This window comes from Pseudoalteromonas sp. ND6B, from assembly GCF_000764215.1.
GTDB classification, from domain to species: Bacteria; Pseudomonadota; Gammaproteobacteria; order Enterobacterales; family Alteromonadaceae; genus Pseudoalteromonas; species Pseudoalteromonas tetraodonis.
In genome coordinates, this window is record NZ_JQFL01000078.1 from 57672 (window position 1) to 115342 (window position 57671).

Consider the following 57671-nt stretch of genomic DNA (forward strand, 5'->3'; position numbering starts at 1 on the left):
TGATGCGGTTAACAATGTACTTAAGCAACTGAATGCCGATACACTGCGCATTTGGTATATTTCTCAACAGGAAGATACAGATTCTGAGCTGCATTTTTACGATGGCAAATATAAAATTAACGACATTAATGACGCAGAAATTGCCAGCTGGGAAAAACCAAGTGAATTTAATTTAGCCTTACCAAGTGTTAACAACTTACTGCCAGAGAGTTTTGCAATTAAAACGCAGGCTTTTAAAGAGCAAAAACACCCAGAACTTAGCTATGATAAAAACGGTGTAAAAATCTGGCGCCAAGTAAGCCAGCAGTTTGCAGAGCAACCCAAAGGTTTAGTTGAGGTTTATATCAACACACAAACAGGGTTGCGTGATATTAACTCAACCGTCCTTTATTCTGTGTGGGCAGATTTATATAACACTCAATTAAGTCAGCTACGAACCGAAGCGGCTATTGCCGGTATGAATGTTAATTTAAGCTCAAGCAATGGCTTAGTTTTATCATTAAGTGGTTTTACCGATAAACAAGATACCTTACTTAAACAAGCGTTAGCTGGATTTGACGATGAAATTTCATCACAAGCATTTAATCAAGCGATTGACCGTTATCAACGTGATTTACTCAATCAGCAAAAACAGTTCCCGTATGCACAAGCGTTTAGTGAATATTCAAAACTGACTCGAACCGGTAGTTTTGATACTGACGCGCTTATTAAGGCAGCTCAATCACTGACACTCGCTGATTTACAAGCCTTAAAACAAAGCACCTTAGCAAATAATAACTTACGCGTATTTAGCTATGGTAACTATAACCAAAAAGATATTGATGCCATTGCTGCTGAATTAACGGCTATTTTACCAAATAATCATACAAAATCTGAGTTTGCCCGCAGTAAAGCTTGGTTACCACAACTAGGTGAAGCGCGCGTATTACACAAAGATATTGATGTAGCCGATGTAGCCGTTGTCGATATGACCATTCACCCAACGCCCGGTTACAAACAAAAAGCGCAGGCGGCGGTTTTACAAGGACACTTTAGAACAATCGCGTTTGACAAAATGCGTACCGAAGAACAACTAGCTTATGCGGTAGGGGCATTAGCGCGTCCTATTGAGGATTACTCTGGTATTGGATTGTTTATTCAAACGCCGGTTAAAGGGCCAAAAGAAATTCAAGTACGCTTTGATAAGTTCAAAAAAGAGTACGCTTCTGAGCTTAATGCCATGAGTGAAGAGACATTTGCACAGCTTAAAAATGCAACGTTGGTCTCGTTAAAAGAACAGCCAAAGAATTTAAGTGACGAAATGAGTCCATTGATTAACGATTGGTACCGTGAAAACTTTGATTTTGATTCAAAACAAAAGCTAATTGCAGAAGTAGAAAAGGTCACCCTTGCTGATATTAAAGACTACTACCAGCAAACCATGTTAAATCCACAAGCAGCCCGCTTAAATGTGCAATTACGTGGCAGTAAGTTTAGTGATAGCGAGTTTGCTGATTTGCCAAACCAAACTAAAGTGACGAGTTTAGATGCTTACTACAGCGATATAAAATTGCAAAAGTAAGTTGAAATTACTCAAAAACCAAACAAAACCCAGCCATTGTTGACTGGGTTTTGTTTTAACGGCGTTAATTATTATTTTAGTAAAATGGCTACCATTGCCATGCTAGGCCATAAGTAAAAAGCCAATGATGGCAAAGCCTGCAGCAATTAAGGTATAAGGTAATTGCGTTACAGCATGACTGATCAAATTACAGCCAGAGCCTTGTGCTGCTAGTACGGTTGAATCAGAGTAAAAACAGGCTTGGCTACCAAATGAAGACGCTGAAAGCAATGCGCCAATCACCAATGGAATATTTGCATCAACCGCCGTCGCAAGGGGCATGACAATAGGAATTGAAACCGCAAAAATCCCCCAACTTGAACCCGTCGCAAACGCTAATATCGACATCGCAATAAATACCACCGCAGGTAAATAGCCAGCGGTCATATACGGGCTTAAGCTGCCAATCACAAATTGTGGTAAGCCAATTAAGTCGCATACATCTTTAAAAATAAAGGCGGCAATCACGGTTCCAATTGCGGGGATCATACTTTTAAAACCATCCAGCATACGCTCAATCATTTCGCTAAAGCTCATTAATTTTTGTAACGCATAAAATGGCAAAGTGACAGCCATTGTCGCTAATAGACCTTTGTACACATCTATTTCAAAATATACGGTAAATGCGACTAATAAAATAATCGGCAACAAAAAGTTATATAACTTACCTTTAGGATCCGCATCTTCAAAGTGTTCCTCCGCTGCTTTTACTGCATATTCATCGGCGGTTTGTACTTGAGTATAAATCGCAGGCTCTAAAGTAGGAGCGTGAGTTAGCGCCTGTTGCTCGGCTTTTTTCATGGGGCCAAAAGTAGGGATCACGCCGGCAATAACCAGCACCACAGTCAACACCGCAAACCAGGCATAAAACATGTACGGAATGGCTTGAATATAAACGGCAATGCCTTTGCCTTCTTCTGCAATGCCGTTATCCACTAACAGACCACCAAAAAATACAGCCCACGTTGACAAAGGGACGAGTACACAAATAGGCGCTGCCGTTGAATCAACAACGTAAGCGAGCATTTCACGACTCACTTTAAATTTGTCGGTGATCCGCTTCATGGTTTCACCCACGGTAAGCGCGTTTAAATAATCGTCAATAAATATCACGACACCCAAACAAAAGGTCATAAATAAGGAGGATCGTTTACCTCGGGTGTACTTTAAAGCCAAACTACCAAACGCAGAAGCCCCTCCAGTGCGCACTAATAAGGCAATAAGCGCACCAAAGCCGCCACACACAAGTATCAACCAACCAATGGTTTCATCTGTCATTACTTTGAGTGATGTGCTGGCAAAAGTTGAGAGAACTTTGCTAGGGTCAGCTAAAACAAGGCCAACTAATGCACCAATCAATAACGATAAAATAGGGCGGCGTAAAACAACAGCCAATACAACCACTACCGCAGGCGGCAGTAGAGTTAACGCAGAAGGTTCAAGCATTTATAAGATCACAAAATTAAAAGCAGATTTAAAAAGTAAACTGCTTATACAAAAACAAAGAAGATGATAAGTTTGTTGTTAAATCATTTTCCAAGTCACTGCTTTTGCACGCGTGGAGGGCACTTAAAAAATTATGTTAAATTAATAGTTTTAGTGAAACGCGTTGGCTTTGGCGCCAGACGGCGCAAGGAATGCATGCCGCTATTGTTGTGCCTTTAAAAACATCGGCGCAAAAATAATCTTCTTTTTTATTTCAGTCAATAAAAAAATATCGGGTCGTTAAAAATTTATTAGGAGTTATTTTGAATATTGCTTTTACAACAGAGCGCTTACACATTCGCTTCGCACAAATAGCAGATGCGGCAGAGTTATTTAAGTTGGTTAATCAGGCTAATTTCACCAAATACATTGGTGATAAAGGTATTTATACCTTAGACGACGCTAAAAAATATATCAAAGACAGTTTTATATCTGCCCATAAGCAGCATGGCTTTGGGCCTTATATAATCGCATTACATGATGAAACACTAGTTGGTATTGTTGGGTTTTATCAGCGAGCTGTTCTGCAATATCCCGATTTAGGGTTTGCGCTAAAAGACGGTTTTGAAAAAAAGGGCTATATTTTTGAGGCGGCAAATACCTTGCTAAACCATAGACAAAACTTGGGGATTAACCAGGTTACGGCGATCGCCCGCTGTGATAACCGTGCATCAAAAAATGTATTACAAAAGCTCGGTTTTAAAACCCAAGGTCAAGTGATCATAGAAAGCACTAACATTGCGGTAGATGTATATTTACTTAGGGTCTGTTGATCTTTGCGGATTACAACTTGTTCAAATTAGGAGCGGTTTAATCGCGGCGCGAGGTTTGTAACCTAGTGGGCTAAGTCAAAACCGAGCAAAGCTTCCGCGTCCTGCTCACGCCCCTTACCTACATCCATTTAGGCAACAAAGAGTAAATCGCTCCTAGGTAGAACCCGAAGGGCAGCGCCTGTTTGGCATTGATGCTGCGTTATCGCCTATTTATGGGGAATAACCACACCGCATAGGCTCTGCCTTGCCTAAATACCAAACAGTCTGCTGCAAATTCAACCTTTAAAGGTCAACAGACCCTAATACAGAGCGAAATTAAATTCGCGCTTTTTCAATTTCTTTTGCCGCAAGGATGTTGATTTGTTGCCACATTTTTTCAAGAGTAGCCACCAATGAATCATAGCCATCATCATTGATTGGCATAACAGATGAAAAATTATGGATGCTTAGTAAACGCCTACCCGATTCTGGGTGAGTGTAGTATAAACGCCATAGCCCTGAAATATCTGCATTACCTTGCAGATCACCGTTAAAGTGGTGTAGTTCGTATTCTAATTCGTAAAATGTTTGTTGCTGTTGGTCAGTAATAACGGGTAAGCCTTTAATAACCATCCAGTTTGTCATGGTATTAAATAATGTTTGCTGCGCGCTGGCACTGAGCATAACATCTGGCGACTCACCCCATAGATGATAATTAGCAGCATGGATTTGATTACTATCTACTTTCATAGCAATACCCCGATTATTCAATGCGCCTCTTAGGGTAACTGTTTGCACGCGCAGTTGTGCCTGTGTATCTTGCACATTTCGCGAAGAGTCATTAATGGGCTGCTCAAATTGGTAATACTGAATTGTTGTTTGAATAGCAGAGCTGCAACCACTGATAAAGATCACACCCGTTAAAAGTAAAAATAGTGCCTTCATTATTGCTTCCTCGGTTGTGGATCGTTAGGTAGTGATTTGTCAAAAATGAGCATATTAGGTTGCTCGTTTAAGCCACGGGTAAGAGGCTGAAACTCTTCTGTTAAACGTTTAATTTGTAGCAGTGTTTGCTCAAGTTGATAGTGCATTTGAGAGCCTGCTTGATAGCTTGCCATGGTTTTATCAAACTGGCGCATGGTTATTTCAAATTGTTCCATACTTTTGGTTATTTTTTCGAGATTACGATTAAAGTCGCCAGGTAAATTTTGTGTATCGGGCTTATTTAATAATGTGCGCATCTCACTGGCCAGAGCTTGATACTCGCTAAACGTAGTTTGCATTTTGGCTAAACTGTCTTCAATTTTTAAGTTATTCACTTTATTAAGTACATCCGATACTTGATCGGCAAGTACCGTTATACCGCTCGATACACTAGGAAACACATCGTATTGAGCAAGTTTTTTAAGCTCGCTTTTTGGGGTGTCGGTATAAAAGTCAAAATCGACGTAAACTGCACCGGTTAGCAAATTACCCGGTTTAAGTGACGCTCTCATGCCATTTTCAATCCACTCGTTAACGCTTGTTTTCCAATATTCTTTTGCTACCGAGGTGATATGGTATAAACGACCATATTCTACTTTTATCAATACCGGAACAGCGGTATTTTTAGCGCGAAAATGAGCCGGTTTCCCATCTATAATTACATTGGCGGGCGCTTCAACCACTGTGCCGACGCGAGTACCTCTATACTCAACTGGCGCACCAACACGGAGTCCTCTAATTGATTGTTCGAATTCAATAAGGTAATAATCAAAATCATAAAAACGCTCTTCTAAAGCTTGCTTATAACTTTGACTCAAGGAAAAGCTATGGCCATCTTGTGCTAAATCGCCAGGGGCTTGCTGATCAGGTAAGCCAACAGAAATACCGCCTTTTAATACTTTGCTAAGTGAACCGGTATTAATATTTATGCCATCAGCAGAAAGATCTATCTCAATACCTGAGTTAACCCAAAAAATAGAGTTTAAAGTGATCAGGTTCTCATAAGGGGCTTTAATAAAAATACCGTATTGCATTGCTTGGTTTTTCCAATCAAAGGTGGCGGTTTCTATTTGGCCTATTTTGTAGTTTTTAAAAAATATACCAGTACTCACATCAAGTACCTCAGCATTGTAACTGAGTAACTTAAAGCGTCCACCTTGAACATCTTTACCAATTAATGCGGGCTCTTCTTGCAGGGTAAAGCGTTTTTTAAGTTGGCTACTTTCTCCCGGTGAAAACTCTAAATAAACCCCTGAAAGTAGGGTGCTCATACCACTGATCCCAGTTTCATCAATGCGTGGCTTTACTACCCAAATACTGGCATCTTCGGTGAGTAAATTATCATAGTTTTTATCTATTTGTGCGCGGGCAATCACACTGTCTTGGCTGTCAGAAAGACGGACGTGATCAATTTGACCTATTTTAACACTTCGCACTTTAATTTCTGTTTTACCAGCAATAATCCCCTCGGCTTGGGGCATAGTGATGTAGATCGTTTGCCCTTTATTTAATTGATACTGATAAAGCATCCAAATACCAACAAATAAGGCAACCACAGGAATAATCCAAATTGCAGAAATACTTGATTTTTGTGCTACGTTAGCTGTTTTAGTCATGCTTTATTCTCTGCGTTATTATTTTTGGTGAGTCCCACAGTAGGCGAGGGTCAAATGCGTGTGCCGCCATCATTTGGCATAATACCATAACGGTAAAAAAGACGATGCCCAAACCGGGTGTAACCGACATTAAGTTTCCTAGCTGCACCAGTGCAACTAATATAGCCACAACAAACACATCAATCATAGACCATTTACCTATAAATTCAGTAAGTTGATACACTTTTGTGTAACCTTTTGTATGCAGGTTGGCGGGTTTTGTAACCATAAAGCACAAAAAGCTCAAAATAAGCGCTTTGGCTAACGGTACCACTACACTGGCAAAAAATATAATAATTGCAATAGGATACGAGCCGCTACTCCATAACGTAATAACACCTGAAATAAGGGTTGCAGGTGTTTCATCCCCTAGGCTGATGGTGTACATAATGGGCAGTAAATTCGCAGGAATATAACAAATCAGAGAAGTAACTAACCATGCCGCTGCCTTTTGTACGCTGTAGGGGTTTCTTAAATATGTTTTACTATGGCAACGAGGACAGATTGATTCAACGCTCAGTTGATGGCAAACATGGCAGGCTTTTATATTCTCATCAATAGCCCGCTCAGCGTTTGAAGTATTTTGAAGTGTAGTGGCAGGGCTTACTTGAGACCACAGCCTAGCACGATTCAACCGTGTTAACGCACTAACATATAAAACTACAAATCCCACATAGGCAAAAAAGCTAGTGCCAAAACTAACATCAGCCAATGACATTATTTTTACCATGCTAACTAAAACACCAATCAGAAATATTTCTGACATGATCCAAGGCTCTAGCGTTAAAGTGAATTTTAATAGTCTTCTTGCAACTGCTTGCGGCAGTGCTTTGAGTGCGCCTAAATGCAAAGGGATCAAAATAATCAGCAAACTCATAGGCAGAATAATAATGCTGATATCAATAAATAGGCCGAGTAAGTCACTATCATAGTTAAATAAAATCCGTGCTGCGTCGGGCAGGGTAATAGTTTGGGTAATGCCATTACTACTAAAAGAGATAAACGGATAAAACATACTGCTGAGCAACATTAATAATGCGCTTAAACTCAGTGCGACTATTTCAGTGTCATGGTTTATATTAATACCGCGGATTTTATGGCTACAGCGTGGGCACAATGCCACTTGTTTGGCATTAATCTCGGGAATATCAATGATAAGATCACAGCTTGGGCAGGCAGTTTGCAAAATGTTAGCTTATAATTAATTCAATAATTTAAATATTGCTATAAATAATAGTTAAATACAAACGCTGCGGCTAAATTACTAAAGAAAAGTAACCCCAATAACTGAAAATAAAAACGGATTAGGTGAAAGAGTGAAAGTTGTATTTTTATTGGCCTTAGTGTGTTTATGTGGCGATAGTTTTGCATTTGTTAATGATATTAAGCAGCAACGAGTTATTATTGCGGCTAACCCTACTGTTGCGCCTTATGTAGTAAGTGAAAATGATTCAGGTATTCAGCTCGAGATTGTAAAGGCAGCACTTAACAATCAAGACATAAATGAGGTTGATGTACATTACATGTCAAATCACCGTGCAGATGCTTTATTGAACCAAGGCCATGTTGATATTGCATTAAATTACTCGGGTATTTTAATTGCTGGCATATATCGAAGCCAATCGGTTGTTAGTTATGAGAATGTGGTGGTGAGTCTTAAAAAGAGTAACTTCACTATTAATAGTATTTACGATCTGGCGACTAAAAGTGTTTTAGCATTTCAAAATGCGCCTGCTTATTTACCCAAAGAATTTGGTCATAACTTGGAAAACTTGAGAGGCTATGAAGAAGTATTCAATCAACAAGCGCAGATACACCATTTAATGGCAGGGTGGGTTGATACGATTATTCTCGATAGGCGTATATTTCTTCACTACTTAAAGGAATATCAAAAAACTAATGCCACTAAAGATTTTGTTATTCATGCTATTTTTCCACCTGCGGCAAGGCCTGCGTATTTTAACAATGATTTGCTGAGACAGCAGTTTGACAAAGGCTTAGCAAATATAATTCAAAGCGGTGAATATCGCACCATAATGCTTAACTTAGATAAGCAATATACCCAGCGCGACTTCACTGCTCTTTAATTAATCAAATAAGGCAACCGTTTGGCGGGTGAGTGCAATAAGCTCACCCGATTGTGACCAAATACAGCCATCTTCTAAGCCATAGCCATCTTTTGAATGATGAGTGATTGCTTCAAAACCCAACCATTCACCTGGCACTAAATTAGGCGCTTGTACAAATTCTAAATACCATGACATGCTACTAGCCGGTGCAGGTTGCTTAAACATTTGTAGTAATGTTGGCGGCCATGCGTCAGTAAGAGCAATAACATGAGCTTCTGTAATTTCTTCAGGCGTGTGTTTAAATCGCATCCAACCACCAAGGTGAGAGGTTTGCGCACTACTAAACGGCATGGCTCCTTGTTGCGGGCATAAATCAACATGCTGAAAAAATTCTGGCATTTTCCCAGGTACAAAGCCTAAACAATGGCCTTCGTTTACAGGGTGTAAGGTTAACGACTTTGATACCGGCACATTAATTGATGAGTTACGATTTTTGGCGAAACAGGCCTGCACGATGACACACACCGCATCATCTTGGATCGCTTTGGCGAGCACTTGGGTACTGCTTTTACCTTCACGTAATATTTCTACCGATAAAGAAAACGGTTTTTCAGCCAATAATGGCCCTACAAAGTTTGTACTTAAAGAAAGCAGTCTTCTTGATGAATCAACTTTATTGCGCATTGCTTGATAAAGTAGCGCAGCAGAGAGGCCACCAAAAGCAGTACGACCTTGGCACCAGTTAGCAGGAAACTGCATGGTATTGGTTAACGGGTCAGTTTCTTGACTCGCTTGGGCTGCTTGTTTTAATAATTGTTCAAAGTGCACAAATAATGTCCTTTTGCTGTTATTTGCTAAATTTATATCACACCCAAACTCATCAGACCAGACAATAAATAAGCTCCCAAATTACAAAAAATGAGCAATCCCTACTCTTTTTAGGGTTATTTAGTAAATAAATTAAAAAAAATGCGTTTTTTTTCATTTTTACAGTTGAATTAAGTTTGTGGCATCCCTATTAACTAGTCATCGAATGTATTAACGAATTTAGAAGTTGGAGAAGATTCATGGGTAGAATTATTGGAATCGATTTAGGTACTACTAACTCTTGTGTTGCAGTACTTGATGGTGACAAAGCACGTGTTATTGAAAATGCGGAAGGCGATCGCACAACCCCGTCTATTATTGCTTATACGCAAGACGGTGAAACGTTAGTAGGTCAACCTGCAAAACGTCAAGCGGTAACTAACCCAACAAACACGTTATTTGCAATCAAACGTTTAATTGGTCGTCGCTTTGAAGACGAAGAAGTACAACGTGATATCGGCATCATGCCTTTCAAAATTATCAAAGCAGATAATGGCGATGCATGGGTAGAAGCAGGCGGTGAAAAACGCGCTGCACCACAAATTTCTGCTGAAGTACTGAAAAAAATGAAGAAAACGGCTGAAGACTTCTTAGGTGAAGAAGTAACTGAAGCGGTAATCACAGTACCGGCATACTTTAACGATTCACAACGTCAAGCTACAAAAGATGCGGGCCGTATTGCGGGTCTTGAAGTAAAACGTATTATCAATGAGCCAACAGCTGCAGCCCTTGCATACGGTATGGATAAAAACCGTGGCGAAAACGTAGTAGCGGTATACGACTTAGGTGGTGGTACTTTCGATTTATCAATCATTGAAATTGATGAAGTTGAAGGCGAGCACACATTTGAAGTACTTGCGACAAATGGTGACACTCACTTAGGTGGTGAAGATTTTGATAACCGTGTAATCAACTACTTAGTTGCTGAATTCAAGAAAGATCAAGGTATCGATTTACAAAATGATCCGCTTGCTATGCAACGTGTTAAAGAAGCAGCAGAGAAAGCAAAAATTGAGCTTTCATCAGCACAATCTACAGAAGTTAACCTTCCGTACGTAACCGCTGATGCATCAGGTCCTAAGCACATGAACGTGAAATTAACACGTGCTAAGCTTGAGTCACTGGTTGAAGACTTAGTGACTAAGTCGATTGAACCGCTTAAACGCGCACTAGCTGATGCTGACCTGTCTGTGAACGATATCAACGATATCATTCTAGTGGGTGGTCAAACGCGTATGCCACTTGTTCAAAGAACAGTTGCTGAATTCTTTGGTAAAGAACCACGTAAAGACGTTAACCCTGATGAAGCGGTAGCTGTGGGTGCTGCGATTCAAGGTGGTGTACTTGCAGGTGACGTGAAAGACGTACTATTACTAGACGTATCACCATTATCTCTAGGTATTGAGACGATGGGGTCAGTAATGACAGCACTGATTGAGAAAAACACCACGATTCCTACTAAGAAATCGCAAACATTCTCAACAGCAGAAGATAATCAATCTGCAGTAACCATTCATGTGTTACAAGGTGAGCGTAAACGTTCAAGTGATAACAAATCGCTAGGTCAATTTAACCTAGAAGGCATTCGCCCAGCACAACGTGGTACGCCACAAATCGAAGTAACATTCGATGTTGATGCCGATGGTATCTTACATGTATCTGCAAAAGATAAAGATACAGGTAAAGAGCAAAAAATCACTATTCAAGCATCTTCTGGCTTAAGCGATGAAGAAGTTGAAAAAATGGTTCGTGATGCAGAAGCGCACGCTGAAGACGATAAAAAGTTTGAAGAGTTAGTAGCTGCACGTAACCAAGCTGATGCACTTGTTCACGGTACACGTAAGCAAATTGAAGAAGCGGGTGATGCTCTGCCAAGCGAAGACAAAGACGCGATTGAAGCGGCTGTTGTTGACCTAGAAGCAGCAATTAAGAGTGATGACAAAGCAGAGATTGAAGCGAAAACGCAAGCGCTTGCTGAAAAGTCTCAAAAGCTAATGGAAATCGCTCAAGCTAAAGCACAACAAGCTGGTGGTGACGCTGGTGAACAACAACAGTCAGCTAAACAAGATGACGATGTTGTTGATGCAGAGTTCGAAGAAGTTAAAGACGACAAGTAATTGTTGCTAACGCTTCTCGCTAATTTAAAACACATGACCAAATCAAGTGTTTGAGTTAGGATGAACACATGAGGCGCGTAGGCTAAAGCTTAACGCGCCTTTTGCATGTAAAGAGAAGTGAATAAAACGCTTTAAAAATTCAATGATAAATTGATATGATTTATCGGTTTGTCCAGCAGCTAACGCTGTAAATAGAAAAGAGTAGTGTGATAGATATGTCAAAACGCGATTATTACGAAGTCCTCGGCGTAAGCAAAGATGCGAGTGAGCGAGACATAAAAAAAGCGTATAAACGCTTAGCGATGAAATATCACCCCGATCGTACCGCCGGTGATAAAGACCTTGAAACTAAATTCAAGGAAGTTAAAGAAGCTTACGAAATACTGACTGATGCGCAAAAGCGTCAAATGTATGACCAATACGGCCATGCAGCCTTCGAACAAGGTGGTGGCGGTGGTCACGGTGGCTTTGGCGGCGGCCAAGGTGATTTTGGTGATATTTTTGGTGACGTATTTGGTGATATTTTTGGTGGCGGCGGTGGTCGACGTCAATCACGCCAGCAACGTGGCTCAGATTTACGTTACAACATGGACTTAAGCTTAGAAGAAGCGGTTCGTGGTAAAGACGTTGAGATTAAAGTACCTACTTGGGTTAGTTGTGAACCATGTGATGGCAGTGGTGCTAAAGCGGGTTCAAAGCCAAAGACATGTACAACCTGTCATGGTGCAGGCCAAGTACAAATGCGCCAAGGTTTTTTTGCCGTGCAGCAAACCTGTCCGACGTGTCATGGACAAGGTCAGATCATTTCAGATCCTTGTAATAAATGTCATGGGCAAGGCCGTGTAGAAAAAACTAAAACGCTATCGGTTAAAATCCCGGCAGGCGTAGATACTGGCGATCGTATTCGCTTATCAGGTGAAGGCGAAGCAGGCATGCATGGTGCACCAGCAGGTGACTTGTATGTGCAAGTATCTGTTCGTGAACACAAAATATTTGTTCGTGAAGCTAATAATTTATATTGTGAAGTACCAATAAGCTTTACCACCGCAGGCCTTGGCGGTGAAATTGAAGTGCCAACGCTTGATGGGCGTGCAAAGCTTAAAATACCGTCAGAAACACAAACGGGCAAAATGTTCCGTATGCGTGGCAAAGGTGTTAAGTCAGTACGCAGTGGCGCTCAAGGCGATTTAATTTGTAAGGTTGTGATTGAAACGCCAGTTAATTTAAACGAGCGTCAACGTGACTTACTTAAAGAATTAGATGAAAGTATGGGCAAAGACAGCTCAAAAAACCGCCCTAAAGAGCAAGGCTTTTTTGATGGGGTTAAAAAGTTTTTTGATGACTTAACTAAGTAATTAGTCGGATCAATAGACCCTAATATAAACGGCGCTTTTTTAGCGCCGTTTTTTTATGTTTAATGTGCTAAATTATTAGGGAAATTTATTTTGGACTTTATCAGATGACCCCCGCTATAGAGCAGCTAAAAAAAAGCGATATTAAGTTTGACATACTTAGTTACGAGCACGATATAAACAATACTAATTACGGCCTCGAAGCGGTTGAAAAGCTAAATCTAAATAGCGCCCAAGTATTTAAAACCCTAGTGCTTGAAACCTCAGAGCAACAGCTTATTGTAGCGGTGACTCCCGTCACTCAGCAGGTTAATTTAAAACAGCTTGCGAAGCTTTGTACAGTAAAAAAAGTGATGATGGCAGACCCACAAAAAGTGCAGGCGAGTACCGGTTATATTTTGGGAGGAGTAAGCCCCCTTGGCCAAAAAAAACGGCTAAAAACATACATACACTCCAGTGCGTTAGATTTTGAAATGATATATGTTAGTGCCGGAAAACGAGGGTTAGAAGTAACACTAAGTGCAAAAAGCTTAGCACATATAACTCAAGCTTCGTTTGCAGTTTTTTAAACTTTTGTTTAGCTAAAATAAGGGGATATAAGTATCCATCTGATTACTTGCGGCAATAGGTATTGTTAACTAATGTTGTTACTACACATAACACGTTTTTGTTAATACCTTTTAGATTGGCGTGACGCCTTTACTTTGTTTTAATGAAAATTTGCTCGCAGCTATTTTGGTAAAACATACGCATGAAAATACTTGTTGTTGATGATATGCCGTTAATGCGTCATGTATTAATTAATATGTTAAGGCAGTTAGATTATAAAGATATTGTTGAAGCCACAGATGGGCTTCAAGCATTAAACATACTGCAAAATCAAATGTTTGATTTGGTTATAACAGATCTTCATATGCCTAAAATGGATGGCATTACTTTACTTGATAATATTAGAAAAGATGCCGAGCTGAAAAACCTTCCTGTACTTATGGTGACCTGTGAAGATAGTTCTTCGACTGTCAAAAAAGCGATTAATGCTAAAGTGTCAGGGTTTATCGTAAAGCCTTTTAATATGAATGTGTTATCAGCTCAATTAACCCGTTTATCGATAAAAGCCTAAAGCTAATCGTTTATAAAGTAGAGTTATCTACCGACTGTTTAAAAAATGTATTAGCGCAACAGCCGTTCATTATTTTCTACCACTGATGTGATAGCATTATGCTATTAACTAATCGTAAAGTAATTATTGAGGAAGTATGGCTAAGCCCAATAAAAAAGGGCCTACAAAAACGGTCGATATATTTTGTTCTGCGTGTAAGGCACCGTTATTCAAATACCGTAAAGGTGGCAAAGGTGCTTTAGTAAAATGTTTTATAGAAAGAATAACCCAAGATCACACCCATACTGAATGCGTATGCCCAGGCTGTGAACGACCTTTTGCCCGCCCCACAATTATAAAAGGGACCCCTGCCTATAAAATGATTGGTGGTAAAGTCACGTTTAAATAAACGTTTTGTTTATAGTCTAAAGTAGTGAGGGGCGGACATAAGCCCTTGTTTGCTTTTTTTGCACTGGTAAACTTCGCTGGTTTTGCTGTTTCAATGATTGAAAAAAACCCTCCCCATGGATTGGGCCAGTCAGTTGGGTTTTAAAATGGAAAAGGATAGACGTGTGATCGCACTTTTATTTGATATTGTTGGTATGAGTGGCACTTTTTTAGTGGTTGGTTCATTTTTTTTGCTGCAACTAAATAAAGTTTCACCTAAAAGTTTAACGTATAACTTAATGAATTTAAGTGGCGCTATTTTGTTACTTATTAGCCTTTGTTATAACTTTAACTTAGCAAGCTTTGTGATTGAAATATTTTGGATTGCAGCCTCATTAATTGGCTTATACAAATACTTTAAAGACAAACCTGTCGTTGCAAAAGCGTAAATTAAGCTAAAACAGCACACCTTAAAAGGTGATTAAACCGTGGAATGTAATATTTCACGGTTTTTTAGTTTCAGTACAATTGTTAACAAAAAGTTTCTTCTGCAAAGGGGGATAACTCGTTACAATATTGGCTATTACTTATTATTGGCATCATAGTTGTCATAGGCGTTTATGTTCTCCATCCCCAAAAAAATTATTTTTGCCTGTATATTGTTAGTACTATTATTGGTGGTCACCTTTTCGTTTGGTCGTGCTTATGATTTAGGGCAAGCCAAAATTCAAGCTGATCTACAAGTTATCCAATTAAATAATTATATCGATAACGAACTCGCTCGATTTGCGGCTATCCCTCAGCTGCTAACTGAAAATAACGTATTGATTCGTTTTACTAATAATGAATCACAACACTTTAATGCAATTAACAATTACCTTGCTGATATTCAACAAGCCAGTGGTGCCTCAGATGTATACATACTAGATACTCATGGCGATGTTATTGCCAGTAGTAACTGGCAAACCGACTATACATTTTTAGGTAGTAACTTTGCATTTAGACCTTATTTTAAACAAGCGTTTGCCGGTGAAAAGGTCGCATACTTTGCACTTGGTCAGCGCTCAAAAGAGCGCGGAATTTATTTTTCCCAAGCTATTTACCTAGATGGAAAAGCCATTGGCGTGGTGGCGCTTAAAATTAATGTCGCTAAATTTGAAAACGATCGTTCGCTTTTAAATACCTCAAAAGGAAGCCATTTTTATTTGCAACTTGCCGATAATATTATTGCCATGTCGGATGAACCCGCATGGCGTTTAAATAGTTTTACAGAGCTTGATATTACCGCGCGTCGTGATATTAAACAGCGCCGTGCTTACTTAGATCATCAACCGCTACAAATTAAACAACAGCGCTACAAAAGCCAAGGCATTGAGCAATTTAAAATTGATAAAGATGAATACGTTGCCGCCTCAAGACCCTTAACTCATCTGAATGCAACCATGACAGTGCTTGTTGATATTTCAAACATTAACGCCTTACAGGTGCCTAGATTACTATGGCTAGTGTTATTTTATTGGGTGTTTATTTTTGTTGGATATAGCTTATTGGCACGCTTTGCCGGGTATAAAAAATTACTGTATTCGCGTCACAGTTTAGAGCTCGAAGTACTAGAGCGTACCCAAGCACTCGAAAAAGCCCAAACCGCATTAGTACAGTCGGCAAAGTTAGCCACCATAGGGCAATTGAGTGCGGGCATTAATCACGAAATTAATCAACCGCTCAGCGCAATGAACACCTATTTAGCCAGTGCTAAAATTTTCCTAAAAAAGGGAAAGCTCAACGCATTAAATGAAAACTTAATCATTATTGAGAATTTAGTAGAGCGAGTGCATAAAATAGTGGCGCAGCTTAAACACTTTAGTAAACCGGCGACCATGCAACTTCGGCCTCATCCACTGTCGGCGTTATTAAACAATGCGTTGATGATCACCCATCCGCAACTTAAACAAGACGATGTTAACGTAAGTGGACCGCAGTTTTCGCAAGAGATCACGGTGTGGGTTGATGCATTAAAATTTGAACAAGTACTGGTTAATGTAATCACCAATGCATCACAGGCAATGAAAGGTGAGCCAGTTAGAGAGCTCAGTTTTGATGTTGAATGCTTTGAAGAGCGCGTTAAGCTTTCTATATTAGATAGTGGCCCTGGTATTGAGCATCATGTGTTGGGGTCTATTTTTGAACCTTTTTATAGTACCAAATCAAGTAACGGTTTAGGGCTGGGCTTATCGATTTCAAAGCAAATTATTGAATCATTTAATGGTTACTTAACTGCACATAATCGCCCTGAAGGCGGTGCGCAATTTATTATTAGTTTATCAAGCATAGAGGCCACTAAAAATGATTGAAGCCGTTGTTTGCAAACAGATTATTGTTATTGATGATGAAGCGATGATCCGCGATTCATTGAATCAGCTATTAACGCTCGAGGGGTATGAGGTACAGTGTTTTAGTGATGCAAGTGTTGCCTTAAGTCGCTTAAATCGCAGTTTTTGTGGCATTGTACTTAGTGACATAAACATGCCCACTATGGATGGTTTAACCTTTATTGAGCAGGTAAAAGCATTCGATAGCGAACTACCCGTGATATTTTTAACCGGTTATGCTGATGTCTCTGTTGCGGTAAAAGCGATGCAATTGGGCGCGTATGATTTATTTGAAAAACCACTGAACGAAAATTTATTAGATTGTATTGCCAGAGCCTCAGATAAACGTGCTTTAGTAATGGAAAACAGAGCGCTGAAGCGCGCGGTTGAGAAAACGTCGGCGCCCGGTGTACGTATTTTAGGTGATACGCTTAAAATGCAGCATATGATGAACCTACTCAACACGGTGATTGATACTCCGGCTGATGTGCTGATTGAAGGTGAAACTGGCACAGGTAAAGAATTGGTTGCCCGTTATTTACACGATCATAGTAACCGTTCAAGCTGTCAGTTTGTGGCTATTAACTGTGGCGCAGTCCCAGAGCAATTAATAGAAAGCGAACTGTTTGGGGCTATCAGCGGAGCCTTTACTGGCGCAACACACGATCGCAAAGGTAAATTTGAGTTTGCACAAGGCGGCACCGTTTTTTTAGATGAAATTGAAAGCACTCCTTTATCGCTTCAAGTTAAATTACTACGGGTGCTTGAAGAGCGAAAAGTAACTCCGGTCGGTGCTAATAAAGCGATAGAGCTTGATATTCGTATAGTTGCGGCAACCAAAGTCGATTTACTTTCGCTGGTAGAAAAAGGTGAGTTTAGAGCCGACTTATATTACCGACTTAGTTTAGTAAAAGTCAGCATCCCTGCATTAAGAGACAGAAAAGCAGATATTCCACTGTTGTTTAAACATTTTAGCTCTATAGCTGCGACCCGCTTTCATAAACCGTTAGGGGCGCTCAATATAGAACTACAACAACGTTTACTAGCGCATGATTGGCCTGGCAATGTGCGGGAATTGAGAAATCAAGCCGAGCGCGCGGTATTGCTAGGCCCCGATCTGGCATTTGCACAAAGTGACTCAAGCAACAGCACGCTATCATTAGATTTGAGCCTAGCCGAAAAGGTCAGCTTTTATGAGCAATCCTTAATTGAAGAGGCGCTAGAGCTTAACCATGGCAGCATTAAAGACACCATGACAACCTTACAAATTGCGCGTAAAACCCTCTACGATAAAATGAGTAAATATAACCTTAATCGAGATATGTTCACCGATTAATGGGTGGAAATGGTGATATTGAGTGTTTTTTATGTGTGGAAACCCGCACATTTCAATGTTTATTTTTAAACCTTTATTTTTTAAATCACTGAAAATTATTGTTATTTTTTAGTTGGTCATGTTCTTGCTTTGTAGTTGCAGACAACAAGTAGCATCACATAATTAGGACACATAATGAAAAACAATCTATTCCAAGGTTCAGTACTTGCTGCGTTATGCAGTGCTGCCACGTTACCTGCAACCACTTTTGCTGCAGACTACACAGTGTATGGTAAAGCTGAAGTACAAATTGCTAACACCGATACAGGCATAATGCGTTACGCTGACGAAGGCACGCAAATAGATGCCCCTTTTTCGCGTATTGGCATTAAAGGTGACCATAAATTAAATGAGTATTTTACCGCGGTATTTAAATACGAAGTTCAAGTAAAAGGTTTTGAACACGACGACACCAATGAGCCTTTTGCAGCACGCAATACTTACCTTGGTCTAAAAGGTGCTTTTGGTGAAGTGGTGGTTGGGCGAAACGACACGCGCTTTAAATATTCAGAAGGTAAGCTTGATAATTTTAACGAAACCCAAGCTGATATTGCTCAAGTAATTGCAGGGCAAGACCGCTTAGGCGATACCATCACCTATACCTCTAAGTATTGGCATAACGCGCAGTTTTCATTTACCTATGCGCCAAAAGATGACAACAAAGATAACGAAGCAGGATTTGCTGCTACGCTAATTTACGGCGACCGTAATTTAAATAAAACACCTTACTCTATTTCAATCAGCCATGTTGATTCGCTTAATAACATTAAAGCAAGCCGTATTGCTGGTGTGTATAAGTTTGAAAAATTACAATTAGGGGCATTGTACCAGCGTTCAGAATCGATTGACGGCGCTAAGTCTGGCAACGGTTATGTACTAAGCGCAAGCTATAAGTTAGACAAATGGGTACCTAAAGTACAATTTGCAAAAGATGATTCAAAACTACGTCAAACATCAGACGCTACCCAGTGGACCACGGGTGTAGATTATGTATTTGACAAGCAAACCACAGCTTACCTTTTATACACTGACCTCGACCTAGAAGAAAATGCTGATAGCAGTGTTGCACTTGGTCTTAAATATAAATTTTAAGGGCTGAACAAATGACAAAACGTATTTTAGAAAATAACGCGAATAAAAAGCCATTTATGCAATGGCTGTTATTGTTACTTGGTCCATGTGTCATGCTACTTACTTGCTTAGTTGAGCCGCCAGTAGGTATGTCGGCGGCAGCGTTTAAAACCGCAGGCTTAGCATTTTGGATGGCCTCGTGGTGGGTGAGTGAGGTAGTGCCTATTCCTGCTACTGCGTTACTCCCTTTAGTGATTTCGCCGATTGTTGATATAGCAGCGATAAAAAGTGTTGCAGCACCTTATGCGCATCCGCTGATATTTTTATTTTTAGGTGGCTTTTTAATCTCAATAGCGATGGAGCGTTGGGGATTACACAAGCGTATTGCATTAAAAACAATGCTTTATGCAGGTAAAAAACCAAGCTTACAAATTTTAGCGATGATGTTAGTGACTGCATTTTTATCAATGTGGATGTCTAATACCGCTACAGCAGTAATGATGCTACCTATCGCTTTATCTATTACCCATTTAGTTAAAAGCTCAGATCCTAGTAATGAAGGTTTTGGTAAAGCCCTTTTACTGTCGATTGCTTATGGCGCAAGTATTGGCGGTATTGCTACATTAATTGGTACTCCACCAAATGCATTAATGGCGGCGTATCTATCAGACAGTTATCAGATTGAAATTGGCTTTGCCGAGTGGATGATTGTTGGTGTGCCTTTAGCGCTCGGTATGTTGCTGATCAGCTGGATTTGGTTAACTAAATTCACTTATAAAGTCGATGCGAATGTACAAGCGAATAAGCGTATTGATACTAAAGCGGTATTCTCTTCACAGCTAAAAGACTTAGGCCTAATGCAACGTGCTGAAAAGGGCGTGTTGTTTGTATTTGTGCTTGCCGCTATTTGTTGGATATTTAGACCTTTATTAGGCGATGTTACTGGGCTTAAAATTTCAGATACCGGTATTGCTATTGCCGCTGCATTATTACTGTTTGTACTACCGGCAAATAAAGGCAGTGATGCGCGTATTTTAGATTGGGAAAGTGCCGCTAAAGTGCCGTGGGGTGTGTTGCTTTTATTTGGTGGCGGATTAACACTTGCCTCGCAAATAAAGTCATCAGGATTAGCTGACTACATTGCCAATATGATTGAAGGGGCGAGTACTATTCCATTAGTAATGAGCATTCTTGTTGTGGTTGCGTTGATTACGTTCTTAACCGAAATAACCAGTAATACGGCAACAGCAGCAGGCTTTTTACCACTGCTAGGCCCCGTTGCTGAGTCAGTAACAGGCAGTCCGTTAGTATGGGTTATTCCAGCCGCGATTGCATGTAGTTGTGCGTTTATGATGCCAGTAGCTACACCACCCAATGCGATTGTGTTTGGCTCGGGCGAAATTAAAATGAAAGACATGATCCGTGCTGGCTTTGTGTTAAATATTGTCGCTATTGTTTTAATTACCTTAGTAACAATGACCATAGCAGCCCAAGTTTTTGGTTTTTAATAACCCACTTTAATCAACTAACAAAACAGATAACCGATGCACACAAAAGCAGTGCATCGGTATGCGTTCCAACCAACCTGTTGAGTGTTTTTGCAATCCTTTTCCTCGTGTTGCAAAATCACTCTTTATTGCTCGAGTAACAGAACAAGGTTATAGTCTTGAAAACGTTATAAATCGGGTAGCCTATTTTGAACACTGACACATTATCTACAGGGTCTTTGCGTTCGCAATTTAATGAACTAAAGCATGCTTTTGAAGACACCCCTTATTTACCCATTGAGCAACGTCTTGCTTTACTCAAAAAATTACGCGCTAACATTGTAACGTTAGAGCAAGACTTGATTGCTGCAGTATCTAAAGATTTTGGATACCGAACGGCGTTCGATACCTTAGTGGGGGATATTTTGCCCACCATGCAGGGACTTGCGCATATTATTAAAAAGCTACCTCGATGGTCTAAGCCTAGTCAGCGCAGCGCGGGGTTAAGCTTATGGCCCTCAAAAGTAAGTGTCACCTATCAGCCTATTGGTGTGGTGGGTGTGATTGCACCATGGAACTATCCCATTCAACTAGCATTGGTACCTGTTATTACTGCGATTGCAGCGGGTAACAGGGTGATGTTAAAGCTCAGTGAATTTACGCCTAACACCAATGCCGTTATTGAAAAAATATTTGCAGGTGAATTAAGGCAACACTGTACAATTATTCAAGGTGGTAGCGACGTGGCAAGTGAGTTTTCATCATTGCCGTTTGCGCATTTACTGTTTACAGGCTCGACGGCTGTTGGCAAGTTAGTTATGGCCGCGGCCAGTAAAAATTTAACGCCAGTAACATTAGAACTCGGCGGAAAATCGCCCGTTATTGTGTTAGAAAAAGCCGATGTAAATAAAGCCGCGCGTGCTTTATTATTTGGAAAAATGGCCAATGCAGGGCAGATATGTGTAGCGCCTGACTACGTGTTTGTTCCTAAATCATTAGAGCATCAATTCATTAAAGCGCTTTGTACCCTTTATAAAAAACACTTTAAGCAAGGTGTAGAAGGCAAAAACCTGACCTCGATTATAAGCCCTGCACATTATCAACGTTTGCTAGGTTATTTAGAGCAAGCACAAGAGCAAGGCGCTAAAATTACTAAACCGCTTGAACAAAACCAGCAAGATGGCGAAAAGCATCGTATGGGTCTGCATATTGTTACGCACGTAACAGATGAGATGACATTAATGCAAGAAGAGCTATTTGGTCCCATTTTACCCATTATGAGTTACGACAAATTAGAGGACGTGCTTAATTATATTCGATTACGCGACCACCCATTAGCCCTTTACATTTTAGGTCAAGATAAACAGGCGCAACAGTACATTATTAAGCAAACACTTAGCGGAACAGTTGCGGTAAACGACACATTAATACAAGTAGCTGCCGATGATGTGCCGTTTGGTGGCGTGGGGCATTCGGGGATGGGGCATTATCACGGCAAAGAAGGTTTTCTCACCTTTAGCCATGCAAAAAATACCTTAGTCTCTGGCTCGGTTAACCCGCGCATTGGTTTATTACTTAAACAAAATAAATTACTGATCAAAGTGCTAAAGTGGCTTTATGTAAAATAGCCTGTAGCGTTTAAAACAAAAAAGCTGAATGAATCACTTCATTCAGCTTTTTTAATAGCTAACTTAAAACAGGCGTCCTTCGCCAGCATAAGTACCCGCTAAAATTTTGGTATAAATTGCATCGGCTTTTTCTTTGGCCTCAGCTACCTCTTTAGGAAGCATAGTACGTTCATCAAGTTTACGGCTGTGACTCGCTTGCATGTTGCCGTTATACTCGGCAATGGTATTCCACACATACGACATTTCAAGATTTTTTGGCATTCCTAAGCCTTCAAAATACATCAGTGCTAAATTAAACTGCGCCAATGTGTAATTATTAGCAGCGGCTTTTTCATACCATGTTCTGGCGGCTTTATAATCTTGGCTAACACCATCGCCATTTGCGTACATTACACCTAAGTTATACTGTGCTGCGGGAAGGTTCTTATTGGCTGCTTTTTCAAATAAGGTTATGGCCATTTGTTTGTCTAATTTAACGCCATTGCCTTCGTCATATAAAACCGCAAGTGCAAACATTGAATCTACATGGTTCTTTTTAACGGCTTGTTGGTACAGCTCAGCTGCTTTGTAATAATCACGGGTAACGCCATGGCCACCTTCGTATAGCTTACCTAATTCGTAAATACCCGGTGCATAGCCTTTGTCAGCTAAATAATTAAACTCTTTAAGTGCTTCTTCAAATTCACCCGCATTAGCAGCTCTGATCCCTTCTTCTAGTCCAGCATGGGCAAGAGGGGTAGCGAGCATAATACCGGCCAGTAGCAGTGCTTTAAAATTAGACTGTGACATAAGCATGTCTCCAAATTAGTTGTCGTTCTATGTAAGCGCCATAAAAGTAAAACTTACCTAGTGAATCTATTAGGGATAGGTAAAAAATTATGAGCTAAATTAATAACGCCAACGTTTATAACCTAGGTATACAAACGTATTAACAAGTAGCTTTAACTATAGCTCAAAAATTCTAAACTTAAGCATATAGTCATGATATAAATTGCGTTAGCTTGCGATTCTATAGAAAAATGAAAAAAATAAAAGCGAGCAATAGCTTACATAATTACTTATGATGATTTTTGGCAACCAAAGCATCATAAAACGGGGTCTGTTAATGTTAAATAATTTAAAAAATATAAAACTAAGCAAGATTATTTTTATAACCAGTTTATTGTTTATTGCCAGTTGTTCTACCTCCTTTGCTTATAACAATCTTGCTTGGCTATCTTCGTTTTGGATAGACGATTATGTCGACTTAAATAAAAGCCAATCAACGCAGTTAAAAGTAATTATTAATAACACTCGAGATTGGCACCGAGAGGTTGAGTTACCAAAATATAAAGCCGATTTACTCGACTTAAGGCAGTTGCTCGATAAAGAGGCTGATACAGCACAGTTGATGGCAAAAATAACACAGGTAAAGCAGCATTGGCGTAATTTACTTTTGTACGCGAGTGATCCCTTAATTGAGCTGGCAAAAACGTTAACTCCATCACAACGCAGTGAAATGGTAGAAAACATTCGTGAGCAAATTAATGATGAAATAAAAGAGCACGCTTCATTAACCAAAGAGGAGCATCAGCAGTCTCGTTTAGACAGGCAACTAGACTACTACGAACAATGGCTTGGTAAGCTCACCTCAGAGCAGCGAACGCTAGTGTCACAAGCTAACAGTGAATATATCAGTACCAGCAATTTATGGTATGACTATAAACTAACTCGGTTAAGTGCACTTGAAGCACTGTTTAATCAGCAAACCCTTGATGATGCCCAATTTGCGCAGCAGTTACGCACTATCATTACAGAACGAGAGCTGTTTATGAGTGCTGAACTCATTGAGAGAAATGAGGAAAATTTAAGGGCATACGCACAGTTGCTGGTTAAATTAAATCAAACCTTAAGCCCTAAACAAGTCGCACATGTTGATGAGGAATTTGCTGACTTGGTTGGCACAGTTAATGAACTGCTTACAGAGTAGCTGCATTTAACCAATCCTTTTTGCTTATTTTAAAGGGGGTTGTTAAGCATAAAATTGTGATTATTGCATTTCAGGGTTAATATAAACCATTAGTTTTGATTTAAGTTTTTTATGGATATAGCCGCTCTTAACAGTACAAAAATATTACGTAAGCATGTCTTAAAATGGATGTGTTTATTTTTTGGTTTGCTGTCATTTATTTTTGCTGTGTTTAACCTATCAAAAAATCATTTTTATATTGTAGGCGGCTTAGAGGTGTGTTTTTCCGCACTTTGTTTTTATATTTTTATACAATTGGTTAAAAACAAGCAACGAAACTGGTATGCCATAACGGTTTGTATGACTGTAACGCTCGTTATATTATGTGGAACCTTTTTGGCACCACTTAAAAATGGTTTGTTTTTGTGGGCGTTTTCTTTACCCATTTTGTATTATCTACTTCTTGGTCGAAAATACGGTATTGTGTTATCGGCCACACTTTTGGTTATGCAATCATCAGTGTTGCTTTATAAATTACCAAGCCCTTATTTTTCCTCTTTTAACCTAGCGCTCAACTTACTGTTTATTTATATTATTATATGGGTCATTTCTCATGTTTTTGAAGGAAATAGGGCCGAATTTTCGAAGCGACTTAAAAACTTGGCTTTACTTGATCCTCTCACGGGAGCAGGAAACCGTTTATCTATGAGCCATTATTTTGAAGTGGAGATAAAAGACAAATCACAGCTGTACTTGTTTTTAATTGATCTTGACCACTTTAAACAAATAAATGATGAATACGGCCATGATGTAGGAGATAAAGTGCTGGTTGAGTTGGCAACTCTATTTAGGATTACTTTTGCAAAAGGGTATGTTTTTAGGGTGGGGGGGGAAGAATTTTCTTTAATGAGCAATTTTGATAGTGCACAATCCGCGCTGGCAATGGCTGAAAATCTTAGACAAGCCGTTGCAACTAAATATATTGAAGCCAATGGTATAACCATAAATTTAACAGCCAGTGTTGGCGTAGTTAAGTATCAACAACAAAATTTGGCTGAATTAATAGCGCAAGCAGATAAGCAGCTTTATAAGGCAAAAGATGCGGGGCGCAATGCGGTTTTTTCTGATATTAACCTCTGTGCAGATGCGGCTTAATACATTTGATCAAAATTAGGAATACTGTTTTCCCAAATCGGTCTTTCTTTGCCAATGTATTCACGCACGGCATCAAAAAACAATCGTGTTCTTACCGGTAAATCTCGGTGTGGGTATACAGCATACATTGCACTGTGTTCCATTAATTTTACATCGGTAAGTAAGGGCACCAGTTGCCCATCAATCACTTCTTTATCTAAAATAAATGCCGGCGCTAAAAAGTAGGTGGTGCCAGAGAGAGTTTTCATCAGTAATACTTCTGCATCGTTTGCTCTAAACACACTTTTTATTTTTTGCTCGCAGTGCTCGCCAGTGTGGTTATAGTAATTTATGCCTTCTACCCGTAGTGAGTTGCTGGCATAACTGGCCGCTGGCAATTGTGCCAAATCAGTGATTGTTGTTGGCATACCGTATGTTTCTATAAACGCTGGCGCGGCTAATAGTAACAGACGATTACGGGCAATTTTACGAGCAATTAATGATGAGTCTTTGGGTTCACCCACTCTAAACGCTAAATCAAATCCTTCAGATACAATATCAACCAGTCGGTCATCTAAACGCAGTTCTACTTCCACTTGCGGAAAGCGTTTTTGGAAATCGTTGATCACTGGCTGTAAGTAGCGTCGACCTATTAAAGTCGATGCGGTCACTTTCAATACGCCGCGTGGCTCTTGGTGGTAGTTTTCTGCCATGCGCACCGTTTCGCCAAGCAGGCTTCGCAGCTCACCCGCTTTTTTTATCATTTCAGCGCCCGCTGCTGTAAGAGAGAATGAGCGGGTTGTTCTGTTTAATAGTCTTACCCCAAGTTCATCCTCTAACCGACTAATTTGCTTAGAGATCACTGAGCGGTCAATATTTCGTATTTCGGCTGCTTTTGCAAATGAGCCTTGCTCTACCACTTCAAGCAGCATTAATAGTCGACTGGTTGTATCCATTATTTCATCACTTAGTGAGTATTGATGCCATTTTGGCACTAATGAATTTAAAAATCTATTGTTTTTGTCATCAAGTATGTTCCGTATTATGCAATGCTAAATTAAAAGGAGCGTCGTTATGAACAAACACTTAATTGCTACAGCACTATCTGTTGCATTAATCACACTGGCCGGTTGTGCCGATGAAAGTACAGCGCAATCAGCCCCCGCACAGCAACAACAAGCTATTGATGTAGCCGAAGTCTTGGTTAAGCCAGTTCAAAGTTGGCATACCTATACAACACGCTTAGAGTCACCGCAAAAAGTGGCATTAATGCCGCGTGTATCCGGCATTATTGAGCAAATTGAATTTAAAGAAGGGGATAGCGTTAAACAAGGCGATGTATTATTTCGTTTAGACGATCGCTCATTCGCTGCAACCGTTGACAGTTTAAGCGCTCAGGTAAAAAGTGCTCAAGCAGCACTTGAACAAGCAAAAAGCGAAGCATCGCGTGCTGTACGCTTAACTGAGCGAAAAGCCATTTCGACTGAGCAAGCACAAGCGCGTACATCGACTTTACGTCAGCGTGAAGCACAACTTGCTGCACTGCAAGCGCAGCTTAAAGCTGCAAAGCTCGATTTAGAGTTTACGTCAGTGGTTTCTCCTATTGATGGCGTGATTTCTCGCGCAAATATTACCAAAGGTAACAACGTACTTGCAGGGCAAAGCGTGCTTACTTCAATTGTTTCTAATGACAAAATGTACGCTTACTTTGATGTAGATGAACGTACTTGGAATAGCGCATTTGACGAAGTAACAGCTGCAAGCAAACAGCCTGTTGTAATGCAAAAAGTAGGGCAAGACGATTTTAACTATAGCGGCCATATTAACTTTATAGATAATCAAATTAACGCATCTACAGGCACTTTACGCGTTCGTGCGGTATTTGATGATCGTAGTAACGAGCTGCGTTCGGGCTCATTTGCACGCATTAAGTTAGCTGCTAATGCAGTGCGTGAAACTGTCATTATTCCAGACAGAGCCATAGGCACAGATTTAAAAAATCGCTTTGTGTTAACGGTAGGCGAAAACAATGTGCTGCAGTATAAGCTTGTAACGGTAGGGGAGCGCTATGGATCGTTGCGAGCCATCACATCAGGACTTGAGCAAGGCGATGTTATTGCTGTAAATGGCCCAGCTCGTGTAGGACCCGGTATGCCGATATCACCAAATAAAGTGGCAATTAATACCCAAGGCGTTGCATTTACGCTAAGTGCTAACCCTGCCGATTTAGTTGCTAAGCAATAAGGTTATTAGATGAAATTTTCACACTTTTTTATACAGCGACCGATTTTTGCGGCCATGCTGTCGTTGATTATTTTAATTGCAGGTAGCATTTCATTATTTCAGCTGCCTGTCAGTGAATACCCAGAAGTTGTACCACCAACAGTGGTTGTGACTGCCAGTTACCCAGGTGCTAACCCGACGGTTATTGCACAAACAGTGGCAACACCGCTTGAGCAAGAAATAAATGGCACCGAAAACATGCTGTATATGTTTTCACAAGCAACCAGTGACGGACGTATGACGCTCACGGTGACATTTGCGTTAGGCACTGATTTAGACCGTGCCCAAGTGCAAGTGCAAAACCGAGTAAATAGTGCACTGCCGCGTTTGCCACAAGAAGTGCAGCGTTTAGGTGTAGTTGCTGAAAAATCATCACCTGATTTAACCATGGTGGTGCATTTATATTCACCTCAAAACAGCCATGACACCGCATATTTATCAAATTATGCCGATTTAAATATTAAAGATGAAATAGCGCGTTTACCTGGTGTGGGTGATATTCGTTTATTTGGTGGCGGTAAATATGCAATGCGAGTTTGGCTTAACCCCGATGCGCTAGCATCACGTGAGCTTACTGCAAGTGACGTGGTCAATGCACTACGCTCGCAAAATCAGCAAGTTGCAGCAGGTAGTTTAGGTGCGCAACCGATTTCAAATGACAGTCAGTTCCAAATTCTATTAAACGTCAAAGGACGCCTTAATAGCATTGAAGAGTTTAAACAAGTCATTATTAAAGTTGGGGAGCAAGGGCAGCTTACCCGTTTGTCAGACGTAGCACGTGTTGATTTAGGCCAAGATTCTTATGCATTGCGTGCTGAGCTTGATAATCAACCCGCTTTAGCGATGCCAATATTTCAACGTCCAGGGTCAAATGCCATTGAGCTCTCTGATCAGGTGCGTGAAACCATGGCACGTTTATCAAAAGACTTTCCTGCAGGTGTTGAATACGACATTGTTTATGATCCAACGGTATTTGTTCGTGGTTCAATTGATGCGGTGATCGCCACTTTACTCGAAGCAATCGTGCTGGTGGTGATTGTGGTTATCGTATTTTTACAAACCTGGCGCGCGTCTATTATTCCGTTAATTGCGGTGCCTATTTCACTCATTGGTACGTTTGCCGTAATGCAGTGGCTTGGGGTGTCTATTAATACCTTATCGCTATTTGGTTTAGTACTGGCTATCGGTATCGTGGTTGATGACGCAATTGTGGTCGTAGAAAATGTTGAGCGAAACATAGAAGATGGCTTATCACCGCTTGAAGCAACCCGCGTTGCAATGACGGAAGTAACCGGCCCTATTATTGCGATTGCATTAGTATTATGTGCGGTATTTATTCCGACGGCTTTTATTACTGGGCTTTCAGGGCAGTTTTATAAGCAATTTGCATTAACCATTACGATTTCAACGGTAATTTCGGCGTTTAACTCATTAACGCTGTCGCCAGCACTGGCCGCTTTATTGTTGAAATCACATGATGCCGAGCCTGATGCGTTTACCCGCGTGCTTAATAAATTATTTGGCCGTTGGTTATTCCAACCTTTTAATCGCGTGTTTGACCGTGGTGCTAAAGGGTATGAAAAGCTGGTACAAAAGCTTATTCGTATGAGCGTTGTGGTTATGGTTGCGTATATTGCTTTAGTTGGCGGTACGATTAAATTGTTTGATGCGGTACCGGGTGGCTTTATTCCACAACAAGATAAGCAATACTTAGTCGCCATTGCGCAGTTACCTGACGCTGCAAGTTTAGACCGTACAGAAGCGGTGGTAAAACAAATGCAGCAAATTGCATTAGAGGTCCCTGGGGTTGCGAACACGGTAGCGTTTCCTGGCCTTTCAGTGAATGGTTTTACTAATAGCCCAAATAGCGGCATCGTATTTACACCACTGGCGCCTTTTGCAGAGCGTACGGATCCGAGTATGTCGGCTTCGGCTATTGCAGCGCAATTAAACCAACGTTTTGCGGCCATTGATGAAGCCTTTGTCGCTGTGTTTCCACCACCGCCAATTCAAGGCTTAGGCACCACAGGTGGTTTTAAACTGCAAATAGAAGATAGAGCTAACAAAGGCTTTGAAGCCTTATTTAACAGTTTGCAATCAGTGATTGCTGCGGCGCAAAAAGATCCGGCGTTAATGGGGCTGTATTCAAGCTTTAGAATTCAAGTGCCACAAATGGATATTGATATTGACCGCGAGCAAGCGCTTATTCAAGGTATTCCATTAGATGAAGTGTTTAACTCGTTGCAAATTTATTTAGGCTCAGTGTATGTAAACGACTTTAATTTATTTGGCCGTACTTACCAGGTTAATGCCCAAGCTGATGCTGATTTTAGGGTAGACCCAGAGCAAATACTAAACCTAAAAGTGCGTAATCGTGCCGGTAATATGGTGCCGTTAGGCTCAGTATTAACGGTAACGCCTACTATTGGTCCTGATCGTGTAATGCATTACAACGGCTACCCAAGTGCAGAGCTTAATGGCAGCCCAGCGCCCGGTTATAGTTCTGATCAAGCGCAATTGGCGATTGAAGCTGTACTAGCAAAAACATTGCCTACTGGTATTGAATATGAGTGGACTGAGGTAACGTACCAGCAAGTATTAGCCGGTAATACCATGGTGTATGTATTCCCTCTGGTTGTATTGCTGGTGTTTATGGTACTGGCCGCACAGTATGAAAGCTTACGTTTACCACTGGCCATTATTTTAATTGTACCTATGACTATTTTCTCAGCGTTATTAGGAGTGTGGTTTCTAGGTACAGACAACAACATATTTACCCAAATAGCGTTGATTGTACTGGTCGCATTGGCTTCTAAAAATGCCATCCTTATGGTGGAATTTGCTAAAGATAAGCATGACACCGGATTATCGCACCTTGAGGCGATGTTAGCGGCGTGTCGATTACGTTTACGCCCAATTTTAATGACATCAATTGCCTTTACCGCAGGTGTTATACCGCTTGTATTGGCAACCGGTGCTGGAGCAGAAATGCGTCATGCCATGGGTAATGCGGTGTTCTCGGGTATGATTGGTGTAACTGTGTTTGGACTATTATTTACACCGGTGTTTTATATGCTGGTGGTAAAAAAGCCGCGCGTTGAGGAGTCTTCACATGACTAAATTTAACCTAAGCGCCCTTAAATTATCGCCATGGCTGAGTTCTGTATTAGCGGTTGCTGTGTTATCAGGTTGTGCGAGTAAAATTGACACAGCCGCTCAGCAACAACAGGTTAATGAGTTTGTTGCCAAGGCAATATCTGCAGAGCAATTTATGGGTGAAGATGAGCAAAACTGGTGGCACAAGCTGGGCTCAGCGCAGCTAAACCAACTGGTGAGCAACGCACTTGCTAATAATTACGACTTACAAACTAGTCAGCTGGTATTAAAAAGCGCTTTGGCGCGTATTGGCGAGCAACAAGCGCAATACTTACCGCAAGGAGGTATTGAGATTGGTGCAAAGCGAAGCGGGCTAGGCAATACCAATAGCCGGCAATCAAGTGCGAATTTAGCACTTGATTGGCAGCTCGACTTATTTGGTCGAATTACTGCGTTAGTCGATGCCGCGAATTCACAAGCAATGAGCCAAGCTGAGCAAGTTAGGTTATTGCAAATTGAAGTGGTGTCGGCTGTGGTTAAAGGCTTTGTGAGTTATCAAGGTAATCTGCAAAAGCAGCAAATTATTGAGATGCAAATAGAAGCGCTTGAACAAAGCATTCAAGTGCTACAGGCCCAAGTTGATGAAGGTGTTGCCAATGAGCTCGACTTAAACCGCACTATGGCGCAACTTAGACAGCAGCAAGCCTTGGTGCCGGCAATTGAATATGCCAAGTACCGTGACTTATCTACTTTGGCCGTATTAAGCGCGCAAACTACGCAATCACTGAGCATTAATGATGAACGTACTATATTAACTAAGGCTTTTGCGGTGTCATTGGCAAAGCCTAATGATGCAATAGCATTAAGACCTGATATAAGTCGTGCTTTATTTGATTTTAGCCAAGCAAATAGCCTGAGTGTAGCAGCCAGCAAAGCTTTATTGCCGGATATTAGCTTAAGCGGCTTTGCAGGCGTGTTAAGTTTAGGGAGCAACGGTTTTAGTGATACCCAGCAGCAATGGCAAGTAGCGCCGCAATTGCAGTGGTCATTATTAAGTTACCCTGCGCTTTTAGCACAACGCGATGCGCAGCAGTTTTTAAGCCAAGCGGCGTATACTGACTACCAGCAAGCGGTATTAAAAGCGATTAACGAGAGTGAACTTTCTCTGCAATTATTGGTCAATCAAGCACAGCAATCGCGCTTTGCTGATGAGCGTTATCAATTTGCTAATAATGCATTTTTACAAGCACAAGCAATGTACGAAGAAGGGCAAATTCCTTACTTAGAGTTGTTAGATGCGCGTCAGGATGTTTTAATAGCGCAAGAAAATGCCGTTGATTCAACTATTTCATCGCTACTTGCTAAAGTAAATGCCTACCAGTCATTTAATGGGCGATGGAGTTACGCGTTAAGTAATACTTACAAGTAGAGTTTTTGATGCCTAATACTGCAGATACAAACCCAAATACTATTCCTACATTCATGCGCTCTATTGTGTTAAACGAGCCTAATGAGGATATTAACTTATCGGATACTCAGTTACCTGTGCCTCAGTGCACAGGGAATGAGCTATTAGTAAAAGTAGAGTACGTTGGTTTAAACCCGGTGGATGCACAATTTGCCAAGTCTGGCTTTTGTACGTGGCAATACCCGCATGTTTTAGGCTTGGATGCAGTGGGGACAGTGGTTAAAGCGGGTAAAGGTATTTTTCCGGGGGTAGGGGAGCGTGTTATGTGGCACGCCAGCGTAGGTGAGCAAGGGGTACTGAGCGAATACGCAAAAGTGCCTAATTATGCGGTGTCTATTATTCCCAAGCAATTAGCCAGTGACAAAGCTGCAACTTTACCCTGCGCCGGAATGGCGGCATTGATCAGCTTAGATAAACTATCAGTAACTGAGGGCGATACACTTTTTGTTGAAGGTGGCGCTGGCGCTGTAGGGCAATTTGCTATTCAGTTTGCCAAGCAGCGCGGTGCAGATGTATTTACCACCGCCTCTAAGCGCAATCATAAGTTAGTTAAGCAACTCGGCGCCGATGTGGTCTTTGATTACAACGATAAAGCCTTATGTGACAAAATTCGTCGAGAGTTAGGTCCACAAGGGTTTGACGCTGTTATTGATATTATGGGGGGGGAATCGACCATTCAAAATATCGAACTAATGCGTTTTTGTGGTCGTATTGCTTGTTTAAATCCACTCCCTAACTTTGAACAGCAGCTAATGTATCGGCGTGCGCCTAATATTAGTATTGTCTCCTTAGGAGGTGCGTGGCTAGCTAACAGCTTATGTGCGCAGCAGCGGATGAGTTTTATGGGCAATTTGTTGCTTGAAACGGTAGCAAATGGCGAGATAATTCCTCCAGAAGTTTTAGCTGTTGATTTTAATGCAAACGCTGTTTCGGCTGCATTAAATAACCAGTTAGCAGGTGGTTTTACTGGCAAACAGGTAGTTAAAATAAGTTAGACTCGATTTAATCTCTCGCTTTTAAAAAACGCAGCTTAATTTTAAGCTGCGTTTTTTGTTTTTAGGTTCTTCTAAAATCCCCATTGATTGCCTTAGTGGTCTGAATTATTAATTTTTTAACAAAAAAATAAATTTTCAGCGTACAAGTGTAAGGCTTTCTATTTCAACAGTTTACGTTCAGGTAAAGAAAATAAATTGCAAAAACTGTTAATTAATTGAATAGAGTAATTGATCTAAAGCGATTTTTATGACGTAATGTAGGTATTATTTATCTGGTCGGATGAGTTCGTTATGAGTTTACGTACAAAATTAAAAAAAGTATTACCAAGCATTTCAGTTACTGAGCAAGAAGCGCTAGACGCTGGCGATGTATGGCTAGAAGGGTCTATCTATCGAGGTAAACCAGATTTCAGCGCGCTACGCGACGTACCTGCGGCTAAATTAACCGCAGACGAGCAAGCGTTCTTAGATGGCCCAGTACAAGAATTACTTGGCATGATTGACGATTCAGTCATTCAAAATGGTATTCATTTACCAAACGACATTTTAGAGTTTTTGAAAAAAGAGCGTTTCTTCTCGCTGATCATCCCTAAATCGTTTGGCGGTTTAGAGTTCAGCCCATACGCTAACTCAACAATTGTAGGTACAATTGCTACTAAAAGCTCAGCGGTTGCGGTAACCGTAATGGTACCAAACTCGTTAGGCCCGGGTGAGTTACTTCTTCACTTTGGTACAGAGGAGCAACAGGCACACTACTTACCACGTCTTGCAAATGGTACAGACATTCCATGTTTTGCATTAACAAGCCCAGAAGCAGGCTCTGATGCAGGCGGTATCCCAGATGTAGGTACCGTAACTAAAGGTATGTACAAAGGCGAAGAAGTTCTTGGTTTAGAAATTACGTGGGACAAACGCTACATTACACTAGCACCAATTGCGACCGTACTTGGTTTAGCGTTCAAAGTGGTTGACCCTGATGGTTTACTAGGCGGTAAAGAAAATCTAGGTATTACCTGTGCACTTATTCCAAAAGAGCACCCAGGCGTAGAGCTTGGTAACCGTCATGATCCTATGGGTATCCGTTTTTACAACGGTACTACACGTGGTAACAAAGTATTTGTACCAATGGACTTTATTATCGGTGGTCAGAAAAACATCGGTCGCGGTTGGCAAATGCTAGTTAGCTGTTTAGGCGCAGGTCGTGGTATTTCATTACCAGCATTAGGTGTAAGTACAGCACAAGTTGCATTTAAATCAGCTTCTGAGTACGCAGCAGTGCGTGAACAGTTTGGTTTATCAATTGGTCAATTTGAAGGTATTCAAGAAAAGCTAGCTGACATTGCAGGTAAAACATACCTACAAGAAGCAATGCGAGTATTGACAACTGAAGGTTTAGGCATGGGCTTAAAACCATCTGTAGTGACTGCAATTGCTAAATACCATATGACAGAGCTTGGTCGTGATGTACTTGATTCAGCAATGGATATTCAAGCAGGTAAAGCGATTCAAAACGGTCCACAAAATACATTAGCGAGTGGTTATGTAGCGCAGCCAATTGCCATTACGGTAGAGGGCGCAAACATTCTTACTCGTAACCTGATGATCTTTGGTCAAGGTGTTATGCGTTGTCACCCATACTTACAATCTATGGTTGAGTCTATCCACAGCGATGACAAAAACGCAGATGCAGAATTTAACGGTATTTTACGTAAGACGATTGGCTACAGCACAGCAAATAGCTTACGTGCATTCCGTTTAGGTGTATTACCGTTTACTGCTGGTGCAAACTCAGCACTACCAGAAGTACGTGACTACGAAAAAGCAGTACATAAACTATCAGCTAAATTAGCTGTGTATGCTGACTTCTCGTTACTAGTACTAGGCGGTAAGTTAAAGCAAGCTGAAATGCTTTCAGCACGCTTAGGCGATGTAATGAGCTTCTTATATGCAGCTATGGCATCTATTAAGTATTACGAGCAAAAAGTAGCAAGTAGTGAGCGCGAGCAAGCGGCTCCTTACTTCCATTATGCGACTCGTTTTGCATTACAAAGTGCTGAAGAAGCATTGCACAAGTTCCTAGATAACTTCCCTGCAAGTGGTACTCGTAAGTTCATTCGTTTCATTACTATGAACTACTCAACTAAAATGCCAAAAATCAGCGATGATTTAATTCGTGAATTAGCGAAACAAGCTCAGCTTGATACAGCATTTAAAGCGCAAATTACCCATTTAGTTAAGCCAATTGAAGGTGATGGTCATCACATCAACGAGCAAGCTTACAAAGCTAAAATGGCATCACTTGAGTTATTAGCAAAAGTGAAAAAAGCGCTACGTGCTAAAACCTTTAAACCGGGTACGCGTTTTTCAATCACGCTTGAAAATGCACTTGCTGCAGAAGTAATTAACGACGCTGAATTTGTTCAGTTAAGTGATTACAACAAAAAACGTGAAAAAGCGATTCGTGTTGACGAGTTCGACTTCGATATGAACATCCTAGACGACAACGCACAGCCAGTTAATCCGCTTAAAAGCGTGGTTAACCAATAAAATTCAATAATGCAAAGCGCCTGCAGTTTAGGCGCTTTTATTGATACAAAATTAGTGTGGAGTCCTGCTTGAGTAACATCAAGCGGGGCTTTTTTATGGGTGTAATTTAAGCCCATAACTAATGGCGGCTAATTTAATGGTACAGAACATTATTAAACGTTGTTTTAGTGTATTTTAACAATGGGTGGTAAATAAGTTACGTAATTACTTGTTTACATTAGAGTTGTTTAGTGGAATTATTGAGCGTATATAATATACGCTGTTTTGAGGGTTATAACTCCCAAAGTGGTGTTTAATGAGCTGTTATCTTTTAGGGAAAAATTATGATTTATACGACAACGGAAACTGTGCCTGGCAAGGAAATCGAAGCTGTATTGGGTATCGTTAATGGTAACATGGTTCAGTCTAAACATGTTGGTCGAGATATCATGGCTGGTTTAAAAGGGATTGTGGGCGGCGAACTCAAAGGCTATACCGAGATGTTGATGGAAGCTCGAAATGTAGCGGTAGAACGATTAATAGAAGATGCAAAAAAGTTAAATGCCGATGCAATAGTAGGAATACGATTTACAACTAGCTCAGTTACTGATGGGGCATCAGAAATATTAGTGTTTGGCACAGCCGTTAAACTTCGAACATAACAAACAATTTAAGCAGATTCGCAACACGTGGCATTTTGGTGCTTTCTTTCAAAGCCAAGAAATGAGGACGTTTTCCTCTTTTCTGTATTTTAATAAAAGAACAGCCTGACTTAAAGCTGGCAATGTGTTACATGATTTGTAATTAATATTTAAAACAATGAAGAGGACATATATTGCTCATAAAAAGAGGAAAGTGTCCTTTGATAAAGTTGTTAGCTATACGTATTAAATTCAACGTTAGTAGCAAAAATAGGATAATAAAATGAATCTAAATGCATTAAATGAAATTGTAAAGAATAGCCCTGAAGTGCTTGAACAATCAGCTCGAGATAATGGCTCGGACGAGGGCGTAGTTATGGGAATTGCCCGCTTTGTGATCGGTAATGGTTATGATGCTTTATCTTCTAATCAACAGTATCACTTTGACAATGTAATTCGCCATCTAATTGAAGATATCCAGTGCTCAGGTTATACCCACGAACATGAAGAGTATCATCGTGAATGTACCAACATTCTTGATGACGATGATTTGGTCGAGTATTACCAAGAGCAATATGGTTACTGTGAAAGTTGCCAAGGGCAAGCTGATGCCGATGCTCATAGCAAAGCGACGTTTATGGCAGATTAGGGTGCAGTTAAAACGGTACAGCTAACAATCTGTTTAAGAGTAATTCGCAACGCTCGGCATTTTTCCTATGCGTTTCGTCTAGTGTTTAAGGTGGTATGCGGAAGCATCGGTATTGCGTTGCTCACACCTTAACAGGACGTTATGTTTTACAGAGGCTCTGGTGCAAAATGGAAATTAATTTAGAAACTCTTAGAACACTGTTCAGTGGATTAACTCTTGTATCGATTATTATTGCTTATTTCACATTTAAAACCAATAAGGCAAAGAATGATGAAGATAAGAAAATAGCTAAAGATAAAGAGGTTAACCTACAAGCAACTCAATCACTTGAGTGGGCATACGAAGTATTAACTCAAGGTAATGTAAATCAAGTTCCAGAACCTGACCGATTAAATTGGCTAACTGCTGCTAGACATATTCAAAGGTATTATAAGCTTAGAGGCTTAATAAAAACTGACACTTATAAACTATTAAATGCTGAAGTCGAAGAATATTGGCGACATACATTTTATAGGCTACTTGACCGTAGAGAGATGGCAAACATAAATTACTTTACAGATAACGCTAATCAAGAATGGCCTGAGAACATCGAATTAACTTCAGCAATGATAATCTCAGAGTTCTCTCAGTGGGATGAAAATATTGAAGATCCTATAGATATTGTTGAGAGAGAAGACTTAATCAATAAAGGTGCCTTTAAAGGTGTGTTTGGGCGTGGTTTAAGGACTTACTCTGAAAGGCTTTTTAGAAAGTAAGACATAATAAGTCATTAAAGCAGGACAAAAAACTGTTGGTTTTGCTCCTGCGTCGCTTATTTTAGTCTACTATTTTTCGCCGTTGATGAAAACGTTAGCTGTTTTTTCTAGCTGAGTTAAATAAATCAATAATGGGGATATAAAACAGTCTACTTTTTCGTTCGTCAACATTTTAGCAAACAACTTTTTGCCCAATATTAGGGCGTTATGCCATTAGGAGAGAACTTATGTTGAAAAGGATGTCTTGGATATTGCTGGTTTGTACATTTTGTGCCCATTCGGGTGAAGAGGTACTTTCTATTGATAGAGTTGTACCTAATAGTTTTGATTTGGCCTTTCCAAACGAATCAAACATTCAGCCAGAGCAGAGTGATTTTAGTGTAAATAACTTTGTATTAATGAGTAATGATTCTGGTGAGCGTTGGGCGGTAGTAACTTTGACTAATATGGCATCAGGTCGACGAAGTCTAACTAATAAACACCTAATGGCTATCGTTGCAGATGGGCAACGAATTGCGCCATTGGAGTTTTTACAATCATTCAAAGCAGATGAGACACTATCGTTAACTATCAACTTTGGTGAAAGTAAGTTTCCTTTGCTATCAATATATTCAAGGTCTGGCAAATAACAAAACCATCAATGCACTCGCAGGCTCGTTGGATATCAAAACTATACGGCGATTGAGTTTGGTGCTCTGCATAATTTAACCAAATTGCTGTTACGTTTTTGTGCCCTATATGTGGGTTTATGTGTACAAGGAGGCAAAGTGAATATCAGACATATTTTATTACTCGTTATCATCTTATTTATATCTGGTTGTACTACGTCAGGCCAGCTTTATTATGTTGATGCTAAAGGTAATGAGAAACTTGGTTGTGATGTAGAATTTATAGGTATGCCAAGTGTTGATAAATTTGCTGTTGAATATGCTTTAAGCCTTTGCGCTAAAAGCATTGTTAAAAAAGGCGGTGTGATCCAGGAAAAACACCTTTTAATGGTTGATACAACCATTCCATTAGCCCCATGTGAAAAGGCTTGGACTCACGAATTAGCTAAGCAACAATATCAGGCTAAAAAGTTAACTAAGAAAGAGTATGGCTATATTGTTGCAAATATAGATTTAGGTTTAGCAACGGTCAACAAGTGCACATAACAGGCGCTTTGAGCGCGGAACTGCTAACAGTTGACTCAGTTTCGCTTCGTTACACATTTTAGCCAACAATTATCAGCCCATTATCCGGGCTTTAGGTTTTCATCAAAATATGGAGTTTTATTTTAATTATGGAAGAATCAGTTCAAGTCGAAAATAATGAAGATAGTATAAAGAAATCTCGAAGTGTAGAAAAAAATAAAATCCAAAATGAAACAATTACAACAGAGTTACATTTTGAGTTGTTAAAACAGTATGCATGGCTATCATCAGCAATAATAGGTGCTGTTGTTATACTTATTCAATTAAAAGTACTTACCTTTGGCTCAAAGGTTTATATTCCTTTAGGTTGTTTTTGTTTTTCAATTCTTAACTCTTTAATTGCTCAAGACTATATAGTTGAGTCATTAACAAAAGGTAAAACTATTTATGATATCTCAAAAAAAGTATATATATTACGCAACTTCTCTATATTTGGTTTAGGGCTTGGCGTAGGGTTACTTGCTAATAGCTTTATTTAGTCAACAAACACATTAAGCAGAATAAAACAGTTGGCTTTTGTTCCTGCGTCTCTAATTTTGCCAGCTATTGTATTGCCTTTTTTGGGGCGTTAAATACCTAAATGGAGTTTAGATGAATATTCAAGTTTTTAGACCAAAACAATTTGTGGATATGGCGAGAGACTATAAGTTGTTTGCGGATGACGTAGAAGTTGCCACTATAAAAAGAGGGGTTACGCAAACAGTAAACATCCCTGATTCAACTAAAAATATTCAAGCGAAAATAGATTGGTGTTCAAGCCAAACCTTTCCTGTAGCCTCTATTACTGACAAAGGAATTATTATTAAAAATTCTTTCGGTAGTAATATATTCAAATTGCTTTTTTTAACTATTTATTATGTCAGTTTCGGTAAAAGCAAATACTTATCGGTAACAAACGGTATTTAGCATGAACATTAAACGGACAATGTTCTTCCCCCGTTCTAGTGGACACATCCTCATCAATTTAATTAACAATTTTAAGTCTGTTATTTGGCAAAAGGATTAGAGGTTCATATGGTGTTTGAAAAACTGGCTAAATATCATGCTAGTCAACTGTTAGATTTTGAATTAGAAAATAAGCAATGGTTTGAAACGCTAATTGAGCCTAGAGCTAAATCGTTTTATTCAATAAAAGGTGTTATCGAGCACATTGATTTATTAATTAATCAAATGGATGAAGGCACTGGTTATAGTGGGGTATTACTTCAAAATAACATTATAGTTGCACGAGCAAATATTAAGGACGTCTCAAATAATGAAGCGTTTGTTGGCTATCGTGTGGCTGAAGCTTTCACTTCTAAAGGGGCTGCTAGTTTTTGTTTGTCACAGCTTAAAAATATTGCTCAAAATAAATTTAATATTACTCAGCTGAAAGCGCTGGTTTTGGAAAATAATCCCGCATCAATGCGTGTACTAAAAAAATTTGGTTTCCAAGCCATAAATACAAATGTAAACACTATAACTTTAAATGGTAGACGGCTGAGTTGTATAGAGTTCTGTGCAAAATACGCATGACAAGCTGCTTTTTGTGGTATGACTAATTTTGCCATCCATTCAAAAAAATAGCATTGTGTATTTACATACAGGTTTGTGTAAAACTATACAGAGCTTTTTACTAAGACCTTTTATTAAAAACACCGTCTAATGTTAAGCTAACTAAAATTAAGCAACCTAATATGGCTATGTCTTCTTATCTTCCATTACTTACCCCGTATTTTGAACGTATAGCTATTGGCGAAACCCTAACCTCGCTTTGGAGTGGCTGTGGTCAAATTGTGAAGTGTCAACTTGATGAGCAAGCCTGTGTAATTAAAGCGATTAAAGTACCCGATCACATTAATCATTCTAAAATTAAACAAAGTGCGTTTGCGCTTAATAGAAAGCGTGACTCTTACCACGTTGAATATACGTTTTATCAGCAATTTAGTCATGCACTACCCAAGCAAGCTGCAGCTATTGAATGCATTAAAGCAATCAACAAAGGCGATGAATTTGCCTTGGTGTTTAAAGATTTTTCAAAACAGGGATACACCCAAGCAACCACTGAGAATATAAAGGCGATATTAAAGTGGTTGGCACAGTTTCATGCCTTTCATTTAAATGCAACGTTTGACGGCTTATGGGAGCAAGGAAGCTATTGGCATTTGGATACCCGGCCTGATGAATTTAATAACTTACCTAAAAAGTCCGATATTAAACAGGCAGCTACTCAATTAAATAATGCGTTAAAGCAATGTGACTACCAAACGTTAATTCATGGTGATGCCAAGCTTGCTAATTTTGCAGCAAATAGCCAAGGGCATATACGCGGTTACGACTTTCAATATGTGGGTGCGGGTGTTGGAGTGGTCGATGTAATGTATTTTATGACCAGTTGTTTGGACGATTCTGAGCTTCACAAACACGCACAAACTTACCTCGACTATTATTTTAGCAAGTTTAAAAAAGCACTCAGTCACTACCAACCAGCAGTGAATGCGGATGACGTTATTGCACAATGGGCTCATTTATGGCCGGTGGCGTGGGCAGACTTTTATCGGTTTTTACTTGGGTGGAGCCCCGAGCACAAAAAAATTAACGGCTACATGCAAGCCCAGGTAAATAATTGGTTAGCCAGTAACAACTCATAAACACAAAAAGTTGAACAGTTATGGCTAAATTAAATATTTTGGCACGAACTATGAAATCAGGGCTAAAATTAACAGTCAAACGGCCTGTTTTAATATAAAATACGTCAAATTTTTTATCACTAGGTTTATTACTATGGCTATTCACGTTATTTCTCACCCCCTTGTTCAACATAAGTTAGGTTTAATGCGCGCGCATGGAATTAGCACGAAAAGTTTTCGAGAGTTGTGTTCAGAAGTTGGCACATTATTAACTTACGAAGCCACTAAAAACCTAGAATTAGAAGATAACGAAATTACAGGTTGGGACGGTAATAAACTTAAAGTTGAGCATATTAAAGGTAAAAAAATTACCGTTGTGCCAATTTTACGCGCAGGCCTTGGGATGATGGACGGCGTAATGCAATTACTCCCAGCGGCTAAAGTGAGTGTAGTGGGTTTAGAGCGTAACGAAGAAACACTTGAGCCAGTACCTTATTTTGAAAAGCTAGTAGGTAATATTGATGAGCGTTTGAGCTTAGTCATCGATCCTATGCTGGCTACTGGTGGCTCTATGATCGCCACCATCGATATGCTTAAAAAAGCAGGCTGTAAAGAAATTAAAGTCATTGTACTGGTTGCTGCACCTGAAGGCGTTGAAAAAACATTAGCCGCTCACCCAGATGTAGAGATTTTTACTGCCTCAGTTGATAGCCACCTTAATGAAAAAGGCTATATTATCCCGGGATTAGGGGATGCAGGTGATAAAATTTTCGGTACGGTTTACTAGGGTTTAGCAGTGCAAAATAATTCTACGTTTTCAATAAAAACCATTTTAACGGGTGCCCAAATGCTATTTGTAGCGTTTGGTGCGCTGGTATTAGTGCCTATTTTAACGGGTCTCGATCCGAGTGTTGCGTTGTTTACCGCAGGTTTAGGTACTTTGTTGTTTCAATTTGTCACTAAAGGCCAAGTGCCTATTTTTTTAGCCTCGTCATTTGCGTTTATTGCACCTATTATTGCCTCAGTGCAAATGTGGGGCATACCCGCCACTATGGGCGGCTTAATGGCAGCGGGCTTTACTTATATGCTATTGAGTTTATTGGTGAAGTTTAAAGGCACAAAAACCTTACATAAAATTTTGCCGCCAATTGTGGTCGGCCCAGTCATTATGGTAATTGGCCTCGCTTTAGCGCCTGCTGCGGTTAATATGGCCATGGGTAAAAGTGGCGATGGTGGTACACAAATTATTGCCTACGACAGTGCCATTATTATTTCTATGTTCTCATTACTAGTCACTTTAGTGTTTGCCGTGTGGGGCAAAGGGGTATTTAAACTGATCCCAATTTTAGCCGGTGTTGTTGCCGGTTACACGCTTTCGTTATTTATGGGTGTAGTGCAGTTTGAAACAGTCAGTAATGCACAGTGGTTGGCAGTGCCTAACTTTGTACTGCCAGAGTTTAAATGGCAAGCCATTTTGTTTATGGTGCCGGTGGCAATTGCGCCTGCTATTGAACACATTGGCGACATGATGGCAATTAGCCAAGTTACAAAAAAAGACTATTTGAAAAAGCCAGGGCTACATCGCACTTTATTTGGTGATGGGTTAGCCACGTCTGCTGCGTCATTATTTGGCGGCCCACCTAACACCACTTACTCAGAGGTAACTGGTGCGGTAATGCTAACTAAAAACTTTAACCCTAAAGTGATGATGTGGACTGCCATTATTGCAATTTGTTTAGCGTTTGTGGCTAAAATGGGCGCGGGCTTGCAAACCATTCCGGTCCCTGTAATGGGCGGCATAATGATTTTATTATTTGGCTCTATTGCCGTTATTGGCTTAAATACCTTAGTTAAATCGGGCGATGACTTAAGCGAACCACGCAATTTAAGTATTGTGGCGCTTATTTTAATTTGCGGTATTGGTGGTATGCACATTGGTAGCAGCCAGTTCAGCCTTGAAGGTGTGAGCTTATGCGCTGTTTTAGGCATAGTATTAAATTTAGTATTCCCAAAAGCACAGAGCAACGAGAATTAAATTTGCACTGTGGTTAAAAATATTGCACCAAAAAAGCGCATTTTAAATGCGCTTTTTTTTTAACCTACTAAAAAGTAACAATAAATAATATTGGTCTAGTAACTGCATTTCCTCATTCATACCCTATAGTTGAATCAGGGATTGTTATATTGGAGGCCAATAGTGTGGATATAAATGCTTTTTTAGTAAAACATCAATTGCCGTTGAAATATCAATATATTAGTGAGCAGTATTTTTCTGTTATTGCTCAGGATATTTTAACCAGCAAAAAAAATGCGCCTTTATTTGTTGCCATCAACGGCTGCCAAGGCTCAGGAAAAACCACGCTTGGTGACTATTTAGTGACTTGGTTTGAGCAAAACACCCACCTAAATTGTGTCGCACTCTCTATTGATGACTTTTATTTATCAACCCAAAAACGTCAGCAGCTAGCACAAGATGTGCATTGTTTATTTGCCATCCGTGGAGTTCCAGGCACACATGATGTTGCCCTTATGGATAAAACCATTAGTCGCTTGTTAAATAAAGAGGTTAATGTACCGCTGCCACGTTTTGACAAGCAACAAGATGAACCCGTAGCAAAAAATAAATGGTTAACCAATAGCCAGCCAGTCGATATTGTTATTTTAGAAGGGTGGTGTGTAGCCAGTGAGCCACAGCAGCCTTTTACCTTAATTGAGCCCATTAATGAGCTAGAAAAATCATACGATCAGCAAGGACTATGGCGCCGCTGTATTAATAGCTGTTTAGCCAATGAGTATAAAACCGTATTTAATAAAATTGACTACACAATTATGCTTAAAGCGCCGAGTTTTGATGATGTTTTTGCATGGCGCCAAGAGCAAGAGCACAAGCTAATCGCAAAACAAGGCCAAGGCGCAGGAACCATGACCGACGAGCAGCTGCTTTGGTTTATTTCTCACTTTGAGCGTATTACCCGAGAAAACTTAAATACCCTCAGTGCCAAAGCGAATGCATTAATAGAGCTTGATAGTCACCGTGATGTAGTCGCAATGCAGCTAACTAGCGACAATATTGGTCAGCCCATTATTTTTACCGATTTAGATGGTACGTTACTAAATCATAGAGACTACAACACCGAAGCGGTCGACACTTTATTACAAGAGTTGCAATACAGCGGTGTGCCGGTGGTATTTAACACCAGTAAAACCTTTAGTGAAGTGGTGGCACTGCAACAAGCGCTCAATATTAAACAGCCTTTTATTGTTGAAAATGGCTCGGCTGTCTATATTCCTGAAAATTACTTTACCCTCAGACCCATTGGCTGCAGCGAATACCAAGGCTATTGGTGTTATTCATTTGCGGCGCCCATTAGCAATTTATGGGCTGATTTAACACATTTAAAAAAAGACTACAGCGACCAATATAGTTTATTCAGTGAGTTATCGTGTGAGCAGGTAATGCACATCACAGGGTTAAACGCGATACAGGCGGCGCAAGCACAGAATCGTCAATATTCAGATCCGCTCTGCTGGCATGGCGAAGAGCACAAACTCAACGAATTTATAAACGCAATAACAGTGTACGGCTACGACGTTAAAGTAGGCGGGCGCTTTATTCACATTGGTAAAAATACCGATAAAAGCATGGCGCAGCAATGGCTAGTGAAACAGTTTACTGCGCAGTTTACTAAGCCGCTAAGCATTATTGCGCTTGGGGATAGTGATAATGATAAGCAAATGCTCGAAGAGGCAGATATTGCCATTATTATTGCCAATCCAGAGAGCAAAAAGCCGGTTAAATTAACCCATAACAAAGCGCGTTATTCTCAGTTGCCAGCGCCGTTAGGCTGGGTAGAAGAAATCACTGCATTACCTTGTATTAACAGCATTTTACCCAATTTTGAGGAGTATAGTTTACATGGCTGATTTTTATCAAAATGGCATCATTACAACGTTACATAATATTGCCAACAGACCGGTAGATGATTTAGAAAAAGAGTTGCTGAGTTTTAGTAAGCAGCGACCCATGGGGCTTATTTTGCCCTCATTATTTAGTGAGTTAGAAGGCCCCGCGCTACAAAATATTGTTAAAGAGCTGCAAAAAGTACCTTATTTATCACAAATTACCATAGGCTTAGACAGAGCCGACGAAAGCCAATATCGTTATGCACTGAACTTTTTTAAAGCGCTTGATCAAAACCACAAAGTACTTTGGAACGACGGGCCACGCTTACAAGCGCTCGACAAAGAGCTTCAAGCCTTAGGTGTGGCGCCACGCGAGCTCGGTAAAGGGCGTAATGTGTGGTATTGCATGGGGTATAAATTAGCCACCGCTGAGGTTGAATCAATCGCCTTGCATGACTGTGATATTTTAACTTATGACCGAGGCTTATTAGCGCGGTTAATATACCCTGTGGCACACCCTCGATTTAACTATGAGTTTTGTAAAGGCTTTTACCCGCGTACCGCCAATGGAAAAATTAATGGCCGTGTCTCTCGGCTATTGGTTACTCCGTTATTGCGCTCGTTTAAAACCATTTTAGGCAGCCGTGATTACCTTGAGTACATGGACTCGTTTCGCTACCCATTAGCGGGTGAGTTTTCGTTTAGGCGCGATGTATTAAACGATATTCGTATTCCTAGCGACTGGGGATTAGAAATTGGCGTATTAAGCGAAATGTACCGTAACTATTCTCATAACCGATTATGCCAAGTCGATATTGCCGATAATTACGATCATAAACATCAGGAATTATCGCTCGACGACCAAACCGCTGGCCTTTCTAAAATGTCGATTGATATCACCAAAGCACTATTTAGAAAGTTAGCAACGCAAGGGGTTACCTTTACCAGCGAAACTATTCGCTCATTAAAAGCCACATATTACCGTATTGGTTTAGATTTTATTGAAACCTATCATAATGATGCACTAATGAACGGTTTAACCCTTGATATTCACCAAGAAGAAAAAGCCGTTGAAATGTTTGCGCAAAATATCATGAATGCCGGTCAGCACTTTTTAGAAAACCCAATGGAAGCACCCTTTGTGCCGAGTTGGAATCGTGTGGCCTCGGCAATGCCAGACGTACTTGAGCGTTTAAAAGAAGCCGTTGAGCTAGATAACGAGCAATACAGTTAACATCATTAAACGAGGCGCCTGTGAATATAGTTAAAGAACAGTTTTTTCAACGAGTTGAACAACATTTACATGCTATTTATCAAGATGTTGAATTACCGATAGCAATAAGCGAATTGACTGAAGAATTGATCACCTTAATTTTAGGTGATAACCCACTTCGCGATCCCACGCCACACACTAACCGCTGGGATGAGCAAGATGTTGTGCTAATTGCCTATGGCGATTCGATAATAAACCATGAAGACAGTGATTTAGCCGTAGGCACCCCTTTAGAGGCGCCTTTAAAAACCTTGCATCGCTTTATAAAAGAGCAGTGCGATCATCAGCTTAATGCACTGCACATTTTACCCTTTTATCCGTATAGCTCAGATGAAGGATTTGCGGTAATGAACTATGCACACGTTAATGAAGCGCTGGGTGACTGGCAAGACATTAACGCGATTGCAAAAGATGTAAAACTGATGGCGGATTTAGTCATTAATCATTGCTCTAGTCGAAGTATTTGGTTTGAAAACTTTTTAACTGATACACACCCCGGAAAAGATTACTTTAAAACAGCCAGTTTAACTGACGATTTAAGCCAAGTAGTTCGTCCTCGTACATCGCCACTATTAAATACGGTAACAACAACCAGTGGTGAAAAACATGTATGGTGCACATTTAGTCATGATCAAGTGGATTTTGATTTTGAAAATCCCGAGGTGTTAAAAGAGTTTGTCGGCATTATTCGTCATTATTTAGACAACGGTATTCGCTTATTTCGCCTTGATGCTGTGGCCTTTTTATGGAAACAACTTAATACCAGTTGTATAAATTTACCGCAAACCCACGAAGTAGTACGTTTATTACGAACGCTGATTGAGCATGCCGAGCCAAGTGTGGTGATCATCACCGAGACTAATATTCCCAATCAGGAGAACTTGTCTTACTTTGGTAATGCCAACGAAGCCCATGCAATTTACAACTTTGCCTTGCCGCCGTTGTTGTTGCATACCTTACTTAGTGGCGATAGTACGGCGCTTAAGCATTGGATGATGAGTATGCCGCCTGCACAAAACGGCACTGCGTATTTTAATTTTATTGCTTCTCACGATGGCATTGGTTTAAGGCCAATTGAAGGCTTGCTGCAACCCAGTGAGGTTGCTTCATTAGTCAGTACCACCATGCAGTTTGGTGGGCGCGTTTCAATGCGTACTAGTCACGATGGCACACATACCCCGTATGAGCTAAATATTGCCTTGTTTGATGCCTTACAAGGGACGCATAATGGCGCGGATAAATTTGGCCTTGAGCGCTTTTTATGTGCTCACGCCATTATGTTTGCAATGGAGGGGATCCCAGGGCTGTATATACATAGTTTACTTGGCACCACTAATGACTATGAACGCTTTGATAATTCGCAGCACAATCGCGCGATTAACCGTCATCGCTGGCAAGAGTCAAAATTATTAGCGGCAATTGCAGAAAAATATAGTCATCATCATCAAGTATTCAACGGAGTAAAACAGTTATTAGCAGTGCGTAAAAGGCAAGCGGCATTTCATCCTAATGCAACACAGTTCACTTTGCATTTAGGAGAGGGGTTATTTGGTTTTTGGCGACAAAGCATTGACCGCCAGCAAAGTATTTTTTGTATTTATAATATCAGCAGTCAGCCACAAAGCTTAACCTTGGCCGATTTGAACTTAATAAATACACAGCAATGGCATGAGCTGCTCTCTAAAACAGTGCTGGATGAAGAGCTTAAAACTATGCAATTAGCACCGTATCAAACACTCTGGTTATCTAATAGGGCATAATTAACGACGTTTAAAGTAATCAATGTAACTGTAAAGGGGCTTTACAGTTACATTACTCAAGCGCGAGTAGTAAGTTTTCTATAGTAAATTCAACTTTGTCTGGGCGGGTTTTACTAAACTGCGAAAAGTCTATTTCGGCTAGGTTATTCGCATTAATTGCATTATATAAAGGCTTATTTGTATCGTTGAGTGGCTGAAAAATATCATTAGTGCTGTGAAAAAGTGGCCAATGCTTTAAATCAGTATGGTTATCAAATAAGTTTATAATTGCATGAGCCCCTAATAAAACATGACCCCCTATCGATATATCAAGCGTGTATGCGTTATTAGGCGCAGAATCCCAGTTAATCCCACCCACAATAACCTGCGATTGTTTGTTTAGTTGCGTTAATGCTCTTTTAGCACCAAACGCAATGGCATCATTAGCGCACCAAATAATGTTAATTTCAGGCGCAAGTTGCATATAGGCCATGGTTTTTATATAGCCTTCTTGCTCAGACCAATTTGCAACCTCTTTAGCGGTTAAGGTTACTTTGGATGTTTGCACTAAAAAATCCATTAACCCTTGGGTACGTAAAGTGGAAGCAGGGGTTGTGTAGTCCCCTAGTAAAGCTAATGTATGAGCTGGCGTTTTTGTTTTATTGGTAAACTTTTTATAAAGCTGCTGCATCAATGATTTACCTGCAACACGATTATTTGGGGTAATACTGCCGACCACATTGACGCCATTTGTTTGCAATTGCTCGAGAGACGCAGGGGAAGGACGATTTAATAAAAAATAAATGGGAACCTTGTTACTGTCTATTTTAGATAGGTATTGGCTGGTGACATTTTTTTCGTTTACCAATAACAGGTAATCAGGCTTATCGTTAATGGCCTGCTGGATCAGCTCTTTCATTAAAATATGATTTCGATTGGCGTATTTTATAGTTAATGTCACATCTAAATCTGTGGCAGCATTTTGCATAATTTTAGAAACATGAAACCAAAAATCACCGGTTTTATTGCTATTAGCTTCAGTTGAATTTGAAAATCCAGGATTGATGAATATGATCTCTAAGGCATTAATACTGTAACTACTGAATAGCAGGTAGGAAAAAGTTATCAGGCGGTGTAATTTAAACAAAGGCATATGTTTCTCTATAGATTTTATAAAGCTCGATTTTTACCTTGCTAACTAGCTCCGTGGTGACATCTAAGCGTTATGCTATATAATACCCCAGTAAGTTTAGCATGTATGCAGCAATTAATTTTTTAGGATTTATGAATGAAAGCAGTTTTATTGTTAATAGTATTACTCTTTAGTCAAACAGTTGCCGCTAATGACGTAAGTGATTTAGAAAAGACCATGAAAAATATAGGGCTGGCTTATAAACAAAGTGTTGAAGCAACCCAACTTGAAGAATTTAATGGTGCTATCGATGAATTTATTGGATTGATAGAGCAAGGTAAGCAAGCCAAATTTTATAAAGAAGCTGAGAAGTCGGTGCAAGGGCTCGATAAAGTACTGGTTCAAGCCCAGTTGGCAAAAAAAGTAGCGAATGAGCAGGGACTCGAAGCTGCAAAAAAACCACTTAAAGCTATCGATAATTTACGCAAAAAATATCATAAATTACATGAGCCTCCAGGCTTTTTTGAATTACTGTTTGGAAAATAAGGATTAGCAATGGAAATTTCAGTTTCAATGTTAGACGGTCAAAAGTTGAGTGCTAAGTTTGGTGAGCATGAAGTAATAAGCGATCAAAGCATCAATGCCGGTGGTGGGGCAGAGCACCCAGAACCATTTGACTATTTTTTGGTTAGCATGGTTTTGTGCGCTGGTTTTTATGCGCGTAAATTTTGTCAGCAAAGAGAGATCTCAACCGACGGCATGACGCTGACACAAAATAACGAGAATGTAGATGAAAACGGTAAAAAACGTTTTTCTATTGAAATTGGGTTGCCTGAAGGTTTCCCCGATAAATATAAAAAAGCACTTATTGCTGCTGTAAATACATGTACCGTGAAAAAGGTTATTCAGGCAGTGCCTGAGTTTTCTGTTGAAGTAAAGTAAATACCCTTTAATAATAATGCCGAGTAATAAACTCGGCATTATTATTTTATCCCACTATTTTTTCTTCATACCCTGTACGGCCTTAAATCTTGGGTTATCTTTACATATCACGAACACGCGCCCTTTACGCTTTACAATTTGACAACCAGGTCGTTGCTTTGCGCTTTTTAATGAACTTAATACTTTCATTTGCTTTCCTTTTTAGCCGAAGATAAGTTTTTAAAACGACGATTAAATTGCGCGACGCGACCATCGGATGCGAGCGTTTTTTGTTTGCCTGTATAAAATGGGTGTGAGTCAGATGAAACATCAATAGGCACATAGGGATATGTATTACCGTCTATTTCGATAGTGCGGTCGGTTTTGATGGTTGAACCTATAATGAAATATGAATCGGCTGCAGTATCATGAAAAGCAACCACATGGTAATCAGGGTGAATATTTGGTTTCATTAAACGCCTTTAATGTTATGTGATAGTATATCATTTAATTTAACGTATTTATTTTCCCTTTGCAAATCATTTTAAATAGCTTGAACTTTGGTTAAATAGTCTTTGATGCACCGTAATTGCTGCGTATTTGCACAATCTAGTCAAAAAATAAGCACTTAGATCAAAAGTACTGGCTATTAGTATTTAGGCTGCTATAACTAGTTTCAGCAAAAAAAATAATAAAAATTTAAACACGTAGAATAGAGGTAGTTTATGAGTGACGCTCAAACGAAACAGGACCAAATCGACCAAGGAGTTATGGACACTCTTAGGGAGCGCGATCATAGTGTATTGGCAAAACAAGTTGACTCACTCGCATGTTCTCATAACGATATCATTGAATTGCTTGCTCATTATTTAGCATTAAGCGAACAAGAAGATGATGAGTTATTTGATGACTGGTTTGACTCTCTTTCAAAAGAACAACACACCGTGCTAAAAGTATTTGAAGTATATCGCGGACAGTATGAGCACCAAAACTAACTGTTTGTATTAGACATATTAATTAGTCATTATGGTAACACTGGCTATATGATTGTAATTTAATGTTAAAAAGGCATTGTTTTTATAGATAAGCGAAATAATTAATTACACTTATTCAATACAATAGTATGTACTTTGGCCCTTGATTATTTTTCAACTAACTAATTGATGTTTAAAGCTTTATAATAAGTTAAACTATATTTAGTGTTAAAATAGTAGTTTCGGCTCGTAGTTGAACTACCATTAATAAGTTGAAATAAGAAAGGGATAATTCAGCATGCAACATTTAAATGAAATACTCAGCAGAAACAACGTCAAAATAATTGGCAAGGGTGATAAAACCTTAGTGTTGGCTCACGGATTTGGTTGCGACCAAAACATGTGGCGATTTATTATTCCTGCCCTTGAACAACATTTTACTTTAGTGCTGTTTGATTATGTAGGCTCAGGTAACTCTGATGTGTCTAAATATAATAAACAGCGCTACTCAACCCTTGATGGGTATGCCAAAGACGTACTAGAAATATGTGCCGCACTTGAACTTACCGATATTACATTTATAGGCCACTCGGTTAGTGGCACCATTGGCGCACTTGCTGCCATTGAGCAACCAGAGCTATTTTCTAAGCTGGTTATGGTGTGCCCCTCACCGTGTTTTTTAAATTTACCCCCTGATTATTTTGGTGGATTTGAAAAACAAGACCTTCACGAATTACTAAACCTAATGGATAAAAATTACATTGGTTGGGCAAATTATTTAGCGCCTCTAGTAATGGGCAACTCTCATCCAGATGAATTTATAGCGGAACTATCGGGAAGTTTTTGCTCAACCGATCCCCTTATTGCAAAAACCTTTGCAGAAGCCACGTTTTTATCCGACTACCGTTTTATACTTGAACATATAAAACAGCCTACTTTAATTTTACAAAGTGAAAATGATGCTTTAGCCGCGCCTTCTGTTGGGGAGTTTGTAGCGAATGAAATTTCAAATGCAACACTTAAGGTTATTAGTGCGCATGGCCACTGTATTCATATGACGCACCCAGAAACAGTCAGCCGTTTAATTTTTGATTTTGTGAGTTAGCCACATGTCACTTGATAAAGTAGATGAAAAGCTTGCTGATTATTCCGCAGATCACTTTTTAAATGGTGCATTAGTGACAAATGCAGATAACATTATTGTTTATGCAAATACTTATTTTCAAAAGGAATTACAGTGGAATTGTAATGAGCTTATTGGCAAGTCGGTTGATAAAATTATAACTAAATCATCAAAAATATTTTTACAAAGTTATGTGCTTCCTACCTTACTGCATGAAAAAGCGTGTCAAGAAATGCAGTTAATTATGCTCAGCGCCCAAGGAGAGCGTATGGCCGTTACCGTTAATGCTCAGCTTGATGAAAAGGGCTATATATACTGGAGCTTTTTTAACGCGACTCAGCGAGATAAGCTTTACGACGAGCTGATTAAAACACGGGAAAAGTTAGAAGCGCAAACTGAACGCTTACAATCTTTAGCGTCTACCGATGAGTTAACCAATTTATTAAATAGAAGAGAGATGAATTGCCGCAGCGTGCTGTTACTCGAACAGGCTATGCGATCAAAGCAGTCGGTTGCATTATTAATTATCGATATTGATAATTTTAAAGTCGTTAATGATACCTTTGGGCATTTAGAAGGGGATCGAGTTTTAAAAGAGTTGGGGCAACGTCTTAAACATTTTGGTCGACAAACCGACCTTATTTCTCGTTACGGCGGTGAAGAGTTTTTAATTATGGTGCCAGATACAAATAAAGCAGATACTTTGTCATTTTGCCAAAGGCTGCATTTATTAATTGCTGAAATTAAAGTAGGTAATCGCCCATTAACCGCCAGTATTGGGGCAAGTTTGAGTACTGCGAAAACGACGTTTACTGATTTATTTGCCCAAGCCGATAATGCGGTATATGAAGCCAAAGAGCGCGGAAAAAACAGAACCCAATTATACGATAACCCCTAACTAAATAGAGGTAAACTCAACAAGGTATTGAGTTGAGTTTACTCAAAAGATGGCAGTTATAGTTGGTATTATTGCTCTACACAATTATTTTTTGCTAATGGCGATGCCAATACGGTATCGGGGTGCCAAATTCTATCCCATATTTTAGGTAGGTTGTTTAAGTTGGGTCTTTGACTTATTTTTTCAAAATTACCGACACTGATTGCTGAGCCATCTTTCTGACCGACAACAAAATTAAACACATAAGCACACTCCATGCCCATGCGTAAATCAGAGAGAATAACTTTGTCTTGCTGCTCGCGAACGGAATAAAACCCTTTTGTAAACCACTGCAAGCGTTTAACACCCCATTCATTTTTAATCTCGTTTAGTAAAGAAGGGGTTGTTTGGTATGCATTTAAGGTAACCTCGTTGGGTGTATCAAACACCGATGCATAGCCTTCATAATATTTCCCATCCGACATCACAACCACCCGCCAAAGTAAAGTAGTAAACGGTGCTGGAGTGCTAATGTATTCATTGACTGTGATGTCTCTGTTTTGCAGCGCAGTGTTGACTTTATCGTCAATAACAACTTTAAGAATAAGCGAACAACATAAATAGAGAGTACTTACTGTGAGCGTAATTGCGTTAATTTTGTAGGCGGTTGGGGCGGTTATTTTTGGTATTAAAGTGCCTATAACCCCTACTAATAGCGGTAACGTGTAGAGGGGATCAATAATAAACATATTTGAAATTGCAAACGGATGCTCTGTAAGTGGCCACATTAATTGCGTACCGTACACAGTAAGTGCATCCAATAGTGCATGGGTTGATAAACACAAAAACACTAACCAAAACCAACGTGTTTTATACGCTTGCATGCCAGTGTGTATTTTTAAAATTAGCCAAACAATCAAAGGGCTAATTAACAAGTGCACAAAAAATGAATGGCTAAAGCCACGGTGATAAGTAAATGCTTCAACACTGCCGCCATAGGGTAAAAACACATCTAAATCGGGTAAAGTGCCCAAAATAGTGCCCCATAACACCGCTTTGCGGCCCACTTTGTTACCTAATACTGCGTACCCTACAGCGCTACCTAACGCAACTTGTGTTAAAGAATCCATACTACCTCATCTAAATAATGCAACTTCAATGTATATACTGATACTGATCTTAAAACCGTCATTATTATATTTTATTTCATTAAGTGGCTTTAAACTGATTTAAAAAAGCGATTTATAAACTCAATCGCGGTTGTATAAAATCTAAAAAAGCAACAATACGTGAAGAAACCGCCCCATTTTTATAATAAACGCCATAAATAGACTCTCGGTTATTAGGGTTTTTTATACTCTGGGGTAACACCTCTACTAATCGTTTAGAAGCCAAATCTTCGGCAATCATAAATTGTGAGAGTAGTGCTATACCTTGATCAGCAATACATAAATGCCTAATGGTTTCGCCGCTGCTAGCTCTTAAATCAAAGTGCAGTGATAACTCATGTTTTAAAGGCCATTGATTGAGTTTGTTGGGCTCACTGAAGCCAATTAGATTATGGTTTTTAAGATCTGAAACCTGCTGTAACGGTGGCGCATTATTTAAATAACCTGCGCTTGCGACCAATTTCAATTTACTTTGGCCTAATTTACGCGCATGCAGGTTTGAATCTTTTAAGTCACCAATGCGGATAGCTAAATCTGTTTTGCGCTCAAGTAAATCAATAATATTGTCATGTGAGGTAATATCGAGGGTGATTTGTGGGTACTGCTTTTTAAACTCATTAACTAGAGGTGCTAGTTGATGTAAAACAAATGGGCTTGCTGCATCTATACGCAAATGCCCTTTTGGAGCTTGCTTAAGTAGGTTAATTGTTTCTTCGGCGCAAAGCAGCGTGTTTAAAGCCTTTCGCGCATATTCTATGTATATATGCCCTTCCTCGGTAAGTTCTAAGCGGCGTGTTGTTCTATTTAGTAATGTGCAGTTTAGCCTGCTTTCAAGACGAGATAGTGCTCTTGAAACCTTAGCTACATTTAAATCAAGTAAACTAGCCGCACCGGAAAAACTGCCACAATCAACAATGGTAATAAACATTTCTAGATCTTCAGTTTTAGCTTGAACAGGCATAAATTCACTCATTTATATTTGCAAAATAAACAAAAGTATTTTGCCATTTATATCATTTATTGCAAAGGCATTTTTACTCACACTGTACATCTATTTTAAAAATGAGGATGTAACTATGCCATTGGCTTTATGGGCGCTTACCTTAAGCGCATTTGCAATTGGAACAACAGAGTTTGTTATAGTGGGTTTAGTGCCAACTATTGCAAACGATTTAGGCGTGAGCTTACCATCAGCAGGCTTACTAGTGAGCTTATATGCGGTTGGTGTAGCTATTGGCGCACCGGTTCTCACTGCATTAACGGGTCGCTGGAACCGAAAAGTGGTACTTATAAGTCTTATGGGCTTATTTGTTATGGGTAACTTATTAGCTTGGCAAGCCCCTAGCTACGAAACGTTAATAATAGCACGCATTTTAACTGGACTTGCTCACGGTGTATTTTTCTCTATTGGCTCAATGATAGCGACAAGCTTAGTAAGTAAAGATAAAGAGGCTAGCGCCATTGCAATTATGTTTACCGGCCTTACGGTAGCGCTAGTAACGGGTGTGCCATTAGGTACTTGGATAGGGCAGCACTTTGGTTGGCGCGCTACATTTTTAGTGGTGTCATCACTTGGTATTATCGCTTTAATTGGAAGTGCTGTATTAGTACCTAAAAATTTAAAGCAATCAGTACCGGCAACCTTTAAAGAGCAACTTCAAGTTGTTACTAAACCTAGATTACTGCTTGTGTATTTAATGACAATTTTAGGCTATGGCGGCACGTTTACTGCGTTTACTTACTTGGCCCCCATTTTAGAGCAGCAGACTGGATTTGCATCTTCAACAATTGGCATAATTATGCTGGTATATGGTGTCTCAGTGGCTGTTGGTAATATATGGGGTGGAAAATTAGCTGACAAGCGAGGCCCGATCAGTGCGCTGAGCATTATTTTTAGTGCACTTACTGTAATTCTACTGATATTTACTTTTACCATGGAGTCAAAGGTTGCTGCCGTATTAACCATATTAGTTTGGGGGGCATTTGCATTTGGTAATGTACCCGGTTTGCAGCTTTATGTTGTTAAGCAAGCTCAGCAACATACTCCTAACGCAGTCGATGTTGCATCTGGATTAAATATAGCAGCATTTAACATTGGCATAGCATTGGGTTCTATTACGGGGGGCCTTGTAGTAGAGCACATGGAACTAAAAGATACCGCATGGATTGGCGCCGTTGTTTCATTGCTGGCTTTAATAGTCACCCGGTACAGTGGCAGGCTAGATAAACAAAATGTTCAGGCTAAATAAAGCGAAACTTATGTAGGTTAGTCTTGAAATAAAAATGAATGACCTCAGTATTTTCATGAGGTCAAAATTTTAAATCAAAAAGTAATCGGTGTATTTAGTAAACGCGACGTTTGAATTTTAAACCAATTATTTAATAAGGATAAAGCTATGACACAACGTGTAATTGAAATGCCAGACTTAGGTATGGGTACTTTTCGTTTAGAAGGTAAAACTGCTTATGAATCTGTAAAAATGGCGTTAGAAGTAGGATTTCGTCATATTGATACCGCGCAAATTTATGGTAACGAAGAGCAAGTTGGCCAAGCCATTAAAGACAGTAATATTCCCAGAGATGAGTTATTTATTACCACCAAAGTATGGAACAATAAACTCAATAAAAACGACTTTATCGCAAGTGTAGAAAAGTCATTAGAAAAGCTGCAAGTTGACTCGGTTGATTTATTGCTAGTTCACTGGCCTGCACCATCAAACAATGAGCCTATGAACGAATACCTGACTGAGCTACTAAAAGCTAAAAAGTTAGGGTTAACCAAACATATAGGTGTATCAAACTTCACTATTGCGAACTTAAAAGAAGCGATGCAAACGTTAGACTCGCGTGAAATATTTACTAACCAAGTAGAAGTGCATCCCTATTTAACCAATACCAAACTGCGCGCCTTTTGTGCTCAACATGACATACATGTAACAGCCTATATGCCGTTTGTGGTTGGTAAA

53 protein-coding genes and 1 pseudogene (2 of these 54 cut by a window edge) are annotated in these 57671 nt (G+C 39.8%); 42 read left to right on the forward strand and 12 right to left on the reverse strand.

What is annotated here, in order from left to right; translation table 11 throughout:
- Positions 1–1561 carry the 3' portion of an insulinase family protein gene (locus ND6B_RS02625; protein WP_033104156.1) on the forward strand. 1322 nt of this gene lie to the left of the window's left edge, so 1561 of the gene's 2883 nt are visible here — the last part of the coding sequence; its start codon lies beyond the left edge, outside the window; the stop codon is at positions 1559–1561.
- Between the two features lie 102 nt (positions 1562–1663).
- On the opposite strand, the gene ND6B_RS02620 is transcribed toward ND6B_RS02625, so the two are convergent.
- Entirely contained in the window at positions 1664–3046 is a 1383-nt protein-coding gene (locus ND6B_RS02620; RefSeq protein ID WP_033104157.1) for a Na+/H+ antiporter NhaC family protein, read from the reverse strand.
- A 302-nt stretch (positions 3047–3348) separates the two neighbouring features.
- Here ND6B_RS02620 and ND6B_RS02615 point away from each other — a divergent pair, with 302 nt between their 5' ends.
- Entirely contained in the window at positions 3349–3858 is a 510-nt protein-coding gene (locus ND6B_RS02615; protein ID WP_033104158.1) for a GNAT family N-acetyltransferase, read from the forward strand.
- A 315-nt stretch (positions 3859–4173) separates the two neighbouring features.
- Here the strand turns inward: ND6B_RS02615 and ND6B_RS02610 are convergent, their stop codons facing one another.
- From ND6B_RS02610 to ND6B_RS02600, 3 genes and pseudogenes are all read right to left on the reverse strand, one after another.
- Complete coding sequence (locus ND6B_RS02610; protein ID WP_013463162.1) at positions 4174–4782, reverse strand: PqiC family protein; 609 nt, start codon at positions 4780–4782, stop codon at positions 4174–4176.
- Positions 4782–6437: an intermembrane transport protein PqiB gene (pqiB, locus tag ND6B_RS02605; protein WP_033104159.1), complete on the reverse strand. Its 1656-nt coding sequence runs from the start codon at positions 6435–6437 to the stop codon at positions 4782–4784. The genes ND6B_RS02610 and pqiB overlap by 1 nt, the downstream gene beginning before the upstream one ends.
- Positions 6434–7662: pseudogene (locus ND6B_RS02600) on the reverse strand (PqiA/YebS family transporter subunit). The gene pqiB and the pseudogene ND6B_RS02600 overlap by 4 nt, the downstream one beginning before the upstream one ends.
- A 130-nt stretch (positions 7663–7792) precedes the next feature.
- On the opposite strand from ND6B_RS02600, the gene ND6B_RS02595 reads away from it, so the two are divergent.
- Positions 7793–8563, forward strand: coding sequence for a substrate-binding periplasmic protein (locus ND6B_RS02595; protein WP_033104161.1), 771 nt, complete (start codon positions 7793–7795; stop codon positions 8561–8563).
- Here the strand turns inward: ND6B_RS02595 and ND6B_RS02590 are convergent, their stop codons facing one another.
- Complete coding sequence (locus tag ND6B_RS02590) at positions 8564–9373, reverse strand: thioesterase family protein (protein ID WP_008464384.1); 810 nt, start codon at positions 9371–9373, stop codon at positions 8564–8566.
- 239 nt (positions 9374–9612) lie between these two features.
- Between ND6B_RS02590 and dnaK the strand changes: the two genes are divergently transcribed.
- The 11 genes from dnaK (at position 9613) to ND6B_RS02535 (ending at position 22297) form a co-directional block, all read left to right on the forward strand.
- A complete protein-coding gene (gene dnaK, locus ND6B_RS02585; RefSeq protein WP_013463167.1) occupies positions 9613–11529 on the forward strand; it encodes a molecular chaperone DnaK in 1917 nt (638 codons plus the stop codon).
- Between the two features lie 215 nt (positions 11530–11744).
- The gene (gene dnaJ / locus ND6B_RS02580) at positions 11745–12884 is read left to right on the forward strand and encodes a molecular chaperone DnaJ (protein ID WP_013463168.1); all 1140 of its coding nucleotides are present in this window, start codon (positions 11745–11747) and stop codon (positions 12882–12884) included.
- 104 nt (positions 12885–12988) lie between these two features.
- The gene (ybaK, locus tag ND6B_RS02575; RefSeq protein WP_013463169.1) at positions 12989–13450 is read left to right on the forward strand and encodes a Cys-tRNA(Pro) deacylase; all 462 of its coding nucleotides are present in this window, start codon (positions 12989–12991) and stop codon (positions 13448–13450) included.
- A 182-nt stretch (positions 13451–13632) separates the two neighbouring features.
- Complete coding sequence (locus ND6B_RS02570) at positions 13633–14001, forward strand: response regulator (protein ID WP_008112370.1); 369 nt, start codon at positions 13633–13635, stop codon at positions 13999–14001.
- Between the two features lie 136 nt (positions 14002–14137).
- Complete coding sequence (locus ND6B_RS20465; RefSeq protein ID WP_033104162.1) at positions 14138–14389, forward strand: hypothetical protein; 252 nt, start codon at positions 14138–14140, stop codon at positions 14387–14389.
- Between the two features lie 163 nt (positions 14390–14552).
- Entirely contained in the window at positions 14553–14816 is a 264-nt protein-coding gene (locus ND6B_RS02560) for a CBU_0592 family membrane protein (RefSeq protein ID WP_008112375.1), read from the forward strand.
- Positions 14817–14987: 171 nt separating this feature from the next.
- Positions 14988–16718, forward strand: coding sequence for a sensor histidine kinase (locus tag ND6B_RS02555; RefSeq protein ID WP_033104163.1), 1731 nt, complete (start codon positions 14988–14990; stop codon positions 16716–16718).
- The gene (locus ND6B_RS02550) at positions 16711–18072 is read left to right on the forward strand and encodes a sigma-54-dependent transcriptional regulator (protein ID WP_028834110.1); all 1362 of its coding nucleotides are present in this window, start codon (positions 16711–16713) and stop codon (positions 18070–18072) included. Before ND6B_RS02555 ends, ND6B_RS02550 begins: the two co-directional genes overlap by 8 nt.
- A gap of 174 nt (positions 18073–18246) precedes the next feature.
- On the forward strand, positions 18247–19203 hold the full coding sequence (locus ND6B_RS02545; protein ID WP_033104164.1) for a porin: 957 nt from the start codon (positions 18247–18249) through the stop codon (positions 19201–19203).
- 11 nt (positions 19204–19214) lie between these two features.
- Positions 19215–20690 carry an SLC13 family permease gene (locus ND6B_RS02540; protein WP_028834108.1) on the forward strand — a complete coding sequence of 492 codons (1476 nt, stop codon included), beginning with the start codon at positions 19215–19217 and terminating at the stop codon, positions 20688–20690.
- A 188-nt stretch (positions 20691–20878) separates the two neighbouring features.
- A complete protein-coding gene (locus ND6B_RS02535; protein ID WP_033104165.1) occupies positions 20879–22297 on the forward strand; it encodes a coniferyl aldehyde dehydrogenase in 1419 nt (472 codons plus the stop codon).
- Between the two features lie 63 nt (positions 22298–22360).
- Here the strand turns inward: ND6B_RS02535 and ND6B_RS02530 are convergent, their stop codons facing one another.
- On the reverse strand, positions 22361–23086 hold the full coding sequence (locus tag ND6B_RS02530) for a tetratricopeptide repeat protein (protein ID WP_013463177.1): 726 nt from the start codon (positions 23084–23086) through the stop codon (positions 22361–22363).
- A gap of 316 nt (positions 23087–23402) precedes the next feature.
- Here ND6B_RS02530 and ND6B_RS02525 point away from each other — a divergent pair, with 316 nt between their 5' ends.
- Complete coding sequence (locus tag ND6B_RS02525) at positions 23403–24266, forward strand: DUF6279 family lipoprotein (protein WP_033104166.1); 864 nt, start codon at positions 23403–23405, stop codon at positions 24264–24266.
- A 111-nt stretch (positions 24267–24377) separates the two neighbouring features.
- Positions 24378–25400 (forward strand): GGDEF domain-containing protein, encoded by a 1023-nt coding sequence (locus ND6B_RS02520; protein ID WP_028834104.1) that lies wholly within the window; start codon positions 24378–24380, stop codon positions 25398–25400.
- On the opposite strand, the gene ND6B_RS02515 is transcribed toward ND6B_RS02520, so the two are convergent.
- Positions 25397–26335 carry a LysR family transcriptional regulator gene (locus ND6B_RS02515; RefSeq protein ID WP_008112392.1) on the reverse strand — a complete coding sequence of 313 codons (939 nt, stop codon included), beginning with the start codon at positions 26333–26335 and terminating at the stop codon, positions 25397–25399. The genes ND6B_RS02520 and ND6B_RS02515 overlap by 4 nt on opposite strands.
- Positions 26336–26453: 118 nt before the next feature.
- On the opposite strand from ND6B_RS02515, the gene ND6B_RS02510 reads away from it, so the two are divergent.
- From ND6B_RS02510 to ND6B_RS02420, 19 genes are all read left to right on the forward strand, one after another.
- Positions 26454–27623: an efflux RND transporter periplasmic adaptor subunit gene (locus ND6B_RS02510; protein WP_033104168.1), complete on the forward strand. Its 1170-nt coding sequence runs from the start codon at positions 26454–26456 to the stop codon at positions 27621–27623.
- 9 nt (positions 27624–27632) lie between these two features.
- On the forward strand, positions 27633–30782 hold the full coding sequence (locus ND6B_RS02505) for an efflux RND transporter permease subunit (RefSeq protein ID WP_033104169.1): 3150 nt from the start codon (positions 27633–27635) through the stop codon (positions 30780–30782).
- Complete coding sequence (locus ND6B_RS02500; protein ID WP_033104170.1) at positions 30775–32187, forward strand: TolC family protein; 1413 nt, start codon at positions 30775–30777, stop codon at positions 32185–32187. Before ND6B_RS02505 ends, ND6B_RS02500 begins: the two co-directional genes overlap by 8 nt.
- Before the next feature lie 8 nt (positions 32188–32195).
- Positions 32196–33221: a zinc-binding dehydrogenase gene (locus ND6B_RS02495; RefSeq protein WP_033104171.1), complete on the forward strand. Its 1026-nt coding sequence runs from the start codon at positions 32196–32198 to the stop codon at positions 33219–33221.
- 291 nt (positions 33222–33512) lie between these two features.
- Positions 33513–35768, forward strand: coding sequence for an acyl-CoA dehydrogenase (locus ND6B_RS02490; protein WP_033104172.1), 2256 nt, complete (start codon positions 33513–33515; stop codon positions 35766–35768).
- A gap of 323 nt (positions 35769–36091) precedes the next feature.
- Positions 36092–36409: a heavy metal-binding domain-containing protein gene (locus ND6B_RS02485; RefSeq protein ID WP_008112402.1), complete on the forward strand. Its 318-nt coding sequence runs from the start codon at positions 36092–36094 to the stop codon at positions 36407–36409.
- Between the two features lie 262 nt (positions 36410–36671).
- On the forward strand, positions 36672–37037 hold the full coding sequence (locus tag ND6B_RS02480) for a hypothetical protein (protein WP_033104173.1): 366 nt from the start codon (positions 36672–36674) through the stop codon (positions 37035–37037).
- Between the two features lie 167 nt (positions 37038–37204).
- A complete protein-coding gene (locus ND6B_RS02475) occupies positions 37205–37792 on the forward strand; it encodes a hypothetical protein (RefSeq protein ID WP_033104174.1) in 588 nt (195 codons plus the stop codon).
- 227 nt (positions 37793–38019) lie between these two features.
- Positions 38020–38421 carry a hypothetical protein gene (locus ND6B_RS02470; protein ID WP_033104175.1) on the forward strand — a complete coding sequence of 134 codons (402 nt, stop codon included), beginning with the start codon at positions 38020–38022 and terminating at the stop codon, positions 38419–38421.
- A 138-nt stretch (positions 38422–38559) separates the two neighbouring features.
- Positions 38560–38946 carry a hypothetical protein gene (locus tag ND6B_RS02465; RefSeq protein WP_033104176.1) on the forward strand — a complete coding sequence of 129 codons (387 nt, stop codon included), beginning with the start codon at positions 38560–38562 and terminating at the stop codon, positions 38944–38946.
- A gap of 128 nt (positions 38947–39074) precedes the next feature.
- On the forward strand, positions 39075–39464 hold the full coding sequence (locus tag ND6B_RS02460) for a hypothetical protein (RefSeq protein WP_033104177.1): 390 nt from the start codon (positions 39075–39077) through the stop codon (positions 39462–39464).
- 112 nt (positions 39465–39576) lie between these two features.
- A complete protein-coding gene (locus tag ND6B_RS02455) occupies positions 39577–39891 on the forward strand; it encodes a hypothetical protein (protein WP_016899706.1) in 315 nt (104 codons plus the stop codon).
- A gap of 84 nt (positions 39892–39975) precedes the next feature.
- The gene (locus tag ND6B_RS02450; RefSeq protein WP_235420574.1) at positions 39976–40500 is read left to right on the forward strand and encodes a GNAT family N-acetyltransferase; all 525 of its coding nucleotides are present in this window, start codon (positions 39976–39978) and stop codon (positions 40498–40500) included.
- 167 nt (positions 40501–40667) lie between these two features.
- On the forward strand, positions 40668–41615 hold the full coding sequence (locus ND6B_RS02445; protein ID WP_033104233.1) for an oxidoreductase family protein: 948 nt from the start codon (positions 40668–40670) through the stop codon (positions 41613–41615).
- A 133-nt stretch (positions 41616–41748) separates the two neighbouring features.
- Positions 41749–42381 (forward strand): uracil phosphoribosyltransferase, encoded by a 633-nt coding sequence (gene upp, locus ND6B_RS02440; RefSeq protein WP_008115315.1) that lies wholly within the window; start codon positions 41749–41751, stop codon positions 42379–42381.
- A gap of 9 nt (positions 42382–42390) precedes the next feature.
- Complete coding sequence (locus ND6B_RS02435) at positions 42391–43629, forward strand: uracil-xanthine permease family protein (RefSeq protein WP_028834749.1); 1239 nt, start codon at positions 42391–42393, stop codon at positions 43627–43629.
- Between the two features lie 146 nt (positions 43630–43775).
- Positions 43776–45518 (forward strand): HAD-IIB family hydrolase, encoded by a 1743-nt coding sequence (locus tag ND6B_RS02430; protein ID WP_033104179.1) that lies wholly within the window; start codon positions 43776–43778, stop codon positions 45516–45518.
- On the forward strand, positions 45511–46731 hold the full coding sequence (locus tag ND6B_RS02425; RefSeq protein ID WP_013463199.1) for a glycosyl transferase: 1221 nt from the start codon (positions 45511–45513) through the stop codon (positions 46729–46731). Before ND6B_RS02430 ends, ND6B_RS02425 begins: the two co-directional genes overlap by 8 nt.
- 20 nt (positions 46732–46751) lie before the next feature.
- Positions 46752–48530: a sugar phosphorylase gene (locus ND6B_RS02420; RefSeq protein ID WP_033104180.1), complete on the forward strand. Its 1779-nt coding sequence runs from the start codon at positions 46752–46754 to the stop codon at positions 48528–48530.
- A gap of 52 nt (positions 48531–48582) precedes the next feature.
- Here the strand turns inward: ND6B_RS02420 and ND6B_RS02415 are convergent, their stop codons facing one another.
- Entirely contained in the window at positions 48583–49662 is a 1080-nt protein-coding gene (locus ND6B_RS02415) for an ABC transporter substrate-binding protein (RefSeq protein WP_033104181.1), read from the reverse strand.
- Between the two features lie 135 nt (positions 49663–49797).
- On the opposite strand from ND6B_RS02415, the gene ND6B_RS02410 reads away from it, so the two are divergent.
- Together ND6B_RS02410 and ND6B_RS02405 are read left to right on the forward strand one after the other, a co-directional pair.
- A complete protein-coding gene (locus ND6B_RS02410) occupies positions 49798–50187 on the forward strand; it encodes a cytochrome b562 (protein ID WP_033104182.1) in 390 nt (129 codons plus the stop codon).
- 9 nt (positions 50188–50196) lie between these two features.
- Positions 50197–50583 (forward strand): OsmC family protein, encoded by a 387-nt coding sequence (locus tag ND6B_RS02405; protein WP_016899710.1) that lies wholly within the window; start codon positions 50197–50199, stop codon positions 50581–50583.
- A 54-nt stretch (positions 50584–50637) separates the two neighbouring features.
- On the opposite strand, the gene ykgO is transcribed toward ND6B_RS02405, so the two are convergent.
- Positions 50638–50772: a type B 50S ribosomal protein L36 gene (gene ykgO / locus ND6B_RS02400; protein ID WP_004586489.1), complete on the reverse strand. Its 135-nt coding sequence runs from the start codon at positions 50770–50772 to the stop codon at positions 50638–50640.
- Positions 50769–51035, reverse strand: coding sequence for a type B 50S ribosomal protein L31 (locus ND6B_RS02395; RefSeq protein WP_013463205.1), 267 nt, complete (start codon positions 51033–51035; stop codon positions 50769–50771). Before ND6B_RS02395 ends, ykgO begins: the two co-directional genes overlap by 4 nt.
- 252 nt (positions 51036–51287) lie before the next feature.
- Between ND6B_RS02395 and ND6B_RS02390 the strand changes: the two genes are divergently transcribed.
- The 3 genes from ND6B_RS02390 to ND6B_RS02380 all read left to right on the forward strand — a co-directional run bounded on the left by ND6B_RS02390 (position 51288) and on the right by ND6B_RS02380 (position 53557).
- On the forward strand, positions 51288–51557 hold the full coding sequence (locus tag ND6B_RS02390) for a hypothetical protein (protein WP_013463206.1): 270 nt from the start codon (positions 51288–51290) through the stop codon (positions 51555–51557).
- 277 nt (positions 51558–51834) lie between these two features.
- Complete coding sequence (locus tag ND6B_RS02385; RefSeq protein ID WP_013463207.1) at positions 51835–52641, forward strand: alpha/beta fold hydrolase; 807 nt, start codon at positions 51835–51837, stop codon at positions 52639–52641.
- A 4-nt stretch (positions 52642–52645) separates the two neighbouring features.
- Positions 52646–53557 (forward strand): sensor domain-containing diguanylate cyclase, encoded by a 912-nt coding sequence (locus ND6B_RS02380; protein ID WP_033104183.1) that lies wholly within the window; start codon positions 52646–52648, stop codon positions 53555–53557.
- Between the two features lie 68 nt (positions 53558–53625).
- On the opposite strand, the gene ND6B_RS02375 is transcribed toward ND6B_RS02380, so the two are convergent.
- On the reverse strand, positions 53626–54666 hold the full coding sequence (locus tag ND6B_RS02375) for a metal-dependent hydrolase (RefSeq protein ID WP_033104184.1): 1041 nt from the start codon (positions 54664–54666) through the stop codon (positions 53626–53628).
- Between the two features lie 112 nt (positions 54667–54778).
- Positions 54779–55666, reverse strand: coding sequence for a LysR family transcriptional regulator (locus tag ND6B_RS02370; RefSeq protein ID WP_033104234.1), 888 nt, complete (start codon positions 55664–55666; stop codon positions 54779–54781).
- A 115-nt stretch (positions 55667–55781) separates the two neighbouring features.
- Between ND6B_RS02370 and ND6B_RS02365 the strand changes: the two genes are divergently transcribed.
- Both ND6B_RS02365 and dkgB read left to right on the forward strand, forming a co-directional pair.
- Positions 55782–56954 carry an MFS transporter gene (locus tag ND6B_RS02365; protein WP_029609950.1) on the forward strand — a complete coding sequence of 391 codons (1173 nt, stop codon included), beginning with the start codon at positions 55782–55784 and terminating at the stop codon, positions 56952–56954.
- 147 nt (positions 56955–57101) lie between these two features.
- Positions 57102–57671, forward strand: the 5' portion of a protein-coding gene (gene dkgB, locus ND6B_RS02360; protein WP_033104185.1) for a 2,5-didehydrogluconate reductase DkgB. 246 nt of this gene lie beyond the right edge of the window; only the first 570 of its 816 coding nucleotides appear in the window; it begins with the start codon at positions 57102–57104; its stop codon lies beyond the right edge, outside the window.

Excerpts from the sequence above, each read along its gene's own strand:
- ND6B_RS02570 (WP_008112370.1), top strand. The coding sequence starts at position 13,633 with ATGAAAATACTTGTTGTTGATGATATGCCGTTAATGCGTCATGTATTA.
- ND6B_RS20465 (WP_033104162.1), top strand. The coding sequence starts at position 14,138 with ATGGCTAAGCCCAATAAAAAAGGGCCTACAAAAACGGTCGATATATTT.
- pqiB (WP_033104159.1), bottom strand. The coding sequence starts at position 6,437 with ATGACTAAAACAGCTAACGTAGCACAAAAATCAAGTATTTCTGCAATT.
- ND6B_RS02495 (WP_033104171.1), top strand. The coding sequence starts at position 32,196 with ATGCCTAATACTGCAGATACAAACCCAAATACTATTCCTACATTCATG.
- ND6B_RS02425 (WP_013463199.1), top strand. The coding sequence starts at position 45,511 with ATGGCTGATTTTTATCAAAATGGCATCATTACAACGTTACATAATATT.
- ND6B_RS02515 (WP_008112392.1), bottom strand. The coding sequence starts at position 26,335 with ATGGATACAACCAGTCGACTATTAATGCTGCTTGAAGTGGTAGAGCAA.
- ND6B_RS02610 (WP_013463162.1), bottom strand. The coding sequence starts at position 4,782 with ATGAAGGCACTATTTTTACTTTTAACGGGTGTGATCTTTATCAGTGGT.
- dnaK (WP_013463167.1), top strand. The coding sequence starts at position 9,613 with ATGGGTAGAATTATTGGAATCGATTTAGGTACTACTAACTCTTGTGTT.
- ND6B_RS02485 (WP_008112402.1), top strand. The coding sequence starts at position 36,092 with ATGATTTATACGACAACGGAAACTGTGCCTGGCAAGGAAATCGAAGCT.
- ND6B_RS02550 (WP_028834110.1), top strand. The coding sequence starts at position 16,711 with ATGATTGAAGCCGTTGTTTGCAAACAGATTATTGTTATTGATGATGAA.
- ND6B_RS02475 (WP_033104174.1), top strand. The coding sequence starts at position 37,205 with ATGGAAATTAATTTAGAAACTCTTAGAACACTGTTCAGTGGATTAACT.
- ND6B_RS02555 (WP_033104163.1), top strand. The coding sequence starts at position 14,988 with ATGTTCTCCATCCCCAAAAAAATTATTTTTGCCTGTATATTGTTAGTA.
- ND6B_RS02445 (WP_033104233.1), top strand. The coding sequence starts at position 40,668 with ATGTCTTCTTATCTTCCATTACTTACCCCGTATTTTGAACGTATAGCT.
- ND6B_RS02470 (WP_033104175.1), top strand. The coding sequence starts at position 38,020 with ATGTTGAAAAGGATGTCTTGGATATTGCTGGTTTGTACATTTTGTGCC.
- ND6B_RS02405 (WP_016899710.1), top strand. The coding sequence starts at position 50,197 with ATGGAAATTTCAGTTTCAATGTTAGACGGTCAAAAGTTGAGTGCTAAG.
- ND6B_RS02620 (WP_033104157.1), bottom strand. The coding sequence starts at position 3,046 with ATGCTTGAACCTTCTGCGTTAACTCTACTGCCGCCTGCGGTAGTGGTT.
- ND6B_RS02525 (WP_033104166.1), top strand. The coding sequence starts at position 23,403 with ATGTTAAATAATTTAAAAAATATAAAACTAAGCAAGATTATTTTTATA.
- ND6B_RS02500 (WP_033104170.1), top strand. The coding sequence starts at position 30,775 with ATGACTAAATTTAACCTAAGCGCCCTTAAATTATCGCCATGGCTGAGT.
- upp (WP_008115315.1), top strand. The coding sequence starts at position 41,749 with ATGGCTATTCACGTTATTTCTCACCCCCTTGTTCAACATAAGTTAGGT.
- ND6B_RS02480 (WP_033104173.1), top strand. The coding sequence starts at position 36,672 with ATGAATCTAAATGCATTAAATGAAATTGTAAAGAATAGCCCTGAAGTG.
- ND6B_RS02505 (WP_033104169.1), top strand. The coding sequence starts at position 27,633 with ATGAAATTTTCACACTTTTTTATACAGCGACCGATTTTTGCGGCCATG.
- ND6B_RS02365 (WP_029609950.1), top strand. The coding sequence starts at position 55,782 with ATGCCATTGGCTTTATGGGCGCTTACCTTAAGCGCATTTGCAATTGGA.
- ND6B_RS02390 (WP_013463206.1), top strand. The coding sequence starts at position 51,288 with ATGAGTGACGCTCAAACGAAACAGGACCAAATCGACCAAGGAGTTATG.
- ND6B_RS02510 (WP_033104168.1), top strand. The coding sequence starts at position 26,454 with ATGAACAAACACTTAATTGCTACAGCACTATCTGTTGCATTAATCACA.
- ND6B_RS02370 (WP_033104234.1), bottom strand. The coding sequence starts at position 55,666 with ATGCCTGTTCAAGCTAAAACTGAAGATCTAGAAATGTTTATTACCATT.
- ND6B_RS02460 (WP_033104177.1), top strand. The coding sequence starts at position 39,075 with ATGGAAGAATCAGTTCAAGTCGAAAATAATGAAGATAGTATAAAGAAA.
- ND6B_RS02395 (WP_013463205.1), bottom strand. The coding sequence starts at position 51,035 with ATGAAACCAAATATTCACCCTGATTACCATGTGGTTGCTTTTCATGAT.
- ND6B_RS02530 (WP_013463177.1), bottom strand. The coding sequence starts at position 23,086 with ATGTCACAGTCTAATTTTAAAGCACTGCTACTGGCCGGTATTATGCTC.
- ykgO (WP_004586489.1), bottom strand. The coding sequence starts at position 50,772 with ATGAAAGTATTAAGTTCATTAAAAAGCGCAAAGCAACGACCTGGTTGT.
- ND6B_RS02540 (WP_028834108.1), top strand. The coding sequence starts at position 19,215 with ATGACAAAACGTATTTTAGAAAATAACGCGAATAAAAAGCCATTTATG.
- ND6B_RS02520 (WP_028834104.1), top strand. The coding sequence starts at position 24,378 with ATGGATATAGCCGCTCTTAACAGTACAAAAATATTACGTAAGCATGTC.
- ND6B_RS02455 (WP_016899706.1), top strand. The coding sequence starts at position 39,577 with ATGAATATTCAAGTTTTTAGACCAAAACAATTTGTGGATATGGCGAGA.
- ND6B_RS02410 (WP_033104182.1), top strand. The coding sequence starts at position 49,798 with ATGAAAGCAGTTTTATTGTTAATAGTATTACTCTTTAGTCAAACAGTT.
- ND6B_RS02385 (WP_013463207.1), top strand. The coding sequence starts at position 51,835 with ATGCAACATTTAAATGAAATACTCAGCAGAAACAACGTCAAAATAATT.
- ybaK (WP_013463169.1), top strand. The coding sequence starts at position 12,989 with ATGACCCCCGCTATAGAGCAGCTAAAAAAAAGCGATATTAAGTTTGAC.
- ND6B_RS02490 (WP_033104172.1), top strand. The coding sequence starts at position 33,513 with ATGAGTTTACGTACAAAATTAAAAAAAGTATTACCAAGCATTTCAGTT.
- ND6B_RS02375 (WP_033104184.1), bottom strand. The coding sequence starts at position 54,666 with ATGGATTCTTTAACACAAGTTGCGTTAGGTAGCGCTGTAGGGTACGCA.
- ND6B_RS02380 (WP_033104183.1), top strand. The coding sequence starts at position 52,646 with ATGTCACTTGATAAAGTAGATGAAAAGCTTGCTGATTATTCCGCAGAT.
- dnaJ (WP_013463168.1), top strand. The coding sequence starts at position 11,745 with ATGTCAAAACGCGATTATTACGAAGTCCTCGGCGTAAGCAAAGATGCG.
- ND6B_RS02545 (WP_033104164.1), top strand. The coding sequence starts at position 18,247 with ATGAAAAACAATCTATTCCAAGGTTCAGTACTTGCTGCGTTATGCAGT.
- ND6B_RS02415 (WP_033104181.1), bottom strand. The coding sequence starts at position 49,662 with ATGCCTTTGTTTAAATTACACCGCCTGATAACTTTTTCCTACCTGCTA.